We start from the raw sequence: 57,671 nt of genomic DNA, 5'->3' as shown, positions 1-57,671 counted from the left end.
CGCCGCGCGCCGGGACGCTCTGCATCAGCCGCGCCCGCTCCGCGACGAGCAGGCACGCGTCGTCCAGGTCGAACACGCCGGCTACGTGCGCGGCGGCGAGCTCACCGATGGAGTGCCCGAGCAGGACGTCGGGCCGCATCCCCCAGGATTCGAGGAGCCGGAACAGCGCCACCTCCAGGGCGAAGATCGCCGGCTGGGCGAACCGGGTCTCGTCGAGCAGGGCCGCCTCCGGGGTGCCCGCCGCCGCGAACATCACCGCCCGCAACGGCGCGTCCAGGCGGGCGTCCATGCGCTCGCAGATCTGGTCCAGCTCCGCCGCGAACACCGCATGGCGCTCGTACAGCTCCCGACCCATCCCGGGGTGCTGGCTGCCCTGCCCGGAGAACAGGAACGCGGTGCCGCCGGCCCCGGCCGCCTCGGCGGTGGTGCTCCCGTCGGCGACGTCGCGCAGCGCGGACAGCAGCTCCGCGCGGTCCGTGCCGACCACGGCGGCCCGGTACCGCTGCGCGGCCCGGGCGGTGAGCGACCCGCCGACGTCGACCGGGTGCAGCTCGGGGTGCCCGGTGAGCTGCTCGGCCAGCCGCCCGGCCTGGGCGGCCACCGCCGCCACGGTCCTGCCGGACAACAGCCAGGGCACCGGGACGCCGCCGGGTTCCGGGCGGGGACCGGACCCCACCGGCTCGGCGGCGACGGCGGGATCCCACTCCAGGACGACGTGCGCGTTCGTGCCGCTGATGCCGAACGCCGACACGGCGGAGCGACGGGGACCACCGGTCTCCGGCCACGGACGGTCGGCGGTGAGCAGCCGGACCGCGCCGGCCGACCAGTCCACGTGCGGGGTCGGCTCCTCGACGTGCAGGGTGCGCGGCAACAGCCCGTGCCGCATCGCCTGCACCATCTTGATCACCCCGGCGGCCCCGGCGGCGGCCTGCGCGTGCCCGATGTTGGACTTGACGGACCCGATCCACAGCGGCTCGCCGGCGCGGCGGTCCCGCCCGTACGTGGCGAGCAGGGCCTGGGCCTCGATGGGGTCGCCGAGCGGGGTGCCCGTGCCGTGCGCCTCCACCGCGTCCACGTCGTCCGGGGTCAGCCCGGCGGTGGACAGCGCCTGCCGGATGACCCGCTGTTGGGACGGGCCGTTGGGGGCGGTCAGCCCGTTGCTGGTGCCGTCGGAGTTGACCGCGGTGCCGCGCACCACGGCGAGCACCGGATGCTGGTTGCGCCGCGCGTCCGAGAGCCGTTCCACCAGCAGCAGGCCGGTGCCCTCGCCCCAGGCGGTCCCGTCGGCGTCGGCGCCGAACGGCTTGCACCGGCCGTCCGGGGCGAGCCCGCGTTGCCGGCTGAACTCCACGAAGAGCGTCGGCGCCGCCATGACCGCGACACCGCCGGCCACCGCCAGCTCGCACTCGCCGTTGCGCAGCGCCTGCACGGCCAGGTGCAGCGCCACCAGCGACGACGAGCACGCGGTGTCCACGGTCATCGTCGGGCCTTCGAACCCGAAGGTGTACGCGATCCGGCCCGACGCGACGCTCGTGGTGGAACCGGTGATCAGGTAGCCCTCCGGCCCGGTGTCCCCGGCCCGGGTGTTCAGGCCGTACTCCTGCGCGGCCGCGCCGATGAAGACCCCGGTGGAGCTTCCGCGCAGCGACGTCGGATCGATGGCGGCGTTCTCCAGCACCTCCCACACGGTCTCCAGCAGCAGCCGTTGCTGCGGATCGGTGGCCAGCGCCTCCCGCGGGCTGATCCCGAACAGGTCGGCGTCGAACTCGTCGGCGTCGTGCAGGAAGCCACCCCGCCTGACGTACGTCTTCCCGTGCCGGTCGGGGTCGGGGTGGTACAGCTCGTCGAGGTCCCAGCCCCGGTTGACCGGGAAGTCACCGACCGCGTCGACCCCGTCGGCGACGAGCCGCCACAGGTCGCCGGGGGTGCGCGCGCCGCCGGGGAACCGGCAGGCCATCCCGACGATCACGATCGGGTCGTCGGCCTGGTCCCGGGTGGTGGCCGGTGCCGCGGGCAGCGCCGCCGCCGGGGCGGCCGGGTGGGTGTCGAGCAGCTCCGCGCTCAGCCGGTCGGCGAGGGATTCGATGGTGGGATGGTCGAACACGAGCGTCGCCGGCAGCCGCAGCCCGGTCGCCGCGTTCATCCGGTTGCGCAGTTCCACCGCGGTCAGCGAGTCGAACCCGAGGTCCTTGAAGCTGCGCGCCGCGTCGAGGGCGTCCGGCTGCCCGTGGCCGAGCACCGCCGCGACGTGGGCGCCGATCAGCCCGGTCAGCAGCTCCCGACGCCCGGCCGGGTCGAGCGGCAGCAGCCGCTCGGCGAGGCCGTCGGAGGCGGCGGGACGCTCGGCGGGAGAGACGGCCCGACGGACCGTGGGGCGGGCGAGCGTACGCAGGATCGGTGCGATCGTGTCGTCGGCGGCGTCGACCGTCGCCGGCCGGATCTTCGCGAGCAGCAGCGGCGTCGCGTCCGCGACCGCGAGCGCGGCGTCGAACATGGCCATGCCCTGCTCGGTGGTGATGGCCGCCGCGTGGCGGGTCAGCCGGGCCTTGCCGGCGCCGTCCAGCCCGGCGGTCATCGTGCTGGTCTCCGCCCACAGGCCCCACGCCAGCGAGTCGGCGGGCAGCCCGCGCGACCGGCGGTGGGCGGCGAGCGCGTCCACGAACGTGTTCGCCGCCGCGTAGGTCGACTGGCCCGGATTGCCGATGATGCCGGCGGCGGAGGAGAACAGGACGAACGACCGCAGCGGCAGGTGCTCGGTCAGCGTGTGCAGGTGCCAGGCGGCGTCGGCCTTGGGCCGCAGGACCGCGTCGGCCTGCTCGGCGGTGAGCGCGCCGAGCACGCCGTCCTCCAGCACGCCGGCGGTGTGCACCAGCGCCGTCAGCGGATGCTCGGCCGGGACGGCGGCCAGCAGGCCGGCGAGCGCCTCGCGGTCGGCGGTGTCGCACGCGGCCACGGTCACGTCGGCGCCCGCCGCGACCAGCTCGTCGCGCAACGCTCCGGCCCCGTCGGCGGCGATGCCGCGGCGGCTGGTGAGCAGCAGGCGCCGCACCCCGTGCGCCGTCACCAGGTGGCGGGCCAGGTGCGCGCCGATCGTCCCGGTGCCGCCGGTGATCAGCACGGTGCCCGCCGGGTCGAAGGAGAAGCCGGCCGCGCCGTCGTCGGGCTGGATGGCGGCGAGCCGGGGGACCAGGCAGACACCCTCACGCAGGACGACCTGGTAGCTGTCCGTCGCGAGCGCGGCCCGCAGGGACGCCGGCGTCGCGGTGTCGTCGAGGTCGGCCAGCACGAACCGGTCGGGCTCCTCCCACCAGGCGGCGCGCAGCAGGCCCCAGACGGTCGAGCCGGGCAGGTCGCGCACGGCGTCGCCGGGCCGCGCCGCGATCGCGCCGCGGGTGAGGACGACCAGCCGGGAGCCGGCGAGCCGGGGGTCGGCGAGCCAGCCCTGGACCGTGCCCAGGACCCGCCGCGTCACCTCGTGGGCCCGCGCCGCCGGGTCGGTGCCGGCGTCGTCGGGGCCGCTGTGGCAGGTCAGTAGTACGACCTCCGGTGCGGCGGCCCCGGCGTCCAACTCCCGGGCGAGGTCGGCCAGCCCCGGATGCCGGGGGAGCCCGGCGAAGGCCGGATCCGCCCCGGCGGCGCCGTCGCCGAGGACCGCCCAGCGGGACAGGTCGCCGGCCGGCGCGGGCGGCGCCTCGGCGCGGACCCAGTCGGTGCGGAAGATCGAGTTGTGTAGCGGGCTGGGCGCGGCCAGCTGGCCGGGGTCAAGTTCCCGCAGTCGCAGCCGCGCGACGGTGAGCACGGGCCGCCCGGTGCCGTCGGCCATGTCGAGCGCGACCGTGGTGTCGTCGACCCGGGTGGTGCGGACCCGCAGCCGGGTGGCCCCGGTCGCGTGCAGCGTGACGTCCGACCAGGAGAACGGCAGCCGCACCGGGGTGTGCGCCGGGTCGAGGTTCACGCCCACCGCCGTCGTGTGCAGCGCGGCGTCGAGCAGCGCCGGGTGGACCGTGAACCCGTCCGGGTCGGCCTGCTCCGGCAGCTCCACCTCCGCGTAGAAGGCGTCGCCGGCTTGCCAGGCGGCCCGCAGCCCCCGGAACGTCGGGCCGTACAGGTACCCGAGGCCCGCGAGGTCGCCGTAGAACTGGTCCAGCCGCACCGGTTGCGCCCCGGGCGGCGGCCACGCGCCGTCGAGCACCGCGGGCGTCCCGTGCGCGTCCCCGCTGATCGTGCCCACGGCGTGCCGGGTCCACGGGTGGTCGGGGTCGCCGGCCGGGCGCGAGTGGACGGTGACGGTGTGCCGGCCGTCCGCCTCGGGCGCGGTGGCGACGTGCAGCCGCAGGGCGCCGCTGTCCGGCAGGACGAGCGGGTGCTCCAGCGTGAGCTCCTCCACGTGCGTGCTGCCGCGGCGTTCGGCGGCGTGCAGCGCCAGGTCGAGGAACGCGGTGCCGGGCAGCAGGACGGTGTCGCGTACGGCGTGGTCGGCCAGCCACGGGTGCAGGGCGGTGGACACCTGCCCGACGAAGATCTCCCCCCGGTCGTCCGGCTGGTCGAGCCGGCCGCCGACGAACGGGTGCCCGCTGGGGCCGTCGCCGAACGCGGCCGTGGCGATCCTCGGCTTCACCCAGTAGTGGTGGTGTTGGAAGGGGTAGGTGGGGAGGTGGGGGGTGGTGTGTGGGGTGGGGGTGGGTTGGTGGGGGGTGAGTCCGGTGGTGTGGGCGTGGGCGAGGGCGTGTGCGAGTTGGGTGGGGGCGGGTTGGTTGCGGTGGAGGGTGGGGATGGTGGTGGCTTTGGTGGTGGTGGTGTCGATGGTGTGTTGGATGGGTGTGGTGAGGACGGGGTGGGGGCTGGTTTCGATGTAGTGGGTGTGTCCGGTGTTGAGGAGGTGGGTGATGGTGGTGTGGAGTTGGACGGGTTGGCGGAGGTTGTCGTACCAGTAGTGGTTGTTGAGGGTGGGTGTGGTGTGGGGGTGGGTGGTGGAGTGGAAGGGGATGGTGGGGGTGGTGGGGGTGATGTCGGCGAGGGTGGTGAGGAGGTGGTTGCGGAGTTGGTCGATGTGGGGGCTGTGGGAGGCGTATCCGATGGGGATGGGGCGGGCTTGGATGCCTTGTTGGTGGTAGTGGGTGATGAGTGTGTGGAGGGTTTCGAGGTCGCCGGTGATGACGGTGTTGTGGGGGCTGTTGTGGGCGGCGATGGTGAGGGTGGGGTGGTGTTGGAGGTGGGTGGTGACGGTGTCGGGGGGTAGGGGGATGGCGGCCATGCCGCCGGTGCCGGTGAGGGTGTGGGCGGTGAGGCCGCGGTGGGTGATGATTTTGGCGGCGTCGTTGAGGGTGAGGGCGCCGGCGATGTGGGCGGCGGCGATTTTTCGCCTTTGGGAGTGGCCGATGACGGCGTCGGGTGTGATGCCGTGGTGTTGCCAGGTGCGGGCGAGGGCGACGGTGATGGCGAAGATGGCGGGTTGGACGACGTCGACGCGGTCGAGGTCGGGTGCGTGGGGTGTCTGGTGGAGGACGTCGAGGAGGGACCAGCCGGTGTGGGGTTGGAGTGCGGTGTCGCAGGCGTGGAGGTGGTGGGCGAAGGTGGGTGAAGCGGTGTAGAGGTCGAGGCCCATGTGGGGGTATTGGCTGCCTTGGCCGGGGAAGACGAAGACGGTTTTGCCGGTGAGGGGGGTGCCTTGGATGAGTCGGTGGTGGGGGGTGTTCCCGGCTAGGGCGGTGAGGGCCTCGGTGAGTTCTTCGCGGGTGGTGCCGACGATGGCGGCGCGGTGAGACAGAAGCGTCCGGGTGGCCAACGCTGCCGCGGTGTCGGCGGCGGTCAACTCGGGGTGGGTGGTGAGGTGGTGCAGCAAACGTTGGGCGTGGGTGTGTAGGGCGGTGGGGGTTTTCGCGGAGAGCATCCACGTGACGGGGGTGTCCTGGTCCGCTGGCTGAGCGTCGGTGGGTGTGGTGGCTGGTGGTGCTTGTTCGAGGATGATGTGGGCGTTGGTGCCGCTGATGCCGAAGGAGGAGACGGCGGCGCGGCGGGGCCGCCCCTGTTCGGGCCAGGGTTGGGTGTCGGTGAGTAGCGACACGTTGCCGGTGGTCCAGTCGACGTGGGGGGTGGGGGCGTCGACGTGGAGGGTCTTCGGCAGGATGCCGTGCCGGATGGCCTGGATCATCTTGATGATGCCCGCGACGCCGGCCGCGCCGGCCGCATGACCCATGTTCGACTTGATGCTGCCGAGCCAGAGGGGTTGGTCGCGGTTCTGGCCGTAGGTGGCGAGCAGTGCTTGGGCTTCGATGGGGTCGCCGAGTTTCGTGCCGGTGCCGTGGGCTTCGACGGCGTCGACGTCGGTGGGGGTGAGGCCGGCGGTGGTGAGGGCCTGTCGGATGACGCGTTGTTGGGCGGGGCCGTTGGGTGCGGAGAGTTGGCTGGTGGTGCCGTCCTGGTTGACGGCGCTGCCGCGGACGACGGCGAGGATGCGGTGGCCGTGGCGTTGGGCGTCGGAGAGCCGCTCGACCAGCAGCAGACCCACACCCTCCGACCAGGACGTCCCGTCGGCGCCCGCCGCGAACGACTTCGCCCGCCCGTCGGGGGCCAGCCCGCGCTGGCGGCTGAACTCCACGAACGACGCCGGGGTCGCCAGCACCGACACGCCGCCGGCCAGGGCGAGGTCGCATTCGCCGCTGCGGAGGGCCTGGACGGCCAGGTGCAACGCCACCAGCGACGACGAGCACGCCGTGTCCAGCGAGATCGCGGGACCCTCGAAACCGTACGTGTAGGACAACCGCCCGGACAGGATGCTCGCCGAGTTGCCGACGATCAGGTAACCCTCGAGGCTCTCGTTCCCGGCGACGAGCGTCCCGTAGTCGCGGTCGTGGGTGCCGGTGAAGACGCCGGTGCGGCTGCCGCGCAGCGACTCCGGGTCGATGCCCGCGTTCTCGAACGTCTCCCAACTCGTCTCCAACAGCAGCCGCTGCTGCGGATCCATCGCCAGCGCCTCACGCGGGCTGATCCCGAAGAAGTCCGCGTCGAACAGCGGGGCGTCGTGCAGGAACCCGCCGGTCCGGACGTACGACGTGCCGGGGTGCTCGGGGTCGGGATCGTACAGCGCGTCGAGGTCCCAGCCCCGGTCGGTCGGGAACTCGGTGATCGCGTCGCGGCCGTCGGCCACCAGCTGCCACAGGTCCTCCGGGGACCGGACGCCACCGGGGTAGCGGCAGCCCATCCCGACGATCACGATCGGCTCGTCGTCCATCGGCTTCGCCGACAGCGGTACGGCCGTGACGTCCTGCGTGCCGAGCAGTTCGGACCGCAGGTGCGCGGCCATGGCGGTGGCGGTCGGGTAGTCGAACAGCAGCGTCGCGGGCAGCGTGAGCTGCGTCGCCTCCTGCAGGCGGTTGCGCAGTCCGACCGCGGTGAGCGAGTCGAAGCCCAGCTCCTGCAGCGGCCGGGTGGGGGCGATCGAGCCCGGGTTCTCGTGGCCGAGAACGGCGGCGATCTGGGTCAGGACCAGGTCGAGGACGATCCGCGTCTGCTCCGGCTCCGGCCTGCCGCGCAGCTGGCGGCCCAGCGCGGGGCCGCCGACGCCGGTGGGGGCGGCCGGGGCCGGTACGAGGTCCCGAAACACCGTCGGCAGAGTCATCGACCGGGCATGTCGGCGCAGCTCGGCCTGGTCGAGGGCGACGGGGAGCAGCCCGGCGTGCCGGCTGTCCGTCAGGCCGAGCTCCACCACGGCGAGCAGGTGTGCGACGGGCACCGCCCGGAGGCCGTGGCGGGACTCGCGTACCGGATCGGTGTCGTCGGGTCCGCGCCACGGTCCCCAGCCGATGCTGAGCGCGGCGAGCCCACGGGCGCGCCGGTGCCGGGCGAGGGCCTTGAGGAACGCGCCGGTGGCCGCCCGGTCGCCGCCGCCGGGCGTGCCGAGGATCCCCCCGGCGGGGCCGAGGAGCACGAACGCGCGCAGGTCGGTGCCCTCGGCGAGGTCGTGCAGGTGCCAGGCGAGGGCGGGCTGGAGGTGCGAGGCCGCCCCGGCGCGGTCCGCAGCGCCGCCGGCCGGCGGGCCGTCGCCTGCGTCGCCGATGAACACCACGGCGGTCGGCGGATGCTCCGGCGCGACGGCGGCGAGCAGGGCCGCGACTCCGGCCCGGTCGCTGATCTCATCCGGTACGACCGTCACGGTCACGCCCGAGGCGGTCAGCTCGGCGGTGTCCGGGGCGGCGACACCCGGGGCCCGGCCCAGCACGAGCCGACGGATCCCGTGGCCGGCGGTGAGCTGCCGGACGACCGGGCCGGCGTTGCCGTCGCCGCCGACCAGGACGACCACCGAGCCCGCGGGGTCGAGCGGCGGCCCGGCCGGGGACCCAGCGGTGTCGACCGGCACCCGGGAGAGCCGGGCGGCGAACAGCGTGCTGCCCCGGACGGCGAGCTGGTCCTCCCTGGCGGCGAGCGCGGCCCGTAGCGAGCTGACGGTGAGTTCGTCCTCGGTGTCGACCAGCGCCAGCCGTCCCGGGTGCTCGCCCTGCAGCGAACGGAGCATCCCCCACAGGGCGGCCTGCCCGAGGTCACCGACGTCCTCCCCGTCGGTCGTGGCGACCGCGCCCCGGGTCACGACGACCAGCCGGGACGCGCCGAACCGTTCCTCGGCCAGCCAGCGCCGCGCGCTGTCGGCGAGCGCGGTGACCTGCCCGCCCACGCTCGGGTACGGTTCCGGCCCGCCCTGCGGCGCCGCGACGACCACCGCCCCGGGGACCACGACCTCCTCGCCGACGGCGCGCGTCCACGCGGCGAGGTCCGGGTGCCGGTCACCCGGCAGCCCACCGAGCGCGTCGTCGTCGCCGACGAGCGCCCACCGGGTCTCGTCCGTCGCCGGGGCCGCCGCCAGCGACACCCAGCCGAGCCGGTACGCGACGTCGGCCGGGCGCAGCTCGTCGGCCGTCAGCGGGCGGAGGACGACCGCGCCGATCGTGGACACCACCGCGCCGGAGGCGTCGCTGACCAGCACCGAGGCCCTGTCCGGCGCGGTGCGGGTGAGCGCGACCCGAAGCTCGCGTACCCCGGGCCGGACGACGGTGACGTCCTCCCAGCCGGCGGCCGTCCACAGCTGCTCCGCCGGCTCACCGGCCGCGACCAGGGCGACCTGCATGAGCCGGGGGTCGAGCAGATAGCCGCCCGGGGCGTCGTCGGGCAGGCGTACCTCGGCGTATCCGGTGTCGCCGGACCGCCACGCCGCGACCAGGCCGGCGAGGAACCCGTCGCCGTCGCGCCCGAGGCCGGTGAGCCGGTCCGCCAGGTCGCCGACGTCCACGGGGGTCGCGTCGGCCGGCGGCCACGGGGTCGCCGTACCCGGATCCGCGTCGGCCCCGACGGCCAGGACCGCCGTGGCGCACCGGGTCCAGGGCTGGTCGGCATGGTCGCCGACGCGGGAATGGACGGTGACCCGGGCGCGCGCCGGGTCCTCGTGCGGGGCCACCGTGACGTGCAGCCGGGTGGGCGCGTCGCCGGGCAGCGGGAGCAGCCGCTCGACGGTGAGCTGCTCGATCCGGTCGAAGCCGGCTTCCGCGCCCGCCGCCAGCACCAGATCCGGGAAGGCCGTGTCGGGCAGCACGGTGACGTCGTGCACGCGGTGCGCGGCGAGCCAGGGATGGGCGGCGGCCGTGATCTCACCGGTGACGATGCGGCCGGCGTCGTCCGGCAGCTCCATGGCGTTGCCGACGAGCGGATGCCGGCGGTGGTCACCGCGTGCGCCCGAGCCGCCGACGGGGTGCAGCCAGTACGTCCGGCGCTGGAACGGATAGGTGGGCAGCTCGACCCGCCGGGCGGGCCCGAAGAACGCCGCCCAGTCGACCCGCACCCCGTGGCTGTGCAGCCGCCCGAGGCCGGTGACCAGCTCGGTGACCTCCGGCCGGTCCCGGCGCATCAGCGGTACGAACGCGGCGTCGGCCGTGGTTTCCGGCCCCGCCGTGGACAGCACCGCGTCGGGTCCCAGCTCGACGAACGTGGTGACCCCACGGGTACGCAGGGCGCGTACCGCGTCCGCGAAGCGCACCGTCGCCATGACGTGGCCCACCCAGTACTCCGCCGTTGCCCAGTCCGTGGACGGCTCCCCGGTGACGGTGGAGACGACCGGGATGGTGGGCGCGCCGTACGAGAGCCCCTCGGCCACCGCGCGGAACCGGTCCAGCATGGGCTCCATCAGGGGCGAGTGGAACGCGTGCGACACGCGCAGCCCGGTGGTCCTGCGCCCGAGCGCGGAGAAGTGCGCGACGACGGCGGCGACGGCGTCGTGGTCCCCGGACACCACCACCGACTGCGGGCCGTTGACCGCGGCGAGCCCCACGGCCCCGGACAACACGGGCCGCACCTCGTCGGCCGTGGCCCGCACGGCGGCCATCGCGCCGCCCTCGGGCAGGGCCTGCATCAGCTGCCCCCGGGCGGCGACCAGCGCCGCCGCGTCGGCCAGGGAGAACACCCCGGCGACGTGGGCGGCCGCGATCTCGCCGACGGAGTGCCCGGCCACGAAGTCCGGCCGGACGCCCCACGACTCGGCCAGGCGGAACAGCGCCACCTCGATCGCGAAGAGCAGGGCCTGCGCGTGCTCGGTGCGCTGCACCGCGTCCGCGTCGGAGCCCCACACGACGTCCCGGAGCGGGACGGCGTAGTGGCCGTCCAGCTCGGCGAGGACGGCGTCGAGACACCGGGCGAAGGACGGGAAACGCTCGTACAGCTCACGGCCCATGCCGAGCCGCTGGGCACCCTGCCCGGTGAACAGGAACGCGACCTTGCCCTCGACGGCGCGTACGGGTGGCGTCGCGGCGCTCGCCGCCGCCTCCAGAGCGGCGGCGAGTTCGGCGCGCTCACCGCCGACGACGACGGCCCGGTAGGTCAGCGCGGCGCGGTCGGTCGCCAGCGCCCGCCCGGCGGCGGCGAGGTCCCCGTCCGGCAGCGTGTCGAGAAGGGCCCGCAGCGCGGCGGCGTGTGCGCGCAGCGCCTCCGGGCTGCGACCGGACAGCGCCCATGGCACCGGCGTCGTGGCCCCGTCGCCGGCAGGGGCTTCCTCGGTTACGGCGGGTGCCTGTTCGAGGATGACGTGGGCGTTGGTGCCGCTGATGCCGAAGGAGGAGATGGCGGCGCGGCGGGGCCGCCCCTGGTCGGGCCATTGCTGGGGTTCGGTGAGGAGTTGGATGTTGCCGGTGGTCCAGTCGACGTGGGGGGTGGGTGCGTCGACGTGGAGGGTTTTCGGCAGGACCCCGTGGTGCATGGCCTGGATCATCTTGATGATGCCGGCGACGCCGGCGGCGGCTTGGGTGTGGCCGATGTTGGATTTGATGCTGCCGAGCCAGAGGGGTTGTTTCCGGTCCTGGCCGTAGGTGGCCAGGAGTGCCTCGGCCTCGATCGGGTCGCCCAGCGTCGTGCCGGTGCCGTGCGCCTCCATGACGTCGACGTCCGCCGGGGCGAGGCGGGCCTCGGCCAACACCTGGCGGATCAGCCGCTCCTGGGACGGGCCGTTGGGCGCGGTGAGGCCGTTCGAGGCGCCGTCCTGGTTCACGGCGGAGCCGCGGACGACGGCGAGGATGCGGTGGCCGTTGCGTTGGGCGTCGGAGAGCCGTTCGACAAGCAGCAGTCCCACGCCCTCGCTCCACGCCGCACCGTCGGCGCTCGCGGCGAACGACTTCGACCGCCCGTCGGGGGCCAGGCCGCGCTGGCGGCTGAACTCGGTGAAGGCGGCCGGGGTGGCCATGACGGTGACGCCACCGGCCAGGGCCAGGTCGCATTCGCCGTTGCGCAGGGCCTGGACGGCCAGGTGCAACGCCACCAGCGACGACGAGCACGCCGTGTCGACCGAGATGGCCGGGCCCTCGAACCCGAACGCGTAGGACACCCGGCCCGAGGCGAGGCTGCCCGCGCTGCCGGTGCCCAGATACCCCTCGAAGCCGTCGGGCGAGGTCTCCGCCAGGCGGTTGCCGTAGTCGTCGTACATGACGCCGGTGAAGACGCCGGTGTGGGTGCCGCGCAGGGTGGTGGGGTCGATGCCGGCGTGTTCGAGGGTTTCCCAGGTGGTTTCGAGGAGGAGGCGTTGTTGGGGGTCGGTGGCGAGGGCTTCGCGGGGGCTCATGCCGAAGAAGTCGGGGTCGAAGTCGGCGGCGTCGTAGAGGAAGCCGCCGTGGCGGGTGTAGCTGGTGCCGGGGTGGTCGGGGTCGGGGTGGTAGAGGGTGTCGAGGTTCCAGCCGCGGTCGGTGGGGAACTCGCCGATGGCGTCGGTGCCGTTGAGGACGAGTTGCCACAGGTCGTGGGGGGAGCGGATGCCGCCGGGGTAGCGGCAGCCCATCCCCACGATCGCCACCGGCTCGCTGCCCCGGGACTCCAGCTCCTGCAGACGGGCCCGCGTCGTCTGAAGGTCTGCGGTCACGCGCTTGAGGTACTCCCGCAGCTTCTCTTCGATGTTCATCGCATCCGATCCCATGTCAGGCCGTGCCCAGCTGGTTGTCGATCAGGTCGAAGATCTCGTCGTCGGTCGCCGAGGCGATCTGGGCGTGCGCGCCCGTGCCGCCGTGCGCGGTGAGCAGCCGACGCAACCGGGCGGTGATCTCCTCCCGGGCCTCCTCCGGCGACGTGCGCAGCGCCTCCTCGATCCGGTCGAGCTCGTCGTGCACGGTGGCGTCCGCCGGTTCCTGCGGCTCGGCCCGGTCCGGCTCGCTCTCCGACATGCGTTCACCGAGATAGCCCGTGAGCGCCCGGAGGCTGGGATAGTTGAACGCCAGCGTCGCCGGCAGGCGGAGCCCGATGGCCGCGCCGAGGCGGTTGCGGAACTCGACGGCGATCAGCGAGTCGAACCCCAGGTCCTTGAGCGCGCCGTCCGGGTCGATCTCCCCGGGCGCCTCGTGCCGCAACGCCGCCGCCGCGTGGGTGCGGACCAGGTCGAGCAGCAGGGTGTCACGCTCGTGCGCCGGGGCCGCGGCGAAGCGGCTCCGCCAGTCGTACGCGCCGTCCGCGGCGGCCCGGGGCGGCGCCCCCGGGACGAGCTCGCGGAACAGGGGCGGCAGATCGCCCTGCACGGCACGCCGGCGCAGCGCCGCCCGGTCCACCGGAGCGAGCACGAGGTGGGCGTGGCCGGTGTCGTGCAGGGCGGCGTCGAAGAGGGCCAGCGCCTCCTGCGTGGACATCGGCTGGAAGCCGCTGGTGTGCAGCCGGTCGAGGTCTGCCGCGGCGAGGCCGCTGGTGAGCTCGCTCGTGTCGGTCCACAACCCCCACCCGAGGCTCGCGGCGGGGAGGCCACGCGTACGCCGGTGGTGGGCGAGAGCGTCGAGGAAGCCGTTCGCGGCGGCGTAGTTGGCCTGTCCCGGTGCGCCGACCGTCGCCGCGGCAGAGGAGAACAGCACGAACGCGGCGAGGTCGAGCCCGGTGGTCAGCTCGTGCAGGTGCCACGCGGCGTCGACCTTGGCGGCCAGCACGGTGCCGAGCTGCTCCCCGGTCAGCTGGGTGACGGTGGCGTCCGCGAGGACGCCGGCGGTGTGCACCACGGCCGTGAGCGGATGCCCGGCGGGAACGGTCCCCAGGGTGGCGACGAGGCCGGCGCGGTCGGTGACGTCGCAGGCCGCGATGTCGATCTCGGCGCCGAGGCCGGTCAACTCCTGACGCAGTTGCTCCGCACCCGGGGCGTCGAGACCACGGCGGCTGACCAGCAGCAGCCGGCGCGCGCCGTGGTGGGTGACCAGCCGACGGGCGACGTGGGCGCCGAGGGTGCCGGTGCCCCCCGTGATCAGGACGGTCCCGTCCGGATCGAGGGCGGTGCCGGAGCCGGAGGACGAGCCGGGCGCGAGCCGGGGCGTCAGCCGTCGGCCGTCCCGGAGGGCGAGCTGCGGCTCCCCGGTGGCGGCGGCGTCGAGGTCCTCCCGACCGGGACGGGCGTCGTCGTGGTCGACGAGCACGAAGCGGTCGGGATGCTCGGTCTGTGCGGAGCGCACGAAGCCCCAGACGGCGGCGCCGGGCAGATCGGTGACCGGGTCATCGGGCCCGGTGGAGACGGCGCCCCGGGTCAGGAAGATCAGCCGCGTGTCGGCCAGCCGGTCGGCTTCGAGCCACCGTCGCACCAGTACGCGGGCACGCTCGACCAGCCCGTGGGCCGACGGCACCGGATCGTCGCCCTCGGCGGAGCCGAAGCTCACCACCGCCCAGCCCGGAACGTCGGCGGCCGGCGTGCGCGCCAGCTCGTCGACCCCCGAGGCGGCCGGCAGTGACAGCGCCTCGGCGAGGTCTCCGGCCTCGCCGAGCACGACTGCGGGCGCTGCGGCGGCGACGTCCGCCTCGGCGCGGGGCTGCTCGGCCCAGCGCACCGTCAGCATCGCGGCACCGTGCCCCGTCAGCTTCCCGGCGTCGACCGGGCGGGTGGCCATCGCGTCGACGGTGAGCACCGGTCGGCCTTCGAGGTCGGACACGGCCACGGCGATCGTCGAGCCGTCCACGGGCGTCACCCGGGCGCGGAGCGTCCGCGCGCCCGAGGCGTGCAGGCTGATGCCGGACCAGGAGAACGGCAGCCGCAGGTCGCCGGGGTCACCGGCGGAGTCCTCGCCGAGCCCGGCGAGAAGGCGCACGTGGAGCACGGCGTCGAGCAGCGCGGGATGGATGCCGAAGCCGGCCTCGTGGAGCTCGCCCGCCAGTTCCACCTCCGCGTACAGCGCGTCGCCGTCGCGCCACGCGCCTCGCAGCCCCTGGAAGGCCGGGCCGTAGTCGTATCCCTGCTCGGCGAGCCGCCGGTACAGGTCCGTGACGGGCAGCGCGGCAGCCGTGGCCGGCACCGCCAGCGGGCCGGGTACGGCCGCGGCCTCCGGCGAGAGGAGGCCGGTCGCGTTGCGGACCCAGTCCTCGTCGTGCCGGGAGTGGATCGTGAAGGCCCGCCGGCCGGCGTCGTCGGGCGCGTTCACCTGGATCTGCACGTCGACCGCGCGGTTCGCGGGCAGCAGGAGCGGCTGGTCCAGGACCAGGTCCTCGGCCCGGGCGCAGTCCACCTCCGCCCCGGCGCGCAGGGCCATGTCGAGCAGGCCCGTGGCGGGCAGCAGGACGGTGCCGAAGACGGCGTGGTCGGCAAGCCACGGCTGGGCGTTGACCGAGATCTGCCCGGTCAGCAGCGTGGCGTCGCTGCCGGGGAGGTCGAGAGCGCCGCCGAGCAACGGATGCCCGGTGGCCGCGCGGCCGAAGCCGGTGGTGTCGGGTGTCGGGTGCAGCCAGTAGTGGTGGTGTTGGAAGGGGTAGGTGGGGAGGTGGGGGGTGGTGTGTGGGGTGGGGGTGGGTTGGTGGGGGGTGAGTCCGGTGGTGTGGGCGTGGGCGAGGGCGTGTGCGAGTTGGGTGGGGGCGGGTTGGTTGCGGTGGAGGGTTGCGATGGTGGTGGCTTTGGTGGTGGTGGTGTCGATGGTGTGTTGGATGGGTGTGGTGAGGACGGGGTGGGGGCTGGTTTCGATGTAGTGGGTGTGTCCGGTGTTTAGGAGGTGGGTGATGGTGGTGTGGAGTTGGACGGGTTGGCGGAGGTTGTCGTACCAGTAGTGGTTGTTGAGGGTGGGTGTGGTGTGGGGGTGGGTGGTGGAGTGGAAGGGGATGGTGGGGGTGGTGGGGGTGATGTCGGCGAGTGTGGTGAGGAGGTGGTCTTTGAGGGTTTCGGTGTGGGGGTGGTGGGAGGCGTAGGTGACGGGGAGTTTGCGGGCGTTGATGTTGTGTTGTTGGTAGTGGTTGATGATGGTGTCGATGGTGGTGGGTGTGGCGCTGATGATGGTGTGGTGGGGGCTGTTGTGGGCGGCGATGTGGAGGTCGGGGTGGTGCGGGTGGTCGGTGGTGACGGTGTGGGGGGGTAGGGGGATGGCGGCCATGGCGCCGGTGCCGGTGAGGGTGTGGAGGGCTTTGCTGCGGATGGCGATGATTTTGGCGGCGTCGTTGAGGGTGAGTGCGCCGGCGATGTGGGCGGCGGCGATTTCGCCTTGGGAGTGGCCGATGACGGCGTCGGGGTGGATGCCGTGGTGTTGCCAGGTGCGGGCGAGGGCGGTCATGAGGGCGAAGAGGGTGGGTTGGACGACGTCGACGCGGTCGAGGTCGGGTGCGTGGGGTGTCTGGTGGAGGACGTCGAGGAGGGACCAGCCGGTGTGGGGTTGGAGTGCGGTGTCGCAGGCGTGGAGGTGGTGGGCGAAGGTGGGTGAAGCGGTGTAGAGGTCGAGGCCCATGTGGGGGTATTGGCTGCCTTGGCCGGGGAAGACGAAGACGGTTTTGCCGGTGAGGGGGTGCCTTGGATGAGTCGGTGGTGGGGGGTGTTCCCGGCTAGGGCGGTGAGGGCCTCGGTGAGTTCTTCGCGGGTGGTGCCGACGATGGCGGCGCGGTGAGACAGGAGAGCGCGGGTGGTCAGGGTGGCTGCGACGTCTGGTGGGGTCAACTCGGGGTGGGTGGTGAGGTGGTGGAGGAGTTGTTGGGCGTGGGTGCGTAGGGCGGTGGGGGTCTTCGCGGAGAGCATCCAGGTGACGGGCTGGTCGGTGGGGGTGCTCTGTTCCGGTTCGGTGGCTGGTGGTGCTTGTTCGAGGATGATGTGGGCGTTGGTGCCGCTGATGCCGAAGGAGGAGATGGCGGCGCGGCGGGGCCGCCCTTGGTCGGGCCAGGGCTGGGGTTCGGTGAGGAGTGCTATGGACCCGGTGGTCCAGTCGACGTGGGGTGTGGGGGTGTCGACGTGGAGGGTCTTCGGCAGGATGCCGTGCCGGATGGCTTGGATCATTTTGATGATGCCGGCGGCTCCGGCGGCGGCTTGGGTGTGGCCGATGTTGGATTTGATGCTGCCGAGCCAGAGGGGTTGGTCGCGGTTCTGGCCGTAGGTGGCGAGCAGTGCTTGGGCTTCGATGGGGTCGCCGAGTTTCGTGCCGGTGCCGTGGGCTTCGACGGCGTCGACGTCCGCCGGGGTGAGGCGGGCCTCGGCCAGCGCCCGGCGGATCAGCCGCTCCTGGGACGGGCCGTTGGGCGCGGTGAGGCCGTTGGAGGCCCCGTCCTGGTTGACGGCGCTGCCGCGGACGACGGCGAGGATGCGGTGGCCGTGGCGTTGCGCGTCGGAGAGCCGCTCGACCAGCAGCAGCCCCACACCCTCCGACCAGGACGTCCCGTCGGCGGCGGCGGCGAACGACTTCACCCGGGCGTCCGGCGCGAGACCACGCTGACGGCTGAACTCCACGAACGATGCCGGGGTCGCCATCACGGTGACGCCGCCGGCCAGCGCGAGGTCGCATTCGCCGTTGCGTAGGGCCTGGACGGCCAGGTGCAGGGCGACCAGTGACGAGGAGCAGGCGGTGTCGATGGTGACGGCGGGGCCCTCCAGGCCGTAGGTGTAGGAGACCCGGCCCGACGCCACGCTGCCCGCGCTCCCGGTGACGAGCTGCCCGTCGAAGCCCGCCGGCTGACGGTGCAGGAAGCGGGAGCCGTAGTCGTCGTACATGACGCCGGTGAAGACGCCGGTGCGGCTGCCGCGCAGCGACTCCGGGTCGATCCCGGCGTTCTCGAACGTCTCCCAACTCGTCTCCAACAGCAGCCGCTGCTGCGGATCCATCGCCAGCGCCTCACGCGGGCTGATCCCGAAGAACGCCGCGTCGAACTCCGCCGCGTCCGTCAGGAAACCACCCTCACGCACGTACGACTTCCCCGGCGCGTCCGGATCCGGATCGAACAACCGCTCCACGTCCCACCCACGATCCTCCGGGAACGGCGAGACGGCGTCGATGCCCTCCACCGTCATGCGCCAGAGGTCCTCCGGGGACCGCACGTCACCGGGATAGCGGCACGCCATGCCGACGATCACGACCGGATCCCCGTCCACGGTGGTCGGCGCGGCCGGGGTGGACGGTGCCACCTCCGTCGTCGCGGGCAGCAACTCGCCCCTCAGGTACCGGGCGAGGGCTGCGGCGGTCGGATGGTCGAAGACCAGGGTGGCGGGCAGGCGCAGGCTGGTGGCGGATCCCAGCCGGTTGCGCAGTTCGAGGCCGGTGAGCGAGTCGAACCCGAGCTCGTGGAACGTCCGGTCCGGGTCCACAGCCGACGCCGCCGGCAGCCCGAGCACCGTCGCGATCTGGCGGCTGACGACGTCGCGGAGCGCGTCCTCCTGCTCCTTCTCGGGCAGGGTCCGCAGTCTCTCGGTCAGCGTGGCGCTGCCGGATGCCGGCTCGGCCGGGGTACGCCGTGGTCTGGTACGCACCAGCCCGCTCAGGATCGGCGGCAGAGCACCGGCGGCGGCGTTCGCGTGTAGCGCCGGTAGGTCCCATTCGGCCGTCACGAGCACCGGCTCCGTGGACGCCAGCGCGGCGTCGAAGAGTTCCAGGGCGCGTTCGGCGGCCATGGGCCGGAAGCCCTGTCGCTGCAGCCGCTCCCGGTCGACCTCCGTGAGTTTGTTGGTCATTTTGCTGGTGTGGGCCCAGAGGCCCCAGGCGAGGCTGGTGGCGGGTTGGCCTTGGGTGTGGCGGTGGTGGGCGAGGGCGTCGAGGTAGGTGTTGGCGGCGGCGTAGTTGGCTTGTCCGGGTGTGCCGAGGGTGCCGGCGGCGCTGGAGAAGAGGATGAAGTGGGTGAGGGGGTGGTCGGTGGTGAGGTGGTGGAGGTGCCAGGCGGTGTCGATTTTGGGTTGGAGGACGGTGTGGAGTTGGTGGGGGGTGAGGTTGGTGGTGGTGGCGTCGTCTAGTACGCCGGCGGTGTGGATGATGGCGGTGAGGGGGTGGTTGGGGGGGATGTTGTTGATGGTGGTGGTGAGTTGGTGGGGGTTGGTGGTGTCGCAGGTGGTGATGGTGGGGTGGGCGCCGAGGTTGGTGAGGTGTTGGTGGAGTTGTTGGGCGTGGGGGGTGTGGGGTCCGGTGCGGGTGAGGAGGAGGAGGTGTTTGATGCCGTGGTGGGTGATGAGGTGTTGGGCGATGTGGGTGGCGAGGGTGCCGGTGCCGCCGGTGATGAGGATGGTGCCGTTGGGGTCCAGGGGTGTGGTGGGTGTGGTGGGGTGAGGGCTGGTGGTGGGGGTGAGTTGGGGGGTGTGGAGGTGGTTGTTGCGGATGGCGAGTTGGGGGTGGCCGGTGGTGAGGGCGGTGGTGATGGTGTGGTTGGTGGTGGGGTGGTGGTCGTGGTCGATGAGGGTGATGCGGCCGGGGTTTTCGGTTTGGGTGGTGCGGATGAGTCCCCAGGTGGTGGTGGTGGGGAGGTTGATGGGTTGGTGGGGGGTGGTGGGGATGGCGTGTTGGGTGAGGATGACGAGGTGGGTGTGGGTGAGGTGGGGGTTGGTGAGCCATTGTTGGAGTTGGTGCAGGGTGCGTTCCGCCACCGCATGAGCCGCCGCCAGCGAGTCGCCGTCCTCCCCGTCCGACCCACAGTGGAGGAAGATGATGTCGACCGATGCGTCGTCGGGAATCGCATCCGTGGCGGTGAGACCCTCGAAGCGTTCGCACAGACCCAACGGGTCCGCCCCCACCACGACGCCCTTACGCCAGGGATGCGCCGGCTGAGCGCTCGGCATCGCCAGGACCGGCCAGTCCACCCGCAGCGGTGAGACGCCACCCCGCAGGCGCGTGACGTCGACCGCGCGCAGAGTCAGCGCGTCGACGGTCGCGACGGGTGCGCCCGAGGCGTCGGTCATGGCCACGGTCACGCCGTTCGGTCCGGTGGGGGCCAGCCGGACCCGTACGCTGCTCGCCTCGACCGCGTGCAGGGACACCCCGCTCCAGGTGAAGGGCAGCGCGCCGGCGGCGTGCTCACCGACGAGACCCAGGGCGACGGGGTGCAGCGCGGCGTCGAGCAGCGCGGGATGCAGGCAGAACCGGTGGGCGCCGGGCTGCTCCGACTCGGGCAGGCTCACCTCGGCGAACACCTCGTCGCCCGATCGCCACGCCGCCCGGAGCCCGCGGAAGGCCGGGCCGTAGTCGTATCCCCTGGCGCTGAGTTGCTCGTAGGAGTCCGTGAGGTCGATCGGGGTCGCGCCGGCGGGAGGCCAGGCGATGGCCTGGTCCAGGGCAGCGGGCGCGGGAGCGGCCGAGGCGAGCGCACCGTCCGCGTGTCGCGTCCAGGGGGTCTCGGCGTCGGCGCCGGTGGGCCGGGAGTACACCGCGAAGGTGCGCCGGCCGCTGTCGTCCGGATCGTCGACCACGACCTGCAACTGGACGGCGGCATCCTCCTCGATCGGAAGAGGGGCGTGCAGCGTCAGTTCCTCGACGTGCTCGCAACCGACCTCGACGCCGGCGCGGAACACCATGTCCAGCATCGCGGCGCCGGGCAGCAGGACGGTGCCGAAGACCGCGTGGTCGGCCAGCCACGGATGCGTGCTGGTGGAGACCTGACCGGTGAGGACGTGTCCCCGCTCGTCGGCCAGCTCGATGACGGAGGCGACCAGGGGATGGCCCGTGCTGCTCTGGCCGGAGCCCGACGAGGAGCCGGTCGCCGGGTGCAGCCAGTAGTGGTGGTGTTGGAAGGGGTAGGTGGGGAGGTGGGGGGTGGTGTGTGGGGTGGGGGTGGGTTGGTGGGGGGTGAGTCCGGTGGTGTGGGCGTGGGCGAGGGCGTGTGCGAGTTGGGTGGGGGCGGGTTGGTTGCGGTGGAGGGTGGGGATGGTGGTGGCTTTGGTGGTGGTGGTGTCGATGGTGTGTTGGATGGGTGTGGTGAGGACGGGGTGGGGGCTGGTTTCGATGTAGTGGGTGTGTCCGGTGTTGAGGAGGTGGGTGATGGTGGTGTGGAGTTGGACGGGTTGGCGGAGGTTGTCGTACCAGTAGTGGTTGTTGAGGGTGGGTGTGGTGTGGGGGTGGGTGGTGGAGTGGAAGGGGATGGTGGGGGTGGTGGGGGTGATGTCGGCGAGGGTGGTGAGGAGGTGGTTGCGGAGTTGGTCGATGTGGGGGCTGTGGGAGGCGTATCCGATGGGGATGGGGCGGGCTTGGATGCCTTGTTGGTGGTAGTGGGTGATGAGTGTGTGGAGGGTTTCGAGGTCGCCGGTGATGACGGTGTTGTGGGGGCTGTTGTGGGCGGCGATGGTGAGGGTGGGGTGGTGTTGGAGGTGGGTGGTGACGGTGTCGGGGGGTAGGGGGATGGCGGCCATGCCGCCGGTGCCGGTGAGGGTGTGGGCGGTGAGGCCGCGGTGGGTGATGATTTTGGCGGCGTCGTTGAGGGTGAGGGCGCCGGCGATGTGGGCGGCGGCGATTTCGCCTTGGGAGTGGCCGATGACGGCGTCGGGTGTGATGCCGTGGTGTTGCCAGGTGCGGGCGAGGGCGACGGTGATGGCGAAGATGGCGGGTTGGACGACGTCGACGCGGTCGAGGTCGGGTGCGTGGGGTGTCTGGTGGAGGACGTCGAGGAGGGACCAGCCGGTGTGGGGTTGGAGTGCGGTGTCGCAGGCGTGGAGGTGGTGGGCGAAGGTGGGTGAAGCGGTGTAGAGGTCGAGGCCCATGCGGGGGTATTGGGTGCCGTGACCCGGAAACACGAAAACCGTCTTCCCGGTGATCTCGGTCCCCTCGACCAGGCGGCGGTGGGAATCGCCGGTGGACAGGGCGGTGAGGGCCTCGGTGAGCTCCTCCCGGGTGTCGCCGACCACGGCGGCGCGGTGCGGCAGGGCGGCGCGGGTGGTCAACGCCGCCGCGACGTCCGACGCGCTCAACTCCGGGTGGGTGGCGAGGTGACGCAGCAGCCGCTGGGCGTGCTGGCGTAGCGCCGCGGGGGTCTTCGCGGACAGGGCCCACGTCAGCGGGCCGGACCCGTCGGCGGGCCTGCCCTGTTCCGGCTCGGTGGCGGGTGGTGCCTGTTCGAGGATGACGTGGGCGTTGGTGCCGCTGATGCCGAAGGAGGAGACGGCGGCGCGGCGGGGCCGCCCCTGGTCGGGCCAGGGTTGGGGTTCGGTGAGCAGCGCCACGTCCCCGGTGGTCCAGTCGACGTGGGGGGTGGGGGCATCGACGTGGAGGGTCTTCGGCAGGACCCCGTGGTGCATGGCCTGGATCATCTTGATGATGCCGGCGACGCCGGCGGCGGCTTGGGTGTGGCCGATGTTGGATTTGATGCTGCCGAGCCAGAGGGGTTGGTCGCGGTCCTGGCCGTAGGTGGCCAGCAGTGCCTCGGCCTCGATGGGGTCGCCGAGCGTCGTGCCGGTGCCGTGCGCCTCGACGGCGTCGATGTCGGCGGCGGACAGACCTGCGGTGGCCAGCGCCTGCCGGATCACCCGGCGTTGCGCCGGGGCGCTGGGTGCGGTGAGGCCGTTGGAGGCGCCGTCGGAGTTGACGGCGGAGCCGCGGACGACGGCGAGGATGCGGTGGCCGTTGCGTTGGGCGTCGGAGAGCCGTTCGACAAGCAGCAGTCCCACGCCCTCGCTCCACGCGACACCGTCGGCGCTCGCCGCGAACGACTTCGACCGCCCGTCGGAGGCAAGGCCGCGCTGGCGGCTGAACTCCACGAACGACGCCGGGGTGGCCATCACGGTGACGCCACCGGCCAGGGCCAGGTCGCACTCGCCGTTGCGCAGGGCCTGGACGGCCAGGTGCAACGCCACCAGCGACGACGAGCACGCCGTGTCCACGGTCAGCGCCGGTCCGGCCAGGTCCAGCGCGTAGGCCACCCGGCCGGACGCCACACTCGTCTGGTTCCCGGACAGCAGGAAACCCTCGTACCCGTCGGGCGACGCCTGCATGAGGCGGTTGCCGTAGTCGTCGTACATGACGCCGGTGAAGACGCCGGTGTGGGTGCCGCGCAGGGTGGTGGGGTCGATGCCGGCGTGTTCGAGGGTTTCCCAGGTGGTTTCGAGGAGGAGGCGTTGTTGGGGGTCGGTGGCGAGGGCTTCGCGGGGGCTCATGCCGAAGAAGTCGGGGTCGAAGTCGGCGGCGTCGTAGAGGAAGCCGCCGTGGCGGGTGTAGCTGGTGCCGGGGTGGTCGGGGTCGGGGTGGTAGAGGGTGTCGAGGTTCCAGCCGCGGTCGGTGGGGAACTCGCCGATGGCGTCGGTGCCGTTGAGGACGAGTTGCCACAGGTCGTGGGGGGAGCGGATGCCGCCGGGGTAGCGGCAGCCCATCCCCACGATCGCCACCGGCTCGTCGCTGTCGACCCGGAGCGCCTTCACCTCGTCGACCTGCTGCGTCCCGGTGAGCCGTTCGGCGAGGTACCGGGCCAGCGCGGTCACCGTCGGATGCTCGAACACCACCGTGGCCGGCAGCGGCATCCCGACGGCGGCGCTCATCCGGTTGCGCAGCTCCACCGTGGTCAGGGAGTCCAGGCCCTGTTCCCGCAGGGCCCGGTCCGGCTCGATCGTGTGCGCCCCGTCGTGCCCGAGCACCTCCGCCGCCTTCACCCGGACCAGGGCGGTCAGCGTCTCCTCCCGCTCCTGCGGGGACAGGCCGGCGAGCTGCCGGGCCAGCACGGCCGACGCGGGAGCGGCGGCACGGGTGCCGGACGCGCCCGCCCGGGGCAGGAGTCGGCGGAACAGCGCCGGGACCGCTGCGTGCTCGTGCTCCGCGCGCACCGAGGCGAGGTCGAGCTTGGCCGGGACCACGACGGCCCGGTCGGTGGCCAGCGCGGCGTCCAGCAGGGCGAGCGCCTCGCCGCTCGTCATGGCCGCCACGCCGCTGCGACGCAGGCGCGCCCGGTCGGCCTCGGAGAGCCCGCCCGCCATGCCGTCCGCGTCGCCCCACAGCCCCCAGGCGAGGGACACGGCAGGCAGGCCGGCGGCGCGCCGGTGCCCGGCCAGGGCGTCCAGGAAGGCGTTCGCCGCCGCGTAGTTCGCCTGCCCCGCCCCGCCCACCGTGGCGATCACCGACGAGAACAGCACGAACGCGGCGAGCGGCAGGTCGCGGGTCAGCTCGTGCAGGTGCCACGCGCTGTCGGCCTTGGACCTCAGCACCGTGCCGATCCGCTCGGGGGTCAGGGAGACCACGGCGCCGTCGTCGAGGGCGCCGGCGAGGTGCACGACCGCGCGGAGCGGCCGGTCCGCCGGTACGGCCGCGAGGACGCCCGCCAGCGACGCCCGGTCGGCCGCGTCGGCGGCCGCGAACGTCACCTCCGCCCCGAGGGCACGCAGCTCCGCTTCCAGCGCCTCCGCGCCGGGGGACGCGCCGCCGCGCCGGCTGAGCAGAAGGAGGTGGCGCACCCCGTGGACGCCGACGAGGTGCCGGGCGACCAGGCCACCGAGCCCGCCGGTGCCGCCGGTGACGAGGACCGTGCCGCCGGCGGCGAAATCGGTGCCGTCGAGCCCCGGGACCGTGCCGTCGAGCCCGGGGACCGGCGGGGCGGCCTCCGCGGCGACCGGGACCAGCCGCGGCCGGCGCACCTCGCCCGCGCGTACGGCCAGCTGCGGTTCGCCGCTGGTGGCCGCGGCGGCGACCGACCGCGCGGACGTCTCGTCGTCGTCCAGGTCTAGCAGGACCAGCCGGTCGGGATGCTCGGTCTGCGCCGACCGCAACAGTCCCCACACCGTCGCGGATGCCGGTGACGGATCGTCCGCGGCACCCACGGCCATCGCCCGCCGGGTGAGGACGACCAGGCGCGCACCCGTGAGGTGCTCGTCGGCGAGCCAGTCCTGCACGAGGGCGAGGACCCGCCCGGCGAACAGGTGCGCCGAGGCGTCCGGGGCGCCGTCGTCGCCCTCGCCGACGGCGTCGGCCACCGGGTCCACGAGAACCAGGTCCGGCCGCGGGTCACCGCCGGCCACCGCCGTGGACAGGGCGGCCAGATCGGGGTACGCCGCGGCGGTCACGCCACCGGCGCGGACCACGCCGAGGGCCGCGTCACCGAGCACCGCCCACCTGGCGCTTCCCGGGACGCCCGTCGGGAGGGGCTCCCAGTCGACCCGGTACAGGTGCCGCACCTGCCGCACCGGCAGCAGCCGGTCGGTGGCCACGGGCCGCAGCGTCAGCGAGCCCGTGGCGAGGACCAGCGTGCCGGTGTCGTCGGTGACCGTGAGGCCGACGCCGCCGGAACCGGCCGGGACGAGCCGCACCCGCACCCGCTCGGCGACGCCCGCATCGCCGGGGAGCCCGGTGACCGTGAAACCGGTCCAGCCGAACGGCAGCAGGATCCGCCCGTCGTCCTCGCCGAGCAGCCCGGTCGCCACGAGCGGGTGCAGCGCGGCGTCGAGCAGCGCGGGGTGGAAGACGAAGCGACTGCCCTCGGCGAGCAGCTCCGCCGGGACCGCCACCTCGGCGAAGAGGTCGTCGCCGGCCCGCCAGGCCGCCTGGACCTGCCGGAACGACGGACCGTACTGGTAGCCGTGCTCGTCGAGCGCGTCGTACAGCGCCGCGACGTCGAGTGCGGTCGCCCGCCGCGGCGGCCACTGCACGGCGGCCGGCGCGGGCCCCTGGTCCGGAGCCGCCGCCGAGAGGAAGCCGCTGGCGTGGCGGGTCCAGCCGGTCTCGTCGCCGCGGCTGAACAGCCGCAGCGGCCGGCGCCCCGACGCGTCGGCGGCGTCCACGACGATCTGCAGCTGGACCTCGCCGTCCTCGGGCACGGGCAGCGGCGACTCCAGGGTGAGCTCCTCGGCGGACGCGCAGCCCAGCTCGCGCCCGGCGCGCACGGCCAGCTCCAGCAACGCCGTGCCGGGCAGCAGCACGGTGCCCTGTATCGCGTGGTCACCCAGCCAGGGGTGGGCGGCCCGGGACAGCGTGCCGGAGAGCACGTGCCCGTCGCCGACGGCGAGCTCGGTGACGGTGCCGAGGAACGGGTGCCCGAGCGTGTTCGCCCCGCGCCGCCCGGACTCGATCCAGTACCGCTGCCGGCGGAACGCCGAGGTCGGCAGGTCGACGGGCCGCGCCGGCCGGCCGGCGAAGGCGGCGGACCAGTCCACCGGCATCCCATGGACGTGGGCGCGGCCGAGGGACGACGCGAAGCGGGCCCAGCCGCCGTCGTCGCGGCGCAGCGACTCCGCCACGATGGCGTGCCCGGCGCCCTCGGCCTCCAGGGTCTGCTCCACCGCGGTGGTCAGCACCGGGTGCGGGCTCACCTCGATGAACGTCCCGAACCCCTCGGCCACCAGCTCCCGGATCGTCGGCGCGAACTCGACCCGGTTGCGCATGTTGTGGTACCAGTACTCGGCGTCGGTCCGCAACGGCCCGCCCCGGACGCCCTCCACGGTGGAGCGGAACGGGATCCGCGGCTCGTGCGGCGTGACCGGCGCGAGCACCTCGGCCAGCTCGTCGCGCAGCGGGTCCACGTGCGCCGAGTGCGACGCGTAGTCGATCGGCACCCGCCGCGCCCACACCCCGGTCGCGGCGCACTCCGCGAGCAGCTCGCCGAGGGCGTCGAGATCCCCGGCGACGATCGTGGAGACGGGGCTGTTCAGCGCGGCGACCGACAGCCGGCCGGGCCAGCGTCCGATCAGCTCGTCCACGTCGGGTCGGGACCGGGCCACCGACACCAGGCCGCCCGTGTGCGCCACCGACAGCAGCGCCCTGCCGCGCAGGGCCACCACCCGGGCGGCGTCCGGCAGGGTCAACGCACCGGCGACGTACGCCGCGGCGATCTCGCCCTGGGAGTGGCCCATGACGGCGTCCGGCTCCACCCCCATCGACCGCCACAGCGCCGCGAGCGCGGCCACCACCGCGAACGTCGCGCACTGCACCACGTCGGAGCGGTCCAGCCGGGGCGCGCCCTCGCGGCCGGTCAGCACGTCGCGCAGGGACCAGTCCAGGTACGGCTGGAGCGCGTCGGCGCAGGCGAGCAGTTCCTCCCGGAACACCGTCGAGGTCCGCATCAGCTCGGCGGCCATCCCGGCCCACTGCGAGCCCTGCCCGGGGAAGACGAACACGATCTTCCCCCGCTCCCGCGCCGTGCCCACCTGGACGTGGGCGGCCGGTTCGCCCTGCGCCAGCGCGTCGAGGCCGGCGCGCAGGGCGGCACGGTCGACGCCGGAGACGACGGCCCGGCGGGCGAACGCGGGGCGGGTGGTGGCCAGCGCCCGGCCCACGTCGCCGATCAGGTCGTCGGGGACGGTGTCCAGGAACCGGCTGAGGCGGTCGGCCTGGGCCCGTAGCCCCTGCTCGTCGTGGCCGGAGACCAGCCAGGGCAGGCCGACCGGCTGGTCGTCGCCCGTCCCGGCCGGCTCCGCAGGGTCGGGGGCCTGTTCGAGCACCAGGTGCGCGTTGGTGCCGCTGATGCCGAACGACGACACCGCCGCCCGCCGCACGGTGGCCCGTGGCCAGGGCCGCTCCTCGGTCAGCAGCCGCACCGTGCCGGCGGACCAGTCGACCTGGCGGGTGGGCCGGTCCACGTGCAGCGTGCGGGGCAGCGACTCGTGCCGCAGCGCCAGCACCATCTTGATCAGGCCGCCGACGCCGGCCGCGGCCTGGGCGTGCCCGATGTTCGACTTGAGCGAGCCCAGCCACAGCGGCGCGTCGTCGGGTCGGCCCTGGCCGTAGGTGTCGAGGATCGCCTGCGCCTCGATCGGGTCGCCGAGCCTCGTGCCGGTGCCGTGCGCCTCCACGACGTCCACGTCGACCGGCCGCAGGCCCGCGTCGGCGAGCGCCTGGCGGATCACCTGCTGCTGCGAGGCGCCGTTGGGCGCGGTCAGCCCGTTGCTCGTCCCGTCGGAGTTGACGGCGGAGCCGCGGACGAGCGCGAGCACCCGGTGGCCGTTGCGGCGCGCGTCCGACAGCCGTTCGAGCACCACCATGCCGGCGCCCTCCGACCAGGCGGTGCCGTCCGCCGCGTCGGCGAACGCCCGGCACCTGCCGGTCGGCGACAGCCCCTGCTGGCGGCTGAACTCGACGAAGATGCCGGGCGCGGACATCACCGTCACCCCGCCGGCGATCGCCAGCCCGCAGTCGCCCGCGCGCAGGGCGCGCGCGGCGAGGTGCAGCGCCACCAACGACGACGAGCAGGCGGTGTCCACCGTCAGCGTGGGGCCCTGCAGGCCGAGCGTGTACGCGATGCGGCCGGACGCGACACTCGCCGTCGTGCCGGTGAGCAGGAATCCCTCCAGCTCCCCGGCGCCCTCGGCCAGGCGCGGGCCGTACTCCTGGGACATGGCGCCGACGAACACGCCGGTCCGGCTGTTGCGCAGCGACAGCGGGTCGAGACCCGCCCGCTCCAGCGCCTCCCAGGACACCTCCAGCAGCACCCGTTGCTGCGGATCCATCGCCTGTGCCTCGCGGGGACTGATGCCGAAGAAGGCCGGGTCGAACAGGTCCGCGTCGAGCAGGAAGCCACCACGGCGCACCGAGGACGTGCCGCTGGCCGCCTCCGGGTCGAACAGCGTGTCGAGGTCCCACCCGCGGTTGTCCGGGAAGTCAGAGATCGCGTCCGTGCCGGTCTCCACCAGCCGCCACAGGTGCTCCGGGGACCGCACCCCGCCGGGGAAGCGGCAGGCCATGCCGACGATCGCGATCGGGTCGTCGATGGCGTCGTCGTCGGCCCGGGTGTCCGTCGCCGCCGTCGCGGCCGATGCGGATGACGCGGCGAGCCGGTCGCACAGGTGCTCGGCGAGGGCCTCCGGGGTCGGGTGGCTGAACAGCGCCGCCACCGGGAGCGTCAGCCCCGTCGAGGCGACCACCCGGTCGCGCAGCTCCACCATGAGCGGGGAGTCGAAGCCCAGATCCTTGAACGGCCTGCTCACGTCGAGGTCCGCCGCGCTGGAGTGGCCGAGGACGACGGCGACGTCGGCGCGTACCCGCTCCAGGACCGCGCGCCTGCGCGCGGCCGGCGAGGCGGAGTCCGGCACGCGCGCCGCGGCCGGTGACGCCGGGGGCTCTGCGGCCTGCGGGCCGGCGGCCTCGGGCCCGGGGATCTGCCGCTGCGGCGTCCCGGACGCCAGCCAGTGGCGGCTCCGCTGGAACCGGTAGGTCGGCAGCGGCACCCGGCGCGGCTGCTGGTCCGCGAAGATCGGCGCCCAGTCGACGCTCCCGCCGTCGGCGTGCACGGCGGCGAGGTTTGCGAGGAATGACGACCAGCCGGGCCGGTTGCGGTGGAGGGTGGGGATGGTGGTGGCTTTGGTGGTGGTGGTGTCGATGGTGTGTTGGATGGGTGTGGTGAGGACGGGGTGGGGGCTGGTTTCGATGTAGTGGGTGTGTCCGGTGTTGAGGAGGTGGGTGATGGTGGTGTGGAGTTGGACGGGTTGGCGGAGGTTGTCGTACCAGTAGTGGTTGTTGAGGGTGGGTGTGGTGTGGGGGTGGGTGGTGGAGTGGAAGGGGATGGTGGGGGTGGTGGGGGTGATGTCGGCGAGGGTGGTGAGGAGGTGGTTGCGGAGTTGGTCGATGTGGGGGCTGTGGGAGGCGTATCCGATGGGGATGGGGCGGGCTTGGATGCCTTGTTGGTGGTAGTGGGTGATGAGTGTGTGGAGGGTTTCGAGGTCGCCGGTGATGACGGTGTTGTGGGGGCTGTTGTGGGCGGCGATGGTGAGGGTGGGGTGGTGTTGGAGGTGGGTGGTGACGGTGTCGGGGGGTAGGGGGATGGCGGCCATGCCGCCGGTGCCGGTGAGGGTGTGGGCGGTGAGGCCGCGGTGGGTGATGATTTTGGCGGCGTCGTTGAGGGTGAGGGCGCCGGCGATGTGGGCGGCGGCGATTTCGCCTTGGGAGTGGCCGATGACGGCGTCGGGTGTGATGCCGTGGTGTTGCCAGGTGCGGGCGAGGGCGACGGTGATGGCGAAGATGGCGGGTTGGACGACGTCGACGCGGTCGAGGTCGGGTGCGTGGGGTGTCTGGTGGAGGACGTCGAGGAGGGACCAGCCGGTGTGGGGTTGGAGTGCGGTGTCGCAGGCGTGGAGGTGGTGGGCGAAGGTGGGTGAAGCGGTGTAGAGGTCGAGGCCCATGCGGGGGTATTGGGTGCCGTGACCCGGAAACACGAAAACCGTCTTGCCCCGCGCCGCGGCGACCCGGCCGGTGACCACCCCGGGCCCGCCTTCGCCCTCGGCGACCTTGGCCAGGCCGCGCAGCAGCCCCTCGCGGTCGCTCGCGAGGACGACGGCGCGATCGGCGAACGCGGATCTCGTGGTGAGCAGCGACCAGCCGACGTCCACCGGGTCGAGGTCCGGCTGCTCCTCGACGCCGGCCAGCAGCGCCGCCGCCTGCGCGCGCAGTGCCGCCCCGCCCCGGCCGGACACCACCCAGGGCACGACCGGGGGAGCGGCCGGAACCGCCGGGGCGGCGCGGTCGGGGGCGGCCGGGGGCTCGGAGACCACCACGTGACAGTTCGTGCCGCCCATGCCGAACGAGTTGACCCCGGCGACGAGCGGCTCGTCGGCTCGCGGCCAGGGGCGCAGCGTCGTGTTGACCTCGAGGTTGAGGGCGGCGGTGTCGATGTCCGGGTTCGGCTCCGCGAAGTTCAGGCTCGCCGGGAGCAGCCGGTGCTTGACGCTGAGGGCGGCCTTGAGGAGACCGACGATGCCGGCGGCGCCCTCCAGGTGGCCGACGTTGGTCTTGGCGGAACCGACGAGCAGGGGCGAGCCGGCGCGGGTCGCGCCGAGAGCCGCCCCGACGGAGGCGGCCTCGACGGGGTCGCCGACCCTCGTCCCGGTGCCGTGCAGTTCGACGTACTGGACCGCGCCGGGCGTCAGGCCGGTGCGCTCGTGGGCCCGGAGCATCACCTCGCGCTGGGCGTCGACGCTGGGCACGGTGAGCCCGGCCGTGGCGCCGTCGTTGTTCACCGCGGTGCCGCGGACGAGGCAGTAGATCTCGTCGCCGTCGGCCAGCGCGGTCGACAGTCGCTTGAGGACGACGAATCCGCCGCCCTCGCCCCGCACGTAGCCGTTCGCGCGGGAGTCGAAGGTGTAGCAGCGGCCGTCCGGGGAGAGCGCGCCGAAGCGCTCCGTCTCCACGGCCGACGCCGTCGCCACGTTCAGGTTGACGCCCCCGGCCAGGGCGAGGGTGGACTCGCCGGACCGGATGCTCTCGGCCGCCAGGTGCACGGCCACCAGGGCCGACGCCTGCGCGGCGTCGACCGTGAGGCTCGGGCCGCGCAACCCCAGCGTGTACGAGATCCGGTTGGCGATGATGCCCCGCCGGGTGCCGGTCAGCGTGTGCTGGTCGACGGCGTCCGGGCCGCTGCGCTGCAGCAGGGCCGCGTAGTCGTCGCCGATGGCCCCGACGAAGACGCCCACCGGGCCGCCGGCCAGGCTCGCGGGGACGATCATCGCGTCTTCGAGCGCCTCCCACGCCAGTTCGAGCATCAGCCGCTGCTGCGGGTCCATCCCCGCGGCCTCGCGGGGTGAGATGCCGAAGAAGGCCGGGTCGAACCGGTCGACGTCGTCCAGGAAGCCGCCGTGCCGCAGGCCCGGGTTGTCTGCCCCGGCGTCCGGCCACCGGTCCGGCGGCGTGGCCGTGACGGCGCTGCGCCCCTCGGCCAGCAGCCGCCAGAACGCGGCCGGGTTCGGTGCCTGAGGCAGCCGGCAGGACAGTCCGACGACGGCTATCGCGTCGTCCGGCTCCGGGAGCGGGCGCGCAGGGACGGTGGCGTGATCGTTCATCAGGTCCTGGTCGCTTTCCTCGCGCAGCTGAAGGCGGTCGACTGAAACGGGAACCGGCCGCGCGGGACGACACACCGCCGCGGCACCGGCACAACCGTTCTCAGTCCTCCATGTAAATGGTGGCCTCACAGATCGTGGTGTGCTCGTCGGGCCGCTCGACGAATTTGAAGGTGCGCGTCCCGGTCTTTCCGGCGTAGCGCCCGCTGACGCCGATCGCCGGGAAACTGTTGACCACGAATTCGGTTCCGTTGGGGTCTTCCTGCCGCACCGTGCCGGTCCAGCTGATGGTGCCGTCGGCCAGTTTCTCGGTGGCTGTCATGAGCTGCATCAGGCTGCCGTCCGCCGGGTCGCCGTAGACCACCGCCATGCCTTCGGAGGTGGAGACGAGGTTGCCGTCGACGTCGTAGAGCTCCTCCGTGAAGGTGAGGTGGTGCCCCACACCCGGACGGCTCTCCCGGTGCACATTCGTGTGGCAGACCTCTCTGAGCTTGTCGAGATACATGATTTCCGTCCCTGATTCCTCGAAACGCCGCGGGCCCGGCGGGCACCGTGGGCGCGGCCGGGAAAGGGGTCTTGCGGCCCCGGAAGAAATCATGGCCACCGGCTCTTAATTGAGCCTAATGCGCGCGTCGTTCTGACGGTCGGCGACCGGAGTGCAACCGCGCACGAGCGGGCCGGACGGGGCGCGTCCCGTCCGGCCCGGTCATGCGCGGATCACGGGGTCAGCGGATGTGCACCTCCGGCACGTACAGGATCCACCGCCCGCCGGCCTGGTGGAACTCCTGCTCCTTGGCCATGATCTCCTCGGCGTGGTTCCAGGCGAACAGGACGGCGTAGTCCGGGTACGGGTCGCTGAAGGCCGAGGCCGGCCGCACCGGGATGTGCGCGCCGGGGGTGAGCCGGCCCTGCTTGTCCGGTGTCGTGTCGTACACGGAGTGCACCAGGTCGGGGCCGATCCCGCAGAAGTTCGTCACCGTGGCGCTCTTCGCGGTGGCGCCGTACCCCACCACGCTGCGCCCCTCGGCGCGCAGGCGGGTCAGCAGGGCGGTCAGCTCGTCCCGGATCCTGAGCACGTTCCCGGCGAACGCCCGCAGCGTCGCCATGTCGCTGAGCCCCTGCTCCCGCTCGGCGGCCAGCAGCTGCGCCACCGCCGCCGACGGGGTGCGGCTGCCCTGCCGGGCCAGGGTGTAGCGGACCTCGCCGCCGTGCACGGGCAGCCGCTGCACGTCCACCAGTTCGAAGCCGCACCGCTGCGCCATGCCCTGCACCGACGTGGCCGAGAAGAGGAAGAAGTGCTCGTCGTAGATCTGGTCGAAGGACGTCTTGGCGACGATGTCACCGAGGTAGGGGTCCTCGAAGACGAAGACGCCGTCCGGCGCCAGCAGCGCGTCCACGCCCTCGAGGACCGACTGGACGTACGGGATGTGGCACAGCGTGTTCGCGGCGTAGATGACGTTCGCGGGCCCCTCGGTCCGGCGGACGTCGTCGGCCGTGGACTTCTCGAAGAAGTCGGTCCGGACCCGCACCCCCTTCTCCTGCGCCTTCGCGGCCACGCCGCTCGACGGCTCGAACCCCAGGTGCCGTACGCCCGCCTCCTGGATCGTCCGCAGCATGATCCCGTCGTTGCAGCCGATCTCCACGATGAACGGGTCGGGCCCGGTCAGCTCCGTGGCGAGGAAGTCGCGGGCGAGCATGGCGAAGTGCTCGCGCATGACGGAGGAGCCCGACGAGTGGTACGGGTACACCTCGTGGAACATGAGGTCGCGGGGGACCTCCTCGGTCAGCTGCACCATCTCGCACGAGTCGCACCGCCCGACGGCGAGCCGGTAGGTGAACTCGTCGTCCAGCTCGTCGGGCTTGCGGAACCGGTCGGACAGCGGCTGCCGGCCCAGGTCGAGAAACTCCTGCACACCGCCCCCGCAGACGCGGCAGGCGGTCGGCGGGGAGACGTCGGCCAGGTTGGACATCATCGAGCTCCTTCAGGTGGGTCACAGATCAGTCAGAACCTCGCGCAGCGCACTGATCACCTTGTCCTGCAGGTCCTGGGACAGTGACGGGTACATGGGCAGCGAGAAGATCTCCTTGGCCAGCCGCTCGGTGACCGGCAGCGAGCCCTCGGCGTACCGGAGCTTGGCGAAGCCCCGCATCGTGTGCACCGGCCACGGATAGCTGATGTTCAGCAGGATGCCGTACTGCTTGAGCCGTTCGATGATCTCGTCACGGCGGGGATGGCGCACGACGTACACGTAGTAGACGTGCTCGTTGCCGTCGGCGACCGACGGCAGGATCAGCCCGTGTGAGTCGGCGAGGTCGCCGAGTTCCTCCTGGTACCGGCGTGCCACCGCCTGCCGGCGGGCGATGTAGGAGTCGAGCCGGGGCAGCTTGGTGCGCAGGATCTCGGCCTGCACCTCGTCGAGCCGGCAGTTGTGCCCCGGGGTCTCGACGACGTAGTACACCTGGTCCATGCCGTAGTACCGCAGCTGGCGCAGCCGCTTGTCGACGTGCGGGTCGTCGGTGACGACCGCGCCGCCGTCGCCGTAGGCGCCCAGCACCTTCGTGGGATAGAAGGAGAAGGCGGCGGCGTCGCCCATCGTGCCCGCGAGCCGGCCGTGGTGGCGGGCGCCGTGCGCCTGCGCGCAGTCCTCCAGCACGAGCAGGCCGTGCTCGGCCGCCAGCCGCTGCAGCGGGGCCATGTCGACGCACTGGCCGTACAGGTGGACGGGCAGCAGCGCCTTGGTCCGCGGGGTTATCGCGGCGGCGACCAGGTCGGTGTCCATCAGGAAGTCGTCCTCGCGCACGTCGACGAAGACCGGGACGGCACCCGCGTTGTCGATGGCGAGGACGGTGGGCGCCGCCGTGTTGGACACGGTGATCACCTCGTCGCCCGGGCCGATCCCCAGGGCCTCCAGCCCCAGCGTGACGGCGTTGGTGCCGTTGTCGACGCCGACGCAGTGCGCCGCACCGAGGTATGCGGCGAACTCCGACTCGAAGCCGTGCACGCTGTTGCCGAGAATCAGCTGGCCGGACCCGAAGACCGTCTCGACGGCCCGGAGCAGGTCCGCCCTTTCCTGCCGGTACTCCGGCAGGTAGTCCCATACGCGCGTCGTCATGTTCCTCACCGTGACAGAAGCTTGGAGGGGGATTCGGCCGTGGCGCTGCCCTGACTGCGGGCGCGGATCGCCCAGTGGCTCATGTAGTTGTTGTCCCGATCTATCCCGAACGCCTGCGAGCTGAGGAAGTCCACCGCGTCGACATAGGTGTACGGCTGCATGAACCCGCCGGCCCGCACGTCGCGGTAGCAGCGGGCGAGCGGGTGCCCGGCGGTGAACGCCGCGCCGCCGACGAGCGTCAGGCAGTCGCTGACGATCGAGGGGGCGAGCTGGTTGACCATCATCTTGGCGTGCTGGAACGGTCGCATCATCTGCCGGCCGCGCTCGCCGGGGTCCATCGACGTGTCGGTGTTGAGCACGTCGATGGTGGTCAGCGCGGTGCTGGCGGTGGCGCGCAGCGCGTACAGGCGGGACCCGGCGTCCGCCACGAGGGTCTGCGCCGCGGCCTGCGGCGGCTCGGGCCGGCGGGCGAGCGCCGCCACGGTCAGGTCGTAGGCGGCCTGCGCGACGCCGACGTAGATCGCCAGCATGGCGATGGAGCTGACCGTCTGCCCCGCGAGCGCCGCGTCGTTGCGGGCACCCACCGGGTCGCGCATCAGGACGTCCGAGGCCGGGATGGGGCAGTTGTCGAAGACGATGTCGACGGTCCCCGAGGCCCGCATCCCGAGGCCGTCCCAGTTGTCCAACACCGAGAGCCCGGGGTTGTCGCGGGTGACGACCGGCGACGCCAGCCGGGGCGGCTCGCCGGTGCCGTCGGTCTGCGCGTTGATGACGAAGTGCGTGCCGACCGGCCCGGCGCTGACCAGCGTCTTGCGGCCGGACAGCAGCCATCCGCCCGACCCGTCGGGCGACAGCGTCGTGACCGCCGAGTGGTGGTCCTTGATGCCGGAGCAGACCACGGCGTCACCGGCGACCATCGCCCGGAGCAGGCGTTCGGCCAGGGCCCGCGCGGCGGGACCGCCGTGGCGCCACTCGTAGCCCAGGGTGAGACCTCGGCTGAACTGCATGTGCAGGGCGAGGGCCGTCGACGCGTCGGCCTGCGCGACCGCCAGGATCGCGACCGCCACGTCGTAGAGCCGGTCCAGGCCCATGCCGCCCAGCTCGGTGGGGACCGTGGCGCCCAGCATGCCCTCCTTGCGGAAGGTGTCGAAGGTGCCGGTGGGGAAGGTGCCGGCGCGGTCGTGCTCGGCGGCGGTGGACCGGATCAGCGGCAGGTAACCGCGGAGCCGGTCGAGCACGGCGTGACCCGCCGGGGTGACCGGCTCGTAGAGTCCCGCGATCGGCTCCTGGCGTGCTGGCCTTAAGGACATGGGCTGCTCCGTACTGTTCGCGCCGCCGGTCGTCTGCGTGATCTCGGCGGTCTGGGAAGCGGAATCACACGGCCGCGCCGGTCTTGCGGAGTGGTTCCCACCAGTCCCGGTTCTCGACGTACCACCGGACCGTCTCGGTGAGGCCGGTCTCCAGGCCGATGCGGGGTTCGTAGCCGAGCTCGTTCTTGATCTTTCGCCAGTCGACCGAGTAGCGCCGGTCGTGTCCCGGCCGGTCCGGTACGGGCCGCACCGACGACCAGTCCGCCCCGAGCTCCGCCAGCAACCGCGCGGTGAGGTCGTGGTTGCTGAGCTCGGTGCCGCCGCCGACGTTGTAGACCTCGCCCGGCCTGCCGCCCTCCACCACCAGCTGGATGGCCCGGCAGTGGTCGTCGACGTGCAGCCAGTCGCGCACGTTCAGGCCGTCGCCGTACAGCGGCACCGGCCGGCCGTCGAGGAGATTGGTGATGAAGAGCGGAATGATCTTCTCGGGGTACTGGTGCGGCCCGTAGTTGTTCGAACAGCGGGTCAGGCACACCGGCAGGCCGTAGGTCCGGAAGTACGACCGCGCGATCAGGTCACCGCACGCCTTCGAGGCGGAGTACGGCGAGTTCGGTTCGAGCGGATGGCTCTCCGGCCACGAGCCGGTCGCGATCGAGCCGTACACCTCGTCGGTGGACACCTGCACCACCCGTCCGACGCCGGCGTCCAGGCAGGCCTGCAACACGGTGTACGTGCCCTGGACGTTGGTGTGCATGAAGTCGGCGGCACCGACGATGGAGCGGTCCACGTGCGACTCGGCGGCGAAGTGGACGACGACGTCTGCGCCCGGGAGCAGCCCGGCGAGCAGCTGCGCGTCGCAGATGTCGCCGACCACCAGCTCGAAGCGCTCGTCACCGGAGACGGCGGCGAGGTTGTCGAGGTTGCCGGCGTAGGTCAGCTTGTCCAGGACGACGACGCTGGCGTCGGCGAACGCCGGATAGGCGCCGCCGATCAGCTGCCGGACGTAGTGCGAGCCGATGAACCCCGCGCCCCCGGTGACGACCACGCGCTTGCCCGTCGTCATGCACCCACACCCGCCTCGACCGCCCCACGGGAGATGTCCATGAGGTACCGGCCGTAGCCGGAGTTCTGCCGTCTGCTGCCGAGCCGGTACAGGGCGTCCGCGTCGATGTAGCCCATGCGGAACGAGATCTCCTCGGGGCAGGCGATCCGGATGCCCCGGCGCTGCTCGGACCGCACGAACGCGGCGGCGTCGAGCAGCCCGTCGTAGGTGCCGGCGTCCAGCCACGTGCTGTCCGGCCCGAGCGAGTGCAGCCGGGCCCGGCCCTGCGCGAGGTAGTGGCGGTTGACGTCGGTGATCTCGAGTTCGCCGCGTGCCGACGGGCGGATCTGGTGCGCCAGCTCGACCACGTCGGGGGAGTAGACGTACAGGCCGGTCACGATCTCGGAGCTGCGGGGGTGAGCTGGCTTCTCCTCGATGCCGACCAGGCGTCCCTCGGCGTCCTTCTCCACCACTCCGTAGGGGCGCGGGTCGGCGACGGTGTGGCCGAACAGCGTGCAGCCGTCGGCGTCCGCCATGCCACGGGCGAGCATGCCCGGCAACTGGGGGCTGTGGAAGATGTTGTCGCCCAGGATGAGCGACACGGGGTCCGAGCCGACGAAGTCGGCGCCGATCCGGAAGGCCTCGGCGATGCCGGCGGGCCGCTGCTGCTCGGCGTAGCTGATCCGCAGACCCAGCTCCGCGCCGGTGCCGAGCAGCTTGCGGAACAGCGGCAGGTCCGCCGGCGTGGAGATGATCAGGAATTCCCGTACGCCGCCCAGCATGAGCGTCGAGAGCGGATAGTAGATCATGGGCTTGTCGTAGAGCGGGAGCAATTGCTTGGAGAAGGCCACGGTCAGGGGGTGCAGGCGTGTGCCCGACCCTCCGGCCAGAACGATTCCCTTCACGAGCGCACCTCTGCAACCTGAGGACGGGTTCGGTCTGGTACGGGTGTCTCAGGAGACGGTGGTCTCCACGGCCGGACGCTTCCGTCTGGCCCGCGCGAAGCGCCGCATCATCGGCCGCTCCACGGCGACGTACAGCAGCCATCCGCCGACCAGCGTGATCGCGAACATCAGCAGGATCCAGCCGATCCCCTGCGTCGTGTTCAGGAAGTGCCGGTACCCCACCTGCTGGCGTCCGTAGAGGATCACCATCATGTGCACCATGTAGAACGCGAACGAGATCTCGCCCAGCCAGATCATCGGCCGGCTGGCCAGGAACGTCGGCCGGCCCGCGGTCTCGGCGCTCGCCACGGCGGGGATGATCAGCGCCACCCCGACGATGGTGACGGCGTTCAGGGAGTAGAGGAACGGCACGAAGCTCGCCAGGACGTAGCACGCCACCACCACGGCCAGCGCCGGCAGCGGCCGGAGGTTGATCCACCGCCCGGCGAGCACGATCCGCGCCATCAGGATGCCCAGGACGAAGTCGAGCAGCCGGACCGGCGGGAAGATGTAGACGAACCAGTACTGCAGGATCGGCTCGGAGAAGCTCTGGTTGTCGGTCAGCAGCAGCATCATCCGCGGCTCGGTGGGCAGCAGCTTCGCGAACAGCGGCACGACGAAGATCGCCGCCAGGACCCCGCCCGCCGCCCACCAGAGCCGCCGGACCGGGATGCGCTGGGCCAGCTTGTACAGCAGGGGGAAGGCCGCGTAGAACAGCAGCTCGCACGACAGCGACCAGGTCACGTGGTTGAAGCTGATGAAGTACGGCATCTTGGGGACCCAGGCGTGCAGCAGCGTGATGTTGAGCAGCGCCGGCAGGAGCGCGCCGGCCAGGGTGGCGTAGACCACCAACGACAGCAGGAACGTCACGATGTGATTCGGGAAGATCTTGAAGAAGCGCCGTCGGTAGAATTCCCGAGCCGTGTCGTACTTGCGCGCCGACCAGGTCAGGATGAATCCGCTGAGCACGAAGAAGAACGAGACCGCCATCGTGCCGGACGTCGCCGAAATGGTCAGGAAGAAGTCGCTGTCCGGGCCGGTGGGCTGGAAGATCCGAATGCTCGCGGCATGAAAGATGAACACCGAGGCAGCGGCGATGAACCGGGCGCCGGTCAGTGAGTCGAGTCTGCTCACTTTACTTTCGTCCACCATGTGGCACGCCTTTCCTTTTCGGCCTGTAGGCAGTGACGACCGTCCGAGGTGGCCCGGTTGCGGGATGTCCTGCTGATGGGGATTCCGGGTTGTTGCGGGCTGCGCCGTACGCGGTCAGAGCCGCGCCTCGACCGCCGCCAGCACCTGCTGCGCGATCATGTCGACCTCGTCGTCGAGCAGCGACTGGTGCGCGGGCAGCAGCAGCGACGTGTCCGACACCGCGTCGGTCACGGGCAGCACGGTGTCCGTGGCGCCGTAGCGCCGGACGCGGTGCAGGGGGTAATAGCGGTAGGACGTGTAGATGCCGTTCGCCAGCAGGTCCTCGCTCACGCCGTCCCGGATGGCCTGCGAGTCGAACCGCACGCAGTAGAAGTAGTGGGTGGAGCGGTGGCCCTCGGGCAGCGGGGGAGGGAGCCGGATGCCGGAGAAACCACCCAGCGCCTTGTCGTACCGCTGGCCGATCGCCCGGCGGCGCTCGACGAACCCGGCGAGCTTGCCCAGCTGCACCGTGCCGATCGCCGCGGTGATGTCGTTGCCGACCAGGCGGCGGCCGATGTCCTCGATCTGGAAGCTCCACCACACGTGCTGCGACTTCGTGGCGGTGGTGAACGAACTTCGGTCGTCCAACCCGTGGTACGACAGCCGGCGCGCCCGCTGGGCCACCGCCGGGTCCCGCGCGTACAGCACCCCGCCGTCGCCGGTGGTGATCACCTTGCGCGAGTCGAGGCTCCAGATGCCGAGGTCACCGAAGGTGCCGCACATCTGGCCGCGCACGCTGGAGGCGATGGAGACCGCCGCGTCCTCGATCAGCGCGATGCCCCGTTCGGCGCACAGCGCGGCGATCTTGTCCACGTCGCCCGGGTAACCGCCGTAATGCAGCACCATGACCGCCCGGGTGCGCGGGGTGAGCGCCGCGAGGACGTCCGCCACCGACGGATTGAGATGGTGCTCGTCGATGTCGCAGAACACCGGGCGGCCACCGGCGGCCACCACGGCGCTGGCGTTGGCGACGAAGCCGTTCGACGGCATGACCACGTCGTCGCCCGGCCCGATGCCGAGCAGCTCGACGGCGAGGAAGAGCGCGGACGTCGCCGAGTTGAGGAACAGCACGTTCTCGGCCGGCACCCCCAGGTGCCGGGCGAACAGGCCCTCGAACTCCTCCGTACGGGGGCCGCTGCCGAGCCACTTGCTGTCAAAAACTGCAGTGATCGCGGCGAGTTCCTCTGCCCCGATACTGGGCTGGGTCACATTAATCATGCACGCGTCTCCCGGTCATGGTGACACTGCAGGTCGAAATGATTGGGCACTCGCCTGCGCCACGGGTCGATGCAGATTATTGTGACTTTCCCTAAATCCTGCCTAAACCTGCCGGGGCTCCAGGTTTAGCATAGCTTCAGGGCGCATGGATAGTCGTTGCAGGGCCGGTCGTCCGGTGGCCAGACACTTCATCCTCGTCCCGGAGGTAGCACCGTGGGCAACGCTATCGAGAACGCGCTCTTCGACGAACGCCTCGCCCAATTCCAACAATGGCAGAAGACGCCCTGGGGCCGGTTGCGCTACTCGGTGGTCGAGGCCAACGTCGCCCGGCATCTCGGCGACCGCCCGCTGCGCGTGCTCGACGTTGCCGGCGGCAACGGCCGGGACGCCGTCCCGATCGCCGCGCGCGGCCACCACGTCACCGTCCTGGACTCGGCACCCGTCTCCCTCGCCATGGCGCAGCGGCTGGCGGCCGACGAGGGGGTCGCGGAGCGCATCGAGATCCGGGAGGGCGACGCGCACGACGTGCCGGAGCTCTTCGCCGGCCAGGAGTTCGACCTGCTGCTGTGCCACAACCTCCTGCAGTACGTCGCCGACCCGGCGGTGGTGATCCGCGGCCTGGTCAAGGTCCTCAAGCCGGGCGGGTCGTTGTCGGTCGTCGGCCCGAACGCCTACGCCGTGCCGTTGGAGGCGGCGGTGCGCGAGCTCGACCTGGACGCGGCCCTGCGGGCGGTGACCGCGAGGACCAAGCAGGTCCCGGTGTACGGCAGGGACGTGGCCGTGCTCACCGCCGACCAGATCGGCGCCGACCTGCGGGACAGCGGCCTGGAGATCGTCGGCCACTACGGGGTGATCAATATCTGCAACGTCATTGCCGACAACGACGTCAAGTCCGATCCGGAGTTCTTCGCCCGGCTGGAGAAGCTCGAACTCGCCCTGGCCGACCGGATGCCCTATCCGCTCACCGCGCGGAACTTCCACCTGGTCGGGCAGCGCCCCGGCTGACCGGCCGCCGTGCGACATCCGGCGGGGCGGCGGCACGACGGCCGCTGCGCCGTCGGCGGGTGCCGCGGCGGCGCCCGCCGAATCCGCGAGTTCGTGCCGGGCTCGCGCAGAACCGACGTCGGCCCGCGCGGCCGAACCCGAATGCGAGGAGAAATCTGATGCGGGTCCTGTTCACCTCGGCCACCTTCCGGTCGCATCTGTTCCCGCTCGTTCCGCTGGCCTGGGCCCTCCGCGCGGCGGGCCACGACGTGCGGGTCGCGGTCCAACCTCCCCTGGTGCGTGACGTGCTGGGCGCCGGCCTGCCCGCGATCGAGGCCGGTGCCGGCCCCGACTTCATGATCGAGCTGAAGAAGGCCCTCGCCGGTGGCCTGGAGGGGCCGGGCGGCACCACACCGAGCATCGAGCAGATCGTCGTGCCGCACGTCCGGATCGCCGAGGCGTTCGCGGCCGACCTCGTGCCGTTCGCGCGGCGCTGGTCACCGGACCTGGTGGTGGCCGATCCCGCCGCGTTCGTCGCCCCGGTGGTCGCCAGGGCCGTCGGGGCGCCGCTGGTCCTGCACACCTGGGGTCCGATGCCCGACCAGCTGTGGGCGGACCTCGTCACCGAGAGCGAGGTGCGGCAGAACTGGCCGAAGGAGCTGCTGGCCTTCCTCGACAGGTGGGACGTGCCCCTGGGCCCCGACTACGCCGACCTCGTGATCGACCCCTGCCCGGACGAGCTCCTCGCCATCCGGATGGCCAGCCGGCACGCGACCCGCTACGTGCCGTACAACGGCTCCGCCCTCACCCCCTCCTGGCTGGACGAACCGGCGGGCCGGCCGCGCGTCTGCATCAGCTGGGGAACCACGAGCGACTTCATGGGCAGCGAGGTGCTGCGGACCCCGCTGCGCATCGTCGAGGCGCTGGCGGACATGGACGTGGAGGTCGTGGCGGCGCTGGGGAAGATCGACCGCGGGCTGCTCGGGGCACCCCGGGACAACGTGCGGGTGGTGGACTGGCTTCCGCTGTCGATGCTGCTGCCGACGTGTGACGCGCTCATCAACCAGGGCGGTCCCGGCACGGTGCTGGCCGCCGTCGCGTCCGGTGTGCCGCAGCTCGTCGTGCCGCAGATCAGCGCGCAGCCCCTCGGGGCCGAGCTGCTGACGGCGAGCGGAGCGGGCCTGTCCCTCACGCCGGACGAGGTCACCGCCGAGTCCATCGAGAAAACGGTGTCGGAGCTGCTCGACGGGAGCAGCGTCCGGGCGGCGGCGCAGGCGCTCGCGGAGCGCAACGCCGCCCGGCCGGACGCGACGCAGCTGGTTCCCGCGCTCCAGGCGCTGGCCGACTCGGCCCGATAGCGGGGCAGCCCCGCACCACGGCGTGCCCGTCGCCGACCCGGTCGGCGACGGGCACGCCGTTGGTGTCTGGGCGGCGGCCGGGTGCCGGTCCGCGGCCGGCCGGCGATCCCGGCCGCGCCGCCTGCGGACGGGGCGACGGCCCGGCCCGGTCACCGCCGACGGTTTCGGCGGTGACGGGGCCGGGCCGCGAAGCGCCGCGCCGGGCGCCGGGTCAGGACCACGCCTCCGGCGGGCTACGAGAACGGGAACTTGAGCGCGCCGGCGATGACGGCGTCGACCAGGGACGCGTGCGCGAGGGATCCCTCGGTCCACTCCGGCGGGGCGCTCCCGGCGAGGACGGCCTGCGCGAAAGCCCGGACGATCTTGGCGAACTGGTCGTCGGCGGGCAGGACGAACTGTTCGAAGTGGTCCTGACGCTCGATGTAGATGACCGGCTGGTGCGTGGCCGGGGGAGTGAACACCCGGTTCAGCCAGAGCCGGCCGGTGCTTCCCCGGAACTCGTACGTGTTGGTGTACGAGTGCTCCATACCGAACGTGAGTTGCGCGGTCACCCCCTGGTCGGTGGCCAGCAGGGTGCTGCCGCCGACCACCACGTCGCGGAACCGCTCGTGGCGGAACACGGCGCCGGCGACCTGCAGGTCGGGTCCGAGGAACCGGCCCGCGGCCCGGATGGGGTAGACGCCGATGTCGAGCAGCGCGCCGCCGCCCACGTCGGCCTGGTAGCGGATGTCCCCCTGCGGCTTCGGCGGGATCGTGAAGCTCGAGGCGAACGACCGGACCTCCCCGATGACCCCGTCGGCGAGCATGTCGGCGACCCGCTGGTGCTGGTGGTGGTGGAGGAACATGAAGTTCTCCACCAGCACGCGCCGGTGTTCGGCCGCCACCCGGAACAGGTGCTCCGCCTGCTTGCGGTCGGTCGTGAGGGGCTTCTCGGCCAGCACGTGCTTACCCGCGCGCAGTGCCCGCTCGATCCACTCGGCGTGCAGCACGGCCGGTAGCGGCACGTACACCGCATCGATGTCGTCCTGCTCCAGCAGCGCCTCGTAGCCCTCGACAGGCACGCCCCCGAACCGTTCGGTGAAGTGGGCCGCCCTGTCCCTGTGTCGGCTCGCGATGGCCGTGAGCGTGATGAGAGGCTCGTTCTCCATCGCCGGCAGAGTTCGTCGCCACGCGATGTCGGCGCATCCGATCACCCCCATGCGGATCGGCCTGGTGTTCCCCATGTGCTCCATCGGCACTCCTTGGGCGAGGTTTCGGTCGGTGAACTGCCACCGGGGGAGATGGGCCTTCAGGCGGATCTGGTGGTCGCCAGCACCTGCTCGTAGGTGGGGAGCAGCCCTGACCCGGCGGCTTCGGCGAGGGTCGGTGCCGCCGCGTCCTTGTCGGACATGACCGGTGGACCGTCCAGCTTCCAGGGGATGCCCAGCGCCGGGTCCAGCGCCGCCACGTCGATCATGGTGCCCGGCACGTACTCCGCCCCGCACAGGTAACTCATGCAGGTGTCGTCCGTCAGGGCCAGGAAGGCGTGACCGATGCCCTCGGTGAGGTAGACGCCGATCCCGGACGTCGCGTCCTGGAACGTCACGTCGAACTTGCCGAAGGTCGGGGATCCGACGCGCAGGTCGACCGCGACGTCCATCGCCGCCCCCCGTACGCAGGTGACCAGCTTGCTCTGGCCGGGGGGAAGCGTGGTGCCGTGAATCCCGCGGAGGGTGTTCTTCCGGGAGACGGAGTAGTTCACCTGACGGATCTCGAATCGCTGCCCGACCTGCTGGAGCAGTTCGCTGAATCGCCACGCCTCGAAGAAGCTGCCACGGCGGTCCGAATGCTGAGTGACGGTGATCCGGTAAGCGCCCGGGATCGAGGTTTCGGTGAAGTCCATACTATCCACATCAGCTCCGTTTCATCCGGTATCGGCTCTCGCCGGGACCGCTCAAGATCAGACGGCGTACGGCTGTATGCGTTGCTCATGGCGAGCTCGCCTGAAGCTCAGCTCGTCGAGATTGTCCTTGAGGATGATCTCCTGTGTTTCCCGGAGAAACCGGCACGGTTCGAGGCCGAGTTCCTCGCGGATCTGCCGCCGCGCCGTCTGGTAGACCTCCAGGGCGTCCGCCCGGCGTCCGGACTGGCTGAGCGCCTCCATGAGGAACGCGTAGAGCTTCTCCCGGAGCGGAAACTCGGCGATCAGCCCGTACAGTATTCGCACGGCCTTGCTGCTCTGGTCCGACGCGAGCAGCGAGCGGGCCAGCAGCTCGGTGCACTCGACCCGCAGCTCCTCGGCCCAGTTGGCGAACTCCCGGATGATCGGTCCCTCGTAGGAGGAGGCCTGGACCGGCTCCCGCCAGTACCGCAGCGCCTCGGTCAGGGTCTCGACAGCCAGGTCGTGCCGGTGGACCGAGCGCTGCAACCGCGCCTTCTCGACCAGGGCCAGGAACAGTTCGAGGTCGAGTTCGTCGCCGCCGAGCTCCAGGATGTAGCCGGGGGCCCGCGTCGTTATCACGCCGGTGTTGCGCGAGAACCTGTTGAGCACCTTGCGGAGTTGGGACACGTACACGTGGATGGAGGCCCGGGCCCGTATGGGAGGTTTGTCGCCCCACAATTCCGTCGCTAGCTGATCAAGGGACAGGATGTGTCCGTTGCGGATCAGGAGCGTCCGCAGCAACACCTCCATCTTGTGCGTCCCCACCGATGGCGTGTCCTTGCCGGCCGTTATGCGAACGGGACCAAGAATCTCGTATCTCAAGCCGTGGCCTCCAAGTACTCCAATCGGAGCGGCGCGACGATAGCAAACCTCATTCCGGCGGAAATGGTTTCTTCTCGCGCTTAGGCGCAGATCGCCGCCCCCCGTCCGGCAGCCGTTCATTCGAACCGGACGAACTCTAACAAGCGGCTTGTTGGACAGCAAACGGCGAAGGTTGTGTGATCTGCGACACACCATGCTTGTGGGTCGAACCACCTGCGAGTTTATAGGGATTTTAGAGTCGGGCGGCACATCTTGTCGGACTACCGCAGTGTATGTCTGACATGCTGTTGGTGCTCGCCTTATCGTCGCTCAGAGTTATGTTAGCCATATTGCACAAGCGATGATCATTATCAATGGATTATTACACGCGTGTCAGATCTGGTGTCGGTGGTCGCGGCGCGGCGACCCCCGCCGCAGGGTCGCCGCACCCTGCACCGGCGTTGATCGGCGCCCGGTGCTGCGGCTCGTGGCCCGTGCCGGGTGGCGTCGGTGCGGGCGCGGGGGTCCGCCTCCTCGTGGCCCCCTGGCCGGCGGCCGCGCCGGCAATCTCCCGGCGTACATCTACGGAAAGTGATGATACGTGTTCCCGCAGTGGTGGTGGGCGGCGGTGGGGCGCCCGGTGCCGCGACCACGAATGTTCACCGTGTCGACGGCCTGCTCGGGTGGCGGATGGCCCGGGACGCCTCGGCGGCGCCGGGATCGCGTTGGTCCGGCGTCGCGTTCGGTCGTCGCGGAGGCGATGCCGATGTCCGTGCGGGTGCGGCGAGCCCGCGCCGTCGGGTCCTGGAACGCGCCGGGCTCGACCCCGGCAGCCCGCCGGCCGGTGGCGGCTGTGGACCTGCCGGACCTCTGCCTCGGTCTTCTCGACCGGGGCGGACGGCAAGCGGCCCGACGGGGCGTGGGCGCGTGTTCCCCGGGCTGGGGCGAGCGCGACCGGCGCCGGTCGCGGGCGGGTCGAGTGACCAGCTGCTCCATCCGACCCTTGCGGCTGGCCAGGAGCTGGGTGTTCGCGTCGAGGGTGCGGCGGGCGCGTCGCCCCGGAGCGTGCGTCCCGGGAGGCGCGATCGCCCCGCTAGCTGGGAGGTGGGGGCGGCGGCTCGGCGCTGTCGGGCCCGTGCGGCGGTGCGGGGCGCGAGGCCGGCGATCCGGCCTGTGCCGTTGCCTCGGCCTGCTGGTGCAGGGTCGCGTTGATGGCTTCGGTGAGCAGGTCGTTGAGCAGGTCCGCCCGTCTGCTGTCGCCGCCGGCCATGTCCAGGCGCCATCGCAGGAGGGTCAGGATGGTGCGGATGTCGTGGAGTTCGGTGGGGGATTCACATTCGGGAAGGCCCAGGTGGAGTTCCGTGCGGGCCGATCTCACCGCCGCTGCGGTCACGTATGCCCCGAGCGAGAGGCCGGCTTTGTCGGCCGCCATTTGAACGATCCGCAACTCGTCGTCGTTGAAACGCAGCGGGCCGACCCGGTGGTCCCGTCGTTGTTTTGTTTTAGCCCGACGATTGGTTGCCGATCGAGTCATGGTGAGTCCTCGCCCCCGCTAGCGCTGCTCTGGTGCCATGTATCCACCGGTAAGAATACGCCCTGCGCGTGTCCGGGCGCAGCTTCGCCATTCGTGGGACGGTTCCGGAACGGGCTGGCCGTCTTGATGATCCGTGGCCGCGAGTCTTCGGACGGTTTCGATCTCCCGGGGAGTAGATTCAACATGACCGATTTGCCCCTTCGGTTGTGCGGCGCTCGGCGCGGCGGATGATCGGTGGTGGGCCGCGCTGCGGCGGCCGGTGCCGACGGTGGGGCGGCCCGGCAGCTTTAACCCGGCTTTAGCTCCCGCGGCGAGGATTATCCCTGTGAGGTCCCGCACGCAGAACACCATCTGCCCGCTCCTGATCCGCTATCTCGCCGAGCTCGGCTACGCCTGCTGGACCATGTCCGGCGTCCCGTTGCCGCCGCTGGAGCGTTCGCAATTCCGGGACGAGGTCATCGAGGTGGGGCCGCCGCCCGGTCATCCCGAGCGGCTTTCGACGGCACCGCCGACCAGGGTGGAGCGCCGGCTGTGGCGGCAGCTCAGGAAGAATCGGACGGCCCGGAGCTGGTCGAGGTTCGCCTTCTTCCGGGGATAGCAGCCGGCGGTGACGCCGCCGGCCCCGGCCGTCACGCTCCGGGAAGCCGCGTCCACCTGCCGCGGTAGAACAGCAGCGGTTCGGTACGCGAGTCGTCGCCGGACCGGGCCAGGCGATACACCCGGGCGACGACGATGACGTGGTCGCCGGCCGGGTGTTCGGCCTCGACCGCGCATTCCAGCCAGGCCAGGGCCCCGTCGAGGACGGGCAGCCCCGAGGGCGACGGCGACCAGGCCACGTCGCGGAACTTGTCGACCCCCCGCCCGGCCAGGCGCAGCCCCTGCTCCTGCTGGTCGGCGGCCAGGAAGCAGATGCAGTGACGTTCCCCCCTGCGCAGCCGCGACCAACTCCTGCTGGTGTGGGCGACGCAGAAGGCCACCAGGGGCGGGTCGAGCGACACCGATGTGAACGAGTTGACCAGCAACCCCACCGGGGCGCCCGCGTCGACCCCGGTCACCGCCGCGACCCCGGTCGCGAAGTGGCCCAGGACCCCGCGGAACTCCAGCGGGTCGATGCTCGCCGGAACGGGAGCGAGCAGCTCGCTGACCGGCTCCACCCGGCTCTCGACCATTCCGATCCTTCCGCGACGCATGGACACCCGGCCGGCGGTTGCCGTCTCGGCCGCCGTCGTTTCAGCATGAGCGGGACCGCTAAGCCGCGCCTTGCGTCGGCCTGGTGTCCCGTGCCCGGGATCGGTCTCCCGGGCCGCTAGCGCGTGGCGCCGATCTCGGCGGTCAGCAGGTCGGCGACCTGGTCCGGGGACGGCATGCTGCCGAGCTCGGCGGCGAGGAGCCGGGCCGCGCGCAGCGGCGGAGGCGAGTGCATCTCCTCGACTGCGGCGGCCAGCGCGCCGTCGCCAAGCTCGTCCCACCCCACCCGGCGGCCGGCGCCGATGGCCCGCATCCGCTCCGCGTTCCACTCCTGGTCGGCGTTGTACGGAAGAACGGTCACCGGCAGGCCGTGCACGACGGCGTGCAGGATGGAACCGAAGCCGCCGTGGCAGATCAGCGCGGTGCAGCTCGCGGCGAGCCGGCCGAGGTCGGCGAACGGCTGCACCTGCACGTGCGCGGGCGCGTGTGCGGCGATCTCCGCGGCCCGGTCACCGGCGGCGAGCACGCAGTCGACCGGGATGCGCGCGAGTTCGGCGAGGACCCGGGTGAGCAGCTCCTTCCGGTTGACCAGGGTGCCGAGGGTGACGAGCAGGCGGGGTGCGCGGGGAGCCGCATGCCCGGGGTCGGGGTCGACCGCCCGCATCGTGGTCAGCGCCTGCGGCACCTGCTCGAAACTGGGTGGGGTGGTCTGCACGTAGCGGCGACGACTGAGCGCGTCCAGGTCGTCGGGGGTCGCCGGCAGCCCGGCCTCCGCGCGGAGCCGGAGCAGCAGGCTTCCGCCGTCGGCCATCAGCCGGTCGCCGGTGCGGAGAAAACCGATTCCGACGGTGGTCACCGGAATTCCGGCCCGCTCGGCCGCGAAGGTCACACCGAACTCGGTCGGCTCGCGTAGCAGCAGGTCCGGCGACAGGTCGTCGAGTACGCCGGCCGCGGCCCGAAAACTGTCCCGGATCGCGGCCTCCGCGAACGAGTAATCCGTCGATTGTGCGGTGGGGCTCTCCCCGACCGTGAACGGCAGGGGTGCCCGTTGCGCCGCCAGCCATGGGCTGCCGACACCGCGGAAGGCGAACCCCCGACTCGCCACGAAACCGCCGAAGGCCGGTGAGGACAACACCGTGACCTGGTGTCCACGATCCCGCAGCGCCCGCAGGAGCCCCGTCATGAGCAGGAAATGGCCCGGGGCGGGCTGGGTGGCACACGCGACGATCACGCAGGTCTCCCGGTCTTGGTGGGGCAGGCGCGGGCGGGCCGGGGCCGTCAGGCGGCCCGAGCAGGGACGATGCGGATCACTCCGCGATCTTCGTGCGCATCGTCCAGCGGAAGATGGGCGCGCCGGTCTGGGTGAACTCGTGGATCCGCTCGAAATGCTCCCAGCCGTTGTGGAACGGAACTTTCACCTTGCTGCCGTCTCTCGGAACTGTTGCGGTGCGCAAATGATCCGGCAGATGCGCGGGGCCGCCTTCCAGGCGGCATTCCTCGACCAGATTGTGGGGCATCAGGGGCACCTCCTCCGAGCGGGCGTATGCGCAGCTGATGTCGCTTCCGTGCCCGCGAGGTTTGACTCCCACAGTAGGTTCGGAAACGGGAGTGTGTCAAGGCTCACCGCTGCCCCGGCGGCGCTTTAGCCTTCCTAAAGGAAGGCCGGATAAAATGGTTTCCCTCACCCTCGATAAATGAGCCGTTCCATTGTGATGGCGCTGTGGGGGAAGGTCGCCAGGCCCGCAATGCTCCACGGCGATCCTTCCGACCAGGCAAGGATCCTGCCGCCCTGTAGCATGCCGCGCATGTATGCGCTCTACGCCTGGGGGAACTTCATCAGCGAGGTCGGACTCGACCGGCGGCCGGCCTGGCTCGACCCGGCGGTACTCCGCGGCGAACAACAGGTCGTCGACGAAAGCCTGATGATCGGCGACACCGACACGCTACTGGTCGACGGTCCCAACACCCTCTTCGAGATCGATGACGACGACAAGAATCTCGTGCCCGGTAGTGAACTCATCGGCCGCGACCTCAGCGGTGTCACGTGGCGGGTCTCCCGCATCCGGGCAGCCACCGACGGCACCCGCGAGGACGCCCTGCGCATCGTCGCGGCGGCCGAGGAGGACGGCGACTACTCCGAGGAAGACGAGCGGCACGAGTACAACTCGGTCCCGGTCGGCGAGATCGTCACCCTCTGGGAAGACGATCACGGCCAGTGGACGCTGGCCCTGGTCGAGCTCTGAAACGGGGTGACCGCGGAGGCACACCGCATCAGCCGGCCGGGGAGATCCCCGCCACCCGGGCGGTTCCGCCCCGCGCGGCTGCTGGAGGTCCCCGATCCCCCGGCGATAGGGTGGGCCGACCGATCTCGACAACCCATGATCCGACCCGGGGGGGGCGCCACGCATGGGCGATTCGTTCGCGCATCTGCACGTGCACACCGAGTACTCGATGCTCGACGGTGCGGCCCGGCTGAAGGACCTCTTCGCCGAGGCCAACCGGCTCGGCATGCCGGCGGTCGCGATGACCGACCACGGCAACATGCACGGCGCGAACGACTTCTACAAGCAGGCCATGGCCGCCGGGATCACCCCGATCCTGGGCGTCGAGGCATACGTGGCGCCGGAGTCGCGCTACCACAAGGCGCGGGTGAAGTGGGGCCGGCCGGAGCAGAAGAGCGACGACGTCTCCGGTAACGGCGCGATCACCCACATGACGATGTGGGCGGCGAACAGGACCGGCCTGCACAACCTGTTCACCCTCAACTCGCGCGCCTCCATGGAGGGCCACTACGTCAAGTGGCCCCGGATGGACATGGAGCTGATCGCCGAGCACGCCGAGGGGATCATGGCCACCACCGGGTGCCCCTCCGGCGCGGTGCAGACCCGGCTGCGGCTGGGCCAGTTCGACGAGGCGATCAAGGTCGCGTCGGCATACCAGGACATCTTCGGCAAGGACAACTACTTCCTGGAGCTGATGGACCACGGCCTCGACATCGAGCGCCGGGTCCGCGAGGGGCTCACCGAGATCGGCAAGAAGCTCGGCATCCCGCCGGTGGTGACCAACGACTCGCACTACACCCACGAGGCGCAGGCCGAGGCGCACGACGTCCTGCTGTGCGTGCAGACCGGCAGCAACATCGCCGACCCCAACCGGTTCCGCTTCGAGGGCGGCGGCTACTTCATCAAGTCCGCCGACCAGATGCGCGCCGTCGACTCCTCCGAGCTGTGGCTCCAGGGCTGCCGCAACACGCTGCTGGTCGCCGAGAAGGTCGATCCGGCGGGGATGTTCGAGTTCCACAACCTGATGCCGCGCTTCCCGATCCCCGAGGGGGAGACGGAGGAGTCGTGGTTCCGCAAGGAGACCTTCAAGGGCCTCGCCCGGCGGTTCCCGGGCGGGATCCCCGAGGGCCACGTGGTGCAGGCGGAGTACGAGCTGGGCGTCATCATCCAGATGGGCTTCCCGTCGTACTTCCTCGTGGTCGCCGACTTCATCCAGTGGGCGAAGAGCCAGGGCATCGCGGTGGGCCCGGGCCGTGGGTCGGCGGCGGGTTCCCTGGTCGCGTACGCGTTGGGGATCACGGACCTGGACCCGATCCCGCACGGGCTGATCTTCGAGCGGTTCCTCAACCCCGAGCGGGTCTCGATGCCGGATGTCGACATCGACTTCGACGAGCGTCGGCGCGGTGAGGTGATCAAGTACGTCACCGACAAGTGGGGTGAGGACAAGGTCGCGCAGATCGCCACGTTCGGCACGATCAAGGCGAAGGCGGCGATCAAGGACTCGGCGCGGGTCCTGGGCTACCCGTATGCGGTGGGGGACCGGATCACCAAGGCGATGCCGCCGGCGGTGATGGGCAAGGACATCCCGCTGTCGGGCATCTTCGACCCGAAGCACCCGCGCTACGCGGAGGCGGGGGAGATCCGGGGCCTGTACGAGTCGGACCCGGACGTCAAGAAGGTCATCGACACGGCGAAGGGCATCGAGGGGCTGATCCGGCAGACCGGCGTGCACGCCGCCGGGGTGATCATGTCGGCGGAGCCGATCATCGAGCACATCCCGCTGATGCGGCGCGACTCCGACGGGGTGATCATCACCCAGTTCGACTACCCGACGTGCGAGTCGCTCGGGCTGTTGAAGATGGACTTCCTCGGCCTGCGCAACCTCACGATCATCGACGACGCGGTCAAGAACATCCAGCTCAACCACGGCAAGGACCTGGACCTGCTGGGCCTGGACCTGGACGACAAAGCCGCCTACGAGCTGCTGGCGCGCGGCGACACGCTCGGGGTGTTCCAGCTCGACGGCGGGCCGATGCGGTCGCTGCTGCGGCTGATGAAGCCGGACAACTTCGAGGACATCTCCGCCGTCCTCGCGCTGTACCGACCGGGCCCGATGGGCGTGGACTCGCACACCAACTACGCGCTGCGCAAGAACGGCCTCCAGGAGATCACGCCGATCCACCCGGAGCTGGAGGAGCCGCTGCGGGAGATCCTCGCCCCCACCCACGGCCTGATCGTCTACCAGGAGCAGGTGCAGCGCGCCGCGCAGATCCTCGCCGGCTACACGCTCGGCCAGGCGGACCTGCTGCGGCGGGCGATGGGCAAGAAGAAGAAGGAGATCCTCGACAAGGAGTTCGTGCCGTTCCGGGACGGCTGCCGCGAGCGCGGCTACTCCGACGAGGCGATCCAGGCCGTGTGGGACGTCCTCGTGCCGTTCGCCGGGTACGCGTTCAACAAGGCGCACTCGGCGGCGTACGGCCTGGTGTCGTACTGGACGGCGTACCTGAAGGCGCACTACCCGGCCGAGTACATGGCGGCGCTGCTGACCTCCGTCGGCGACGACAAGGACAAGATGGCGCTGTACCTGTCGGAGTGCCGGCGAATGGGCATCCAGGTCCTCCCGCCGGACGTGAACACCTCGGCCGGGCCGTTCACCCCGGTCGGCAAGGACATCCGGTTCGGTCTCGCGGCGATCCGCAACGTCGGGGCGAACGTGGTGACCTCGATCATGCGGTGCCGGCAGGAGAAAGGCGAGTACGCCGACTTCTACGACTTCTTGGCCAAGGTCGACGCGGTGGTGTGCAACAAGAAGACGATCGAATCGCTGATCAAGGCCGGCGCGTTCGACGTCATGGGCCACAGCCGCAAGGGGCTGCTCGCCGTGCACGCCGACGCGATCGACGCGTACGCCGACGTCAAGCGCAAGGAGGCCGTCGGCCAGTACGACCTGTTCGGCGCCGGCTTCGGCGACGCCGAGACCGTCGGCGGCAACACCACCGTCATGCCGACCATCGGCGAGGCCGAGTGGGACAAGCGCGACAAGCTCGCCTTCGAACGCGAGATGCTCGGCCTCTACGTCTCCGACCACCCCCTGTTCGGCCTCGAACACGTCCTCGGCGCGGCGGCCGACTGCACCATCGCCGCCCTCTCCGAGGAGGGCACCGTCCCCGACGGCGCGGTGGTCACCCTCGCCGGCATCCTCTCCGGCGTGCAGCGCCGCGTCACCAAGCAGGGCCGCGCGTGGGCGTCGGCCACGCTGGAGGACCTCGCCGGCGGCGTGGAGGCCCTGTTCTTCCCCAACACGTACGAGGTGATCGGCCAGTACATCGCCGAGGACGCGATCGTGGTGGTCAAGGGCCGGGTCGACCGCCGCGACGACACCCCCCGCATCATGGCGATGGACATGCAACTGCCCGACGTCACCAGCAACCCGGGCAGCAAACCGGTCACCCTCACCATTCCCGTGCACCGCTGCACCCCGCCGCTGGTCGAACGCCTCAAGGAGACCCTCGTCCTGCACCCCGGCGACACCGAGGTCCACGTCAAGCTCCTCAACGGCGGCAAGACCACCACCCTGCGGCTTGGCCCCTTCCGGGTCGCGGCCACCACCGCCCTCATGGGCGACCTCAAGAGCGTCCTCGGCCCGGCCAACGTGAGCTGACCCGGGGCGGGCCGGCGGGCGGACGCGGTCAGGCCGGGCGGTACTCCACCTCGGGGCGGCCCGGGGTGCCGTAGCGGGGCGCCCGCACCGCCCGCTCGGCGGCCACCAGATACTCCAGGTACCGCCGGGCGGTGACCCGGGAGATGCCGGCCAGCCCGCCACCTACCTGCTCGACGGCGTCGGACTGATCGTCGGCATCGACCGGTTCATGTCCGAGGCGCGGGCGCTGACCAACTTCGCCGGCAACGCCGTGGCCACCGTCCTGGTCGGCACCTGGACCGGCGAGTTCGACCGCGCGCAGGCCCGCGACGTGCTCGCCGGCCGCCGCCCCTTCGACGAGGCCACCATGCTCGACGAGGACGACGACGACCCGCAGCCGCCGGCCGAGCCGCAGCGCCCGGCGCTCAGCGGCGCACCCGCCTGACCGGGCCCCGCCGCCGCGCCGCCCCGTCCCCGGTCCCCTGTCCACCACCGCCCCCGCGTCGCCCGCCACCCCCCTCGGGTAGGCCGCGACCGGGGGCGGCGGCCACCATCGGTGAATTGGCGCTCACGGAGGTGACTGCGGCCGCACTACCGTCGGCGGCATGGAGTTGGAGCAGGCACGCAAGCTGTGGCAGCCGCAGCCCGGCTGGCTGAACACCGCCAGCTACGGGCTGCCGCCCGAGCCGGCCTGGGCGGCGGTGCAGGAGGCGCTGGCCGACTGGCGGACGGGACGTACCTCCTGGGAGGGGTGGGACGACGCCACCCGGCGCTCCCGGGCGGCCTTCGCCGGCCTGGTCGGCGTGGCGCCCACCGACGTGACGGTCGGCAGCACGGTGTCCGCGTTGTTCGCCCCCGTCGCGGCGGCCCTGCCGGCCGGCGCCACCGTCGTGGTCCCCGAGGTGGAGTTCACCTCCAACCTCTTTCCCTGGCTCGCCCAGGCCGAGCGGGGGGTGCGGGTGCGCACGGTCCCGCTCGACGGGCTCGTCGACGCGATCGACGCCGACACCGACCTGGTCGCGTTCAGCCTGGTGCAGTCCGCCGACGGGGCCGTCGCCGACTACCACCGGATCGTGGCCGCCGCCCGCGCCCACGGCGCGCTGGTGGCCGTGGACGCGACCCAGGCGTGCGGCTGGCTGCCGTTCGACGCCGGCCTGGCCGACGTCGTCGCCGTCGGGGCGTACAAGTGGCTGATGGGGCCGCGCGGGTCGGCCCTGGCCTACCTGGCGCCGGCGTTGCGCGAGCGGCTGCGACCCGACGGCGCCGGCTGGTACGCGGCCGAGGACCCGTTCTCCTCCTACTACGGCCCGCCGCTGCGACTGGCCGCCGACGCCCGGCGGTTCGACCAGTCCCCGGCGTGGTTCAGCTGGATCGGCACCGCCCCCGCCCTGGAACTGCTCGCCGAGATCGGCGTGCCGGCCGTGCGCGAGCACGACGTGCGCCTGGCCAACCGGTTCCTCGCCGGGCTGGGCCGGCCACCCGGCGACAGCGCGATCGTCGCCGTCGAGGTGCCCGGCGCGCAGGAGAAACTGGAACGAGCGGGCATCCGGGCGGCGGTGCGCGCCGGCCGGGTCCGGGCGTCGTTCCACCTCTACACCACCGACGCCGACGTCGACCTGGCCCTCGACGCGCTGACCGGCTGACCCGCCGCGCGCGCCCCGGTCGCCGGCCGGCGCTGGTCGTAGGCCGGCGCTGGTCGCCGGCAGCCGCACCCGCGCCGCATCCGAATCGCGCCGCCCGGACGAACCCCTGGTAGTGACCGTCTACCCGGGGGTACGTCGTGCTGACCGACTCGATGCCGGCCGAGGCCGTCGAGACCGCGCGCAAGCGCCTCTCCGCAGCCGCCGAGGACCTCGACGCCAACGAGGTCGCCGCCCTGCTGCTGGCGCTGGCCGCCGACCACGGGGTGCTCGCGTCCTGGCAGCAGGTCTGCGTTCCGCTGCTCGCCGCGCTGCGGGGCCACACGGCGGCCGAGGTCGCCACCGAACACGCCCTCTCCGAGGGCGTGCGCATCGGCCTGGACGTGTTCCGTCGCGAGCCCGCCCGGCAACTGCCCACCGGCGGCGTACTGCTCGCCGGGGCCGAGCACGAAACCCACTGCCTCGGCCTGCACGCGCTCGCCGCCGCCCTGCGGGAGCGCGGGCGGGGCGCGCTGCTGCTCGGGCCCGCGCTGCCCTGGACGGCGTTGGCGTCCGCCGTGCGCCGGGCGCGTCCGCACACCGTCGTGGTCTGGTCGCAGACGCCGGTCACCGGCCGCGCGTACCGGCTGGTCCGCTTCGGCCGCGACACCCCGGGCGTACGCGTGCACGCGGCCGGGCCGGGCTGGATCGAACCGCTGCCGCCCCCGTCGATCCGCCTGACGACCCTGGCGGCGGCCACCGCCGCCTGCTTGCAAGGAAGGGCCCCTTGTTAACGCTTTCGGTATAGGAGGGGGCCCTTCCTAACACTGGGCTGCCCGGGGGCGGGGACGCTGCCGGCCGGGCCCCGTGTCAGGGGCCCGGCCGGCGGGTGGTGGCGTGCGTGGGTGTGTGGTGTCAGCTGTTGTTCCAGTGCTGGGTGACGAGGTCGGCGGCCTGCTGCTCCCACTGCGCGTACGCGTCGGGGTAGGCCGAGACCTGCACCGTCTGGGCGGCGTCGGTCAGCGGCATGTCGTGCCAGCCGTCGACCTGCTTGAGGCCCTTGAGGAACGCGGTGGTCGCGTACTCCGGGTCGGTGATCTGCTCCGGCGAACCCCAGCCGCTGGAGGGGCGCTGCTGGAACAGGCCGAGGGAGTCGTGGTCGTTGCGGTCGCCGAGGTGGCCGAGGTTCTGCAGCTTCGACTCCTGCAGGGCAGTGCCGATCGAGATGACCGCGGCGCGTTCGTCGAGGCCGGTCTTCTTGGTGGCGGCGATGATGGCCTTGGCGTTGGCGGTCTGTTCGGCGTCGAGGTCGATGCGCGACTGCGTGCCCTGCACGCCGTGCGGGATCAGCTTCCCGGCGTCCACGGTGTTGTCGGCCTGCACGGCGGCGACGGGCCGCGCGTCAACAGTGCCGGTGCCGGTGTCGGTGGTGGTGTGGTGGTTCAGGGGGCCGGCGGCGAGGCCACCGGCGAACGCGAGTCCGGCGATACCGAGGACGCTCTTACGCAGGATGGTCGTGTTCATGAGGGGTGTCTCCAATCGGGGGGTCGGCACACCCGTGCCCGCCCGAGGGGGATGGCGGGGGGTGTGCGAGCACCACGTCGAGGCGCCCGAACAACGAACAAAGGGGGAAAGAAGAAGAAGGAGGAGGGGGCGGCTGCCGTGCGGCGCCGGGTCCGGGTGTAACGACCGGCGACCCGTCCCCATTCCCCGGGGCCTGATGCCGAGGCGGCCGGCACGCCGCGGGGCGGACCGGGCGTCGGTGGGGCAGGCGCGTCGGGTGAGCCAGCACGCGAGCGGCCCGGGGCCTGCCGGATCGGGGGATCCGGGGTGCTGCTGCGGTCGTCCGTCAGGTGTAACGCCCCCGCCCCGGCCAGGATTCCGGCCGCGGGGTGCCGCCGGTCACCCCGCCCCGCCCCCTCGCCGCCCCACCGGGTCGGACAATCCGCCCATTCCGGCGGAGGGGTGACGGGATGCCGGGCAGGTGGCGGTATCAACGGCGCGGGATACCCCCATCTGCCCGACATGAAGTCGATCAACCCGGCCACGCCCGCCCCGGCCTACCCCCGCCCCCCGGCCTACCCCCGCCCCCCGGCCCCGGCCCGTCCTCCGGCCCCGGCCCGTCCTCCGGCCCCGGCCCGTCCTCCGGCCCCGGCCCGTCCTCCGGCCCCG

Annotated in this window: 26 protein-coding genes and 1 pseudogene (1 of these 27 cut by a window edge); 8 read left to right on the top strand and 19 right to left on the bottom strand. The window is 72.1% G+C overall.

Annotated elements, in window-relative coordinates:
* The 11 genes and pseudogenes from LPU61_RS29215 to LPU61_RS29150 all read right to left on the bottom strand — a co-directional run.
* Window positions 1–12,421: the 5' portion of a type I polyketide synthase gene (locus tag LPU61_RS29215; RefSeq protein ID WP_229406751.1), read on the bottom strand. 8,597 nt of this gene lie to the left of the window's left edge; 12,421 of the gene's 21,018 nt are visible here — the first part of the coding sequence; it begins with the start codon at window positions 12,419–12,421; its stop codon lies off the left edge, out of view.
* Window positions 12,422–12,437: 16 nt separating this feature from the next.
* Window positions 12,438–16,178, bottom strand: coding sequence for a type I polyketide synthase (locus LPU61_RS29210; protein WP_229406750.1), 3,741 nt, complete (start codon window positions 16,176–16,178; stop codon window positions 12,438–12,440).
* 146 nt (window positions 16,179–16,324) lie between these two features.
* Window positions 16,325–31,357 (bottom strand): annotated as a pseudogene (locus tag LPU61_RS29190) (type I polyketide synthase); the annotation flags it as partial.
* A gap of 100 nt (window positions 31,358–31,457) precedes the next feature.
* Window positions 31,458–31,859, bottom strand: a complete 402-nt coding sequence (locus LPU61_RS29185; RefSeq protein ID WP_144082752.1) for a hypothetical protein — start codon at window positions 31,857–31,859, stop codon at window positions 31,458–31,460.
* A 220-nt stretch (window positions 31,860–32,079) separates the two neighbouring features.
* A complete protein-coding gene (locus LPU61_RS29180) occupies window positions 32,080–33,324 on the bottom strand; it encodes a class I SAM-dependent methyltransferase (RefSeq protein ID WP_229406793.1) in 1,245 nt (414 codons plus the stop codon).
* Window positions 33,325–33,345: 21 nt separating this feature from the next.
* On the bottom strand, window positions 33,346–34,467 hold the full coding sequence (locus LPU61_RS29175) for a DegT/DnrJ/EryC1/StrS aminotransferase family protein (protein ID WP_229406749.1): 1,122 nt from the start codon (window positions 34,465–34,467) through the stop codon (window positions 33,346–33,348).
* A gap of 5 nt (window positions 34,468–34,472) precedes the next feature.
* Complete coding sequence (locus LPU61_RS29170; protein ID WP_043967841.1) at window positions 34,473–35,777, bottom strand: acyl-CoA dehydrogenase family protein; 1,305 nt, start codon at window positions 35,775–35,777, stop codon at window positions 34,473–34,475.
* 64 nt (window positions 35,778–35,841) lie between these two features.
* Complete coding sequence (rfbB, locus tag LPU61_RS29165; protein ID WP_043967844.1) at window positions 35,842–36,840, bottom strand: dTDP-glucose 4,6-dehydratase; 999 nt, start codon at window positions 36,838–36,840, stop codon at window positions 35,842–35,844.
* On the bottom strand, window positions 36,837–37,724 hold the full coding sequence (rfbA, locus tag LPU61_RS29160) for a glucose-1-phosphate thymidylyltransferase RfbA (protein WP_229406748.1): 888 nt from the start codon (window positions 37,722–37,724) through the stop codon (window positions 36,837–36,839). The genes rfbB and rfbA overlap by 4 nt, the downstream gene beginning before the upstream one ends.
* A gap of 48 nt (window positions 37,725–37,772) precedes the next feature.
* Window positions 37,773–38,897, bottom strand: coding sequence for an acyltransferase (locus LPU61_RS29155; protein WP_229406747.1), 1,125 nt, complete (start codon window positions 38,895–38,897; stop codon window positions 37,773–37,775).
* A 132-nt stretch (window positions 38,898–39,029) separates the two neighbouring features.
* Window positions 39,030–40,172 carry a DegT/DnrJ/EryC1/StrS aminotransferase family protein gene (locus tag LPU61_RS29150; RefSeq protein ID WP_043967847.1) on the bottom strand — a complete coding sequence of 381 codons (1,143 nt, stop codon included), beginning with the start codon at window positions 40,170–40,172 and terminating at the stop codon, window positions 39,030–39,032.
* Window positions 40,173–40,385: 213 nt separating this feature from the next.
* Between LPU61_RS29150 and LPU61_RS29145 the strand changes: the two genes are divergently transcribed.
* The gene (locus tag LPU61_RS29145; protein WP_229406746.1) at window positions 40,386–41,177 is read left to right on the top strand and encodes a bifunctional 2-polyprenyl-6-hydroxyphenol methylase/3-demethylubiquinol 3-O-methyltransferase UbiG; all 792 of its coding nucleotides are present in this window, start codon (window positions 40,386–40,388) and stop codon (window positions 41,175–41,177) included.
* 158 nt (window positions 41,178–41,335) lie between these two features.
* A complete protein-coding gene (locus LPU61_RS29140; protein WP_043967849.1) occupies window positions 41,336–42,514 on the top strand; it encodes a nucleotide disphospho-sugar-binding domain-containing protein in 1,179 nt (392 codons plus the stop codon).
* A gap of 233 nt (window positions 42,515–42,747) precedes the next feature.
* Here LPU61_RS29140 and LPU61_RS29135 read toward each other — a convergent pair whose 3' ends face one another.
* From LPU61_RS29135 to LPU61_RS29120, 4 genes are all read right to left on the bottom strand, one after another.
* A complete protein-coding gene (locus LPU61_RS29135) occupies window positions 42,748–43,713 on the bottom strand; it encodes a Gfo/Idh/MocA family protein (protein ID WP_229406792.1) in 966 nt (321 codons plus the stop codon).
* Between the two features lie 89 nt (window positions 43,714–43,802).
* Window positions 43,803–44,396 carry a dTDP-4-dehydrorhamnose 3,5-epimerase family protein gene (locus LPU61_RS29130; protein WP_043967853.1) on the bottom strand — a complete coding sequence of 198 codons (594 nt, stop codon included), beginning with the start codon at window positions 44,394–44,396 and terminating at the stop codon, window positions 43,803–43,805.
* A 57-nt stretch (window positions 44,397–44,453) separates the two neighbouring features.
* On the bottom strand, window positions 44,454–45,185 hold the full coding sequence (locus LPU61_RS29125) for a BTAD domain-containing putative transcriptional regulator (protein ID WP_144082753.1): 732 nt from the start codon (window positions 45,183–45,185) through the stop codon (window positions 44,454–44,456).
* A 1,144-nt stretch (window positions 45,186–46,329) separates the two neighbouring features.
* Entirely contained in the window at window positions 46,330–46,770 is a 441-nt protein-coding gene (locus LPU61_RS29120) for a hypothetical protein (protein WP_144420392.1), read from the bottom strand.
* Between the two features lie 325 nt (window positions 46,771–47,095).
* On the opposite strand from LPU61_RS29120, the gene LPU61_RS29115 reads away from it, so the two are divergent.
* Window positions 47,096–47,368: a DUF6059 family protein gene (locus LPU61_RS29115; protein ID WP_043967858.1), complete on the top strand. Its 273-nt coding sequence runs from the start codon at window positions 47,096–47,098 to the stop codon at window positions 47,366–47,368.
* Window positions 47,369–47,399: 31 nt separating this feature from the next.
* Here LPU61_RS29115 and LPU61_RS29110 read toward each other — a convergent pair whose 3' ends face one another.
* The 3 genes from LPU61_RS29110 to LPU61_RS29100 form a co-directional block, all read right to left on the bottom strand.
* Window positions 47,400–47,939: a flavin reductase family protein gene (locus LPU61_RS29110; RefSeq protein ID WP_229406745.1), complete on the bottom strand. Its 540-nt coding sequence runs from the start codon at window positions 47,937–47,939 to the stop codon at window positions 47,400–47,402.
* Between the two features lie 137 nt (window positions 47,940–48,076).
* Window positions 48,077–49,189, bottom strand: a complete 1,113-nt coding sequence (locus tag LPU61_RS29105) for a glycosyltransferase (protein ID WP_229406744.1) — start codon at window positions 49,187–49,189, stop codon at window positions 48,077–48,079.
* Window positions 49,190–49,265: 76 nt separating this feature from the next.
* Window positions 49,266–49,475: a DUF5988 family protein gene (locus LPU61_RS29100; protein WP_043967860.1), complete on the bottom strand. Its 210-nt coding sequence runs from the start codon at window positions 49,473–49,475 to the stop codon at window positions 49,266–49,268.
* A gap of 177 nt (window positions 49,476–49,652) precedes the next feature.
* Here LPU61_RS29100 and LPU61_RS29095 point away from each other — a divergent pair, with 177 nt between their 5' ends.
* The 5 genes from LPU61_RS29095 to LPU61_RS29075 all read left to right on the top strand — a co-directional run bounded on the left by LPU61_RS29095 (window position 49,653) and on the right by LPU61_RS29075 (window position 56,293).
* Entirely contained in the window at window positions 49,653–50,201 is a 549-nt protein-coding gene (locus LPU61_RS29095) for a hypothetical protein (protein ID WP_144420394.1), read from the top strand.
* A gap of 163 nt (window positions 50,202–50,364) precedes the next feature.
* A complete protein-coding gene (gene dnaE / locus LPU61_RS29090) occupies window positions 50,365–53,901 on the top strand; it encodes a DNA polymerase III subunit alpha (protein WP_043967865.1) in 3,537 nt (1,178 codons plus the stop codon).
* A 208-nt stretch (window positions 53,902–54,109) separates the two neighbouring features.
* Window positions 54,110–54,325: a hypothetical protein gene (locus LPU61_RS29085; protein WP_308102617.1), complete on the top strand. Its 216-nt coding sequence runs from the start codon at window positions 54,110–54,112 to the stop codon at window positions 54,323–54,325.
* A 160-nt stretch (window positions 54,326–54,485) separates the two neighbouring features.
* Window positions 54,486–55,523: an aminotransferase class V-fold PLP-dependent enzyme gene (locus LPU61_RS29080; protein ID WP_043967870.1), complete on the top strand. Its 1,038-nt coding sequence runs from the start codon at window positions 54,486–54,488 to the stop codon at window positions 55,521–55,523.
* Between the two features lie 137 nt (window positions 55,524–55,660).
* Window positions 55,661–56,293: a transcriptional regulator gene (locus LPU61_RS29075; protein WP_229406743.1), complete on the top strand. Its 633-nt coding sequence runs from the start codon at window positions 55,661–55,663 to the stop codon at window positions 56,291–56,293.
* 121 nt (window positions 56,294–56,414) lie between these two features.
* On the opposite strand, the gene LPU61_RS29070 is transcribed toward LPU61_RS29075, so the two are convergent.
* The gene (locus LPU61_RS29070; RefSeq protein ID WP_229406742.1) at window positions 56,415–57,023 is read right to left on the bottom strand and encodes a hypothetical protein; all 609 of its coding nucleotides are present in this window, start codon (window positions 57,021–57,023) and stop codon (window positions 56,415–56,417) included.
* Window positions 57,024–57,671: the final 648 nt, after the last annotated feature.

This window comes from Micromonospora sp. NBRC 110038, assembly GCF_020884815.1.
GTDB classification, from domain to species: domain Bacteria; phylum Actinomycetota; class Actinomycetes; order Mycobacteriales; family Micromonosporaceae; genus Micromonospora; species Micromonospora haikouensis.
The sequence above is the reverse complement of the archived record's forward strand: the minus strand, read 5'-3'. Positions and strand labels throughout refer to the sequence as shown.

Excerpts from the sequence above, each read along its gene's own strand:
- LPU61_RS29210 (WP_229406750.1), bottom strand. The coding sequence starts at position 16,178 with ATGGGCCTCGACCTCTACACCGCTTCACCCACCTTCGCCCACCACCTC.
- LPU61_RS29185 (WP_144082752.1), bottom strand. The coding sequence starts at position 31,859 with ATGTATCTCGACAAGCTCAGAGAGGTCTGCCACACGAATGTGCACCGG.
- LPU61_RS29180 (WP_229406793.1), bottom strand. The coding sequence starts at position 33,324 with ATGTCCAACCTGGCCGACGTCTCCCCGCCGACCGCCTGCCGCGTCTGC.
- LPU61_RS29175 (WP_229406749.1), bottom strand. The coding sequence starts at position 34,467 with ATGACGACGCGCGTATGGGACTACCTGCCGGAGTACCGGCAGGAAAGG.
- LPU61_RS29170 (WP_043967841.1), bottom strand. The coding sequence starts at position 35,777 with ATGTCCTTAAGGCCAGCACGCCAGGAGCCGATCGCGGGACTCTACGAG.
- rfbB (WP_043967844.1), bottom strand. The coding sequence starts at position 36,840 with ATGACGACGGGCAAGCGCGTGGTCGTCACCGGGGGCGCGGGGTTCATC.
- LPU61_RS29150 (WP_043967847.1), bottom strand. The coding sequence starts at position 40,172 with ATGATTAATGTGACCCAGCCCAGTATCGGGGCAGAGGAACTCGCCGCG.
- LPU61_RS29140 (WP_043967849.1), top strand. The coding sequence starts at position 41,336 with ATGCGGGTCCTGTTCACCTCGGCCACCTTCCGGTCGCATCTGTTCCCG.
- LPU61_RS29135 (WP_229406792.1), bottom strand. The coding sequence starts at position 43,713 with ATGGGGGTGATCGGATGCGCCGACATCGCGTGGCGACGAACTCTGCCG.
- LPU61_RS29130 (WP_043967853.1), bottom strand. The coding sequence starts at position 44,396 with ATGGACTTCACCGAAACCTCGATCCCGGGCGCTTACCGGATCACCGTC.
- LPU61_RS29125 (WP_144082753.1), bottom strand. The coding sequence starts at position 45,185 with ATGGAGGTGTTGCTGCGGACGCTCCTGATCCGCAACGGACACATCCTG.
- LPU61_RS29120 (WP_144420392.1), bottom strand. The coding sequence starts at position 46,770 with ATGACTCGATCGGCAACCAATCGTCGGGCTAAAACAAAACAACGACGG.
- LPU61_RS29110 (WP_229406745.1), bottom strand. The coding sequence starts at position 47,939 with ATGGTCGAGAGCCGGGTGGAGCCGGTCAGCGAGCTGCTCGCTCCCGTT.
- LPU61_RS29100 (WP_043967860.1), bottom strand. The coding sequence starts at position 49,475 with ATGCCCCACAATCTGGTCGAGGAATGCCGCCTGGAAGGCGGCCCCGCG.
- LPU61_RS29095 (WP_144420394.1), top strand. The coding sequence starts at position 49,653 with ATGAGCCGTTCCATTGTGATGGCGCTGTGGGGGAAGGTCGCCAGGCCC.
- dnaE (WP_043967865.1), top strand. The coding sequence starts at position 50,365 with ATGGGCGATTCGTTCGCGCATCTGCACGTGCACACCGAGTACTCGATG.
- LPU61_RS29085 (WP_308102617.1), top strand. The coding sequence starts at position 54,110 with ATGTCCGAGGCGCGGGCGCTGACCAACTTCGCCGGCAACGCCGTGGCC.
- LPU61_RS29080 (WP_043967870.1), top strand. The coding sequence starts at position 54,486 with ATGGAGTTGGAGCAGGCACGCAAGCTGTGGCAGCCGCAGCCCGGCTGG.
- LPU61_RS29070 (WP_229406742.1), bottom strand. The coding sequence starts at position 57,023 with ATGAACACGACCATCCTGCGTAAGAGCGTCCTCGGTATCGCCGGACTC.